The following is a 54,933-nucleotide window of genomic DNA, read 5'->3' as shown; positions in this document are numbered from 1 at the left end:
GTCCATCACGCCGATCACCGGCAAGCCGTTCACGCGCGTGCCGCGCTCGAACCAGCAGGACGTCGACGCCGCGCTGGATGCCGCGCACGCCGCCAAGGCCGCGTGGGCGCGCACCTCCACCACCGAGCGCGCCAATATCCTGAACCGCATCGCCGACCGCATCGAGGCCAACCTGAAGCTGCTGGCCGTGGCCGAGAGCATCGACAACGGCAAGCCCGTGCGCGAGACCACCGCCGCCGACCTGCCGCTGGCGGTCGACCACTTCCGCTACTTCGCGGGCTGCATCCGCGCGCAGGAAGGCGGCATTTCCGAGATCGACGGCGACACCATCGCCTACCACTTCCATGAGCCGCTGGGCGTGGTCGGCCAGATCATCCCGTGGAACTTCCCGCTGCTGATGGCCACCTGGAAGCTGGCGCCGGCGCTGGCCGCCGGCAACTGCGTGGTGCTGAAGCCCGCCGAGCAGACGCCCGCCTCGATCCTGGTGCTGATGGAGGTGATCGGCGACCTGCTGCCGCCGGGCGTGGTCAACGTGATCAACGGCTTCGGCCTGGAAGCCGGCAAGCCGCTGGCATCGAGCCCGCGCATCAGCAAGGTGGCGTTCACCGGCGAGACCACCACCGGCCGGCTGATCATGCAGTACGCCTCGCAGAACCTGATCCCGGTCACGCTGGAACTGGGCGGCAAGTCGCCCAACATCTTCTTCGAAGACGTGCTCGCCGCCGACGACGCCTACTTCGACAAGGCGCTGGAAGGCTTTGCGATGTTCGCGCTGAACCAGGGCGAGGTCTGCACCTGCCCGTCGCGCGCGCTGATCCAGGAATCGATCTACGACCGCTTCATGGAGCGCGCGCTCAAGCGAGTCGCAGCGATCCGCCAGGGCCATCCGCTCGACACCGGCACCATGATCGGCGCGCAGGCGTCGGCCGAACAGCTGGAGAAGATCCTGTCGTATATCGACCTGGGCCGCAAGGAAGGCGCGCAGTGCCTCACCGGCGGCGAGCGCAACGTGTTCGACGGCGACCTGGCCGGCGGCTACTACGTCAAGCCGACCGTGTTTGCCGGCCACAACAAGATGCGCATCTTCCAGGAAGAGATCTTCGGCCCGGTGGTCTCGGTCACCACCTTCAAGGACGAGGAAGAGGCGCTCGCCATCGCCAACGACACGCTCTACGGCCTCGGCGCCGGAGTCTGGACCCGCGACGGCGCGCGCGCGTTCCGCATGGGCCGCGGGATCCAGGCCGGGCGCGTGTGGACCAACTGCTACCACGCCTACCCGGCCCATGCCGCGTTCGGCGGCTACAAGCAGTCCGGCATCGGCCGCGAGAACCATCGCATGATGCTCGACCACTACCAGCAGACCAAGAACCTGCTGGTCAGCTACAGCCCCAACGCGCTCGGGTTCTTCTGACCATGGCGGGCCCGGACACCGCGCCGGCCGCGCTGCCGGTCGAGCGCGTGGTGGCAACGCCGGCCGCGCTGGCACTGATCGCCGAGCTGGCCGCGCGGCACGGCCCGCTGATGTTCCACCAGTCCGGCGGCTGCTGCGACGGCAGCGCGCCGATGTGCTATCCCGCCGGCGAGCTGCTGGTGGGCCCGGGCGATGTCTGCCTGGGCCGGATCGGCGGCGCCGCGTTCTACATGACGCGCGCGCAGTTCGAGTACTGGCGCCACACCCGGCTGGTGATCGACGTGGTGCCGGGCGCGGGCGGGATGTTCTCGCTGGAGGGGCGCACGGGCAGACGGTTCCTGACGCGCTCGGAGCTGTTCAGCGACGCAGAGGCGGCGTGGCTGGCGGCGCAGCCGGAACCGTAATGCGGCGATGGGGTGGCGGGTCGTAACAGGTCGGATCGCTGTGCCATCGCATTTCAGGGCTCAGCGATTTCCCACGCACAAGCGTTTGCGGCAAGCTTCGCCCGCCTGTTCGGAATGCGACAACTCTTATCGCCTGCCTGACTCCGGAAGGGAATACTGGGTACGTCATCGGGTTGCCGGTGACCGGGCGTGGAAACCCGCGGAGTAGATCAAGGACAGGCTTACTTCCATGGCGGGCCACGCGAGGCAGCCGCAAGGCTGGCCGGGTTCTTCCTTGATCTCGCCGGGTTTCCACCCTCGCTGTATGGCCCGCCACCCCTCACTTTCAATTGTCTGGGGGTGGCCTAACCTGGAAGGAGGATGCGTTGCTGGCCGAGGGGCCGGTAGCGGTTTAGCTGACCGCGCTTGTTTGCTCCCCTCTCCCGCGCGCGGGAGAGGGGCCGGGGGTGAGGGCCAGCGCGCCATCGAAGTCAGGCGCCGGGTTTCCACCCTCGCTCTATGGCCCGCCACCCTCGCTAAATGTTGCGTGGTTATGGCTTTAAGACTGTTCGGCGGGCACCGCATTCAGAAGCACGTAGCGCGGACGTCCGCCGCCTACCTGAGTTCGTGCGAAGGTCGACACATAAAGGCTCTGCAAATTGCCAGCAAGCTCAGCAGGATGCTCCAGCCTGGCGGCGATCCTTCCGTAGATGACCTCGTCGGCCCCTTCCGGCACGAACTCAAAGCTTCTATGGTGAGGGAGGACACCGACAAACCTTCCAGTTAACCGCACCTCTTCTTCACGAACATTCTCATTGCTCAAGCGTTCAACACTACGTGCGACTTGATCAAAGTCCTGAAAGCGGAAAACCTCAGCCCCGGTCTCGATCGTGCACGCTGCCTGGTTATCCGCGAGAACAACCAAGAAAGCCTTCACCTTTTCAAGAGCCCGCGGATCAATCTCTGCAAGGGAGTCAGCCAACTCATCGTCTGTACCAGTCGTACTCTCGATCAGACGCACCGTTCGCTTCATGGCTCTGTTAAGGGGAGTTTCGTCATCAGGTGGTAGTTCCAGGCTTCTCGCCTCCTCCAACTCAAAGCCAAAGGAGCCGACGGCCGTACCAGTAATGAGGAGCTGGTTTTGATCTCGGTTAGGAATAGGCCCCATTGGCGCAAGCGGTCCTGAAAACGAAGCCGCGACAGCCGTCACTGCATCCGCAAACGCCTTTGTGGCGGCAACGCCAAACTCTGCAGCGATTCCATGCGTGCCGCGCACAGGGCGGCCGCGAAAGGTCAGACGCGATTTGGCAGGGGAATTCGGATCGAGGCGCTGAGTGGCCAATACAGCCTGGATACCCTTCAGGCGATGTTCAAGGCTTTGCTTGGTGATGCCTGCTCCAGCCGGCAGTCGAGCGAGCTGGTTGGCAAGAAAGCGTTCCTCTGCGAGAAGGCTTGTATGTTCCTGTCGATTCATGGTTGCCCCCCTTGTGCAGCGCCGGCCGGCGGCGCGCGTGGTACAAGGCCGGCCTCGATCTGCGTCAACTCTGCCAGGGCATCGGCGTCTTCCGCCGGATCCAGGTCAAGTTGAAGGAACCCCTTCCACTGGCTGTTTCGCCGATGTGCCCAGATACTGTACCAGTAGGCGGAAAGGGTTACCAGGTTCCGCCCCGGCAGCGTAGTTTCAACCCAATAGCCATCTACGAGGAATGCCTTTTTGACCTCACCGTGATCCGCGAGATCGCCGGGAAATTTCTGTCCGAGGTCACCGTCCGGATCATCCAGAAAGCTGACCACGTCGACATCCCCGGGATTTCTCGCCTCGAGAACCTCAACGTTCTCACTGAAGCTTCCATCCACCCATTGAAATCCTGATGTAATTCCCGCCTGGTGCAACGTGGCACGGAAGCCCAGAAAGCCGCGCAATATCCTGCAGCGCTGCCAGGAGGTTGCAAACCTGACCACGGCAGATACGAGCGAGACTTCGTACGGCGATCTATCCGGGCTGACAGGATCCAGATCGTTGACAGGTGGAAGCACCTGCATTGCATTCCACACGGGGATAGGCACTTGGCTCATATAGGATTCTGCTCAACTTGGGCGCCCACCGCGATCCAACGGCCTGGGCTGTTCGTTCCATCGGCCGCGTCGCGGCGAGCATTACGTTGCATTGGAGGTGTGAACACGATCACGAGAAGTTTTGCACACGGTCGGTACGCGACGCGACGCCATATAGGAACGTGAACGTTCGTGTGCAAGCGGCGGGAAGCGGGAATCCTTGGATCAATTCACTTCCCATACTCCAGCTCCGGATACCAATCCCCCCTCCCCTCCGGCGTGGTATCCAGCAACGTCCACAACGCATCCAGATCCGGCGCCCCGCGCGGATCCTGCCCCGGATCGCACGTCAGCGCATACATCTCGCTACTCCAGAAATGCCGCACCTTGCCATCGCGCCGCGAAAAGACGGTATATCCCGGCACGTCCGCATCCTCCGCACTGACGTAGTCGCGCGTGAAATCGCCGTCCACATCCGCATACACCTTTAGCTGCCTCCACCCTCGCGCCCGCTTGGCCGCGACCAGGCGATCGATCGGCGAGCGCGCCACCATCGCCAGTGCCGTGCGCTGCTCGATATCCGCAACCTTGTGGTCCCAGCCGGCCATGATGGACGTGCACATCGGACAAGGCCGCTCCCGCTGCGGCCCGAACATATAGCTGTAGACCACCAGCGTATCCTTGCCGGCGAACAGGTCTTCGAGCGTTACCGGCCCGTGCTCGCCCTGGAACGTATAGCGCTTCGTCACTTCGCCGCCGGGCGGCAACGCGCGGCGCTGTGCGGCCACGCGTTCGATGTGCCGCCGCAATTCGATTTCTTCCGCCAGCAAGGCGTTGCGCGCCTCGCGGTACGCCTTGCTTTCATTCGGAAAGTGGACGGGATTCTGCCGCGCCAGTTCGGTCGACGGAACCAGCTTTGCCGTGGTGTTCATGTCAGTCCTCCTGGAAGATCGCGTGCCGGGCACGGCTTTTCGCCATGCGGCGATGGCCGCTTCGCACGCCTGTCCTGTTTCGTTCCCGCGCGGCGCCAATCGTTCCAATGCGACAGCTGCACGCCGCCCTCGCTCCACTCAGCGCAAACGGCGGTTCACACTCGCGTGTGACCGCCGTCTCTCTCTGCGTAACGCCGATTCAGCCTTGCTGGGACCTGGCCGTGCGCGCGGCCTGCTCGCGCAGCCGTTCCTCCTGCTCCCGGAGTTCCGGCGTCAGTTCCGCGCCAAAGTCCTCAAGTTCGAACAATGGCCGGATCTCGATGTCGGATTCGCCTTCCATGGGATTGGGACAGCGCTTGACCCATTCCACCGCCTCGTCCATGGACTTGACCTGCCACAGCCAGAAACCGGCAACGAGCTCTTCCGGTCGCGCAAAGGGCCCATCGGTCACGGTGCGCTGGCTGCCCGAGAAGCGCACGCGCTTGCCCTTGGCGCTGGGCTGCAGGCCCTCGCCCGCCAGCATGATGCCGGCCTTGACCAGTTCTTCGTTGAAGTTGCCAATCGCTGCCAGCAGCTCGGTGCCGGGCATCTTGCCGGCTTCCGACTCGCTGGTTGCCTTGACGATCACCATTACACGCATCGACATGCCTCCTCAGGTACGTGTGTGGCGATATGCGCGCCGGGTGGCGCGCTCCACGCACCCGCGATGGGGCGTGTCGCACACCGGTCCAGCATAGACGCTGTGGGGCAGAACCCTATCAGGCAGAAGCTATTGCTGCATCGACCAGGACGACTGCCGGCGCAGGTCCTCCTGTCCCGGCTGCCGCGGTGGCTTGCCAAGGTCATCGTCGTGCCGCGGCGGAAGCTGCTCTTCGCTCTTGCGCGAGGGATCGGCCGGCGGCACCTCGGGTACGTGCGGCCCTTCCTCTGGCCGTGGAATTTGATGTGCCATGATGCCCTCCTGCTTGCAGAGTACGACACCCTTGACGATGCAACCGCCATGCCAAGCCGCGCTGCGCGTTTTTGTGCGCCCCGGCGATCCCGCGCGCCGCGCCGTGCTGCGCTGGCGGGTGCGCCGCGCAATCTCGGCGCGCAAATCTGCCTGACTTTGTAATGCGGCATGCGGGTGCGCCGTCGATGCGCCGCGGTGGCGCCCCGTCCGGCATGGCGCGGAGGCGGTCACGCCGGCAGCCAGCGCCCGGCACGAAAGGTGCACCGCCCTCCCGTGGCGCGCCGGGTTCACCCGGTGCGCCATGGATACTTCAATGCGGAGGCGCACCATGGAACAGACGGAAACGACAAGCACGCCCACCAGCACATCGGGCCTGCGCCAGCAGGAGACGCGCATGTCTTCGGTATCGGGTTCGGAGACGCGCACCGGCGCGTCGTGGAGAGACACGTCGGCACGATCATCGGCATCGCAGGACCTGGCGCGCGAGCTGGACCGGCTGATCGATCGCCTGCCCACGTTGTCCGGCGATAACCTCGAGCAGGCCAAGGCGGAGTTCGTCCAACTTGCCGCCAGGTCGGGCAGCGCAGCGACGGAACTCGCGGCCAAGTCCGCGGAGGTTGCCCGGCACGTAAAAGGACGCGTCAAGAACGAGTGGGAAACCGGCCTCGAGCGCACTGAATCGTTCGTCCACGCCAACCCAGTGCGTGCGCTGGCGATGGCGCTCGGGATCGGCGTGGTGCTGGGCGCGCGGCTGTTCGGCGGGTCGCACCGGCATCACCACGACATGTGAGCCGGCGCTGGCCGGCATCGGCGCGCCGGCAAGAGCAACGGCTCAGCCGGCGCGCTGGCGCGGCAGCGCGGTGCCGAACTGCTTGCGGTAGGCCGACGGCGACACCGCCAGCGCCTGGGTGAAATGCTGGCGCAGCGAAACGGCCGAGCCGAAGCCGACCAGCTCGGCCACCAGGTCGACGCCCTTGTCGGTGGTCTCAAGCAAACGCCGCGCCGCCGTCAGGCGGTGGTTCAGCAGCCACTGCGTCACGGTGGTGCCGGTCTTCTCCTTGAAGCGCCGCGTGAAATTGCGCCGGCTCATGCCGGCCTTCTCGGCCAGCGTGTCGAGCGTCAGCGGCTCGGCCAGGTGCGCGATGGCCCAGTCCAGCGTCAGGCTGAGCCGGTCGGCGCCGTCCGCCTGCGGCAGCGGGTGCTCGATGTATTGCGCCTGGCCGCCGTGCCGGTGCGGCGCCACCACCATGCGGCGCGCCACCCGGTTGGCCACCTCGGCGCCATGGTCGCGCCGCACCAGGTGCAGGCAGCAGTCGAGCGCGGCGGCGGTGCCGGCCGAGGTCAGGATCACACCATCGTCGATATAAAGCGAATCGCGGTCGAGCCGCACCCGCGGATAGCGCTGCGCGAAGTCGTCGGCCCAGGCCCAGTGCGTGGCCGCGGTGCGGCCGTCCAGCAGGCCGGCCTCGGCCACCACGAAGGTGCCCAGGCACAGGCCGGCGATGCGCGCGCCGCGCGCGCTGGCGGCCCGCAGCGCGTCGAGCAGCGCTTGCGGCGCGCGCTCGCCCGGGTCCCGCCACGCCGGCATGATCACGGTATCGGCCTGCTCCAGCACCGACAGGTCGTGTTCCACCTCGATGCGGAAGCCCGACATGGTGGCAATCAATCCCGGCGTCTCCCCGCAGATCAGCAAGCGGTAGCGCGGCACGCCCAGGCGGTCGAGGTCGTCGCCAAAGACGATGCAGGGCACGGACAGGTGGAAGGGGCTGATGCCTTCGAAGGCAATCACCGCGACGGTGTGCATCGCAATCTCTCTGGGTCGGAGGCTTGGTTAGGGCGGTTTGGAAGACGGCCCCGCATGGCCACGTTGACGTGGTTTGGCCCGATTCTATCGGATGTTGTCCATCGGGCCACTTCCGGCGCTGCCGGCGGCGCCGGAAACTACGCTCCATGCCGCGCCTGCGGCGAACGCAGCGGCCGCCACTGGCACCGCCCACTACTTCCCTGTCGACGAGGACCATCATGCACCACCCGACCCTACGCACCATCGCCGGCGCACCGGCGCGCACCGCCATCGAAGCCGCCAGCACCGCCGTGCTGGTCATCGACTTCCAGAACGAGTATTTCAGCGGCAAGCTGCCGATCCCCGACGGGCCGGCTGCCCTTGGCAACGCGCAGCGCCTGGTCGACCACGCGGATGCCGCCGGCATGCCCGTGTTCCACATCCAGCATGTCACGCCGGCGGGCAGCCCGGTCTTCGCCGAACACGGCGCCACCGTGGCGTTCCACGGCGACCTGCAGCCGGCGCCGCACCACACCGTGGTGCAGAAGACTTCGGTCAGCGCCTTCCCCACCACCGACCTGGACCAGCGCCTCAAGGCGGCCGGCATCAAGACCCTGATCATTACCGGGCTGATGACCCACGCCTGCGTCACCGGCGCGGCGCGCGACGCGGTGCCGCTGGGATACGGCGTGATCGTGGCGGCCGACGCCTGCGCCACGCGCGACCTCGAAACCGCGGCCGGCACGGTGTCGCACCAGGACCTGCACCGCGCCGCGCTGGCCGCGCTCGACGACGCCTTCGGCGATATCCTGAGCACCGAGCAGGTGCTGAAGCTGCCGCTGGCCTGAGCGACTGCGGCCTGGCCTGGCGATACCGGGCCGGCCGCACGGTCCCAATCAGAACCGGTGCCGCATCCCCACCGCCACCGCGGTCATGCTGCGATGGCCGCTGCCGAGGAAATAGCCGTTGGCAAAGCTCACCGCCGAGGTATCGAAATTGATGCCGGCATGCTGCACGTAGGCCGTGGTCAGGTAGACGTCGGTGCGCCGCGACAGGCTGTAGTCGGCGATCAAGCTGACCTGCCAGGGGTTCTTCACATTGCGGCCGGCAAGCGCCTTGACGTCGTCGTAGTAGAACGCCAGCGTCAGGTCCAGCGCCGACGTGGCGCGGTAGTTCACGCCGGCCCAGTAGTAATCGTCGCGCACGATGGTGGCGCCGTTGGCCGCCTTGTTGAGGCCCCAGCGATAGCCGCCCATCAGCTTGACCGGCCCGGCGCGATAGCTGAGCGCGGCGCCGGCCTTGCGGAAGTTGCCGACCGCGCCGCCGGTCCCGAGCGTCGGATTGAATCGGTTGAACGCCAGCGCCGCGCCGAAGCCGCCGGCGAAGTAGTTCAGGCCGGCACCATAGCCGGTATCCCGGCGCGATTGCCCGGCGTTTTCGCCGGCGCCGAGCACGCCATTGCCGAATGAATAATTGCCGATGGCGGTTACCGCGCCGAAGGTGCCCGTGTACTTGACGGTGTTGTCCGAGCGGAAATCCAGACCCAGCTGTGCCGCGATCGGCTCGTACTGGGTGGAATAGCCGCTGGGCGAGAAGTTGGAAAAGGCGTCGAAGATGGCCGTGTACTGGCGCCCGAAGGTAAGGCGGCCGGCACGCTCGCTCAGCAGCCCGACAAAGGCCTGGCGGCCGAACAGCCGGCCGGATTGCGTCTGCCGGCCGTCGTCGATGCCGAAGCCGTTCTCCAGCACGAACAAGGCCTTCAGCGCGCCGCCCAGGTCCTCGGTGCCGCGCAAGCCCCAGCGCGAGCCCGACAGGCCGCCGGAGCCCAGCGCCACGCGGCTCTGGCCCGGCCCGGGAAAGCCCGCCTGCGTCGGCAACGTGGCCGACAGGTGGTTGACGTATTCGATATTGGCATCCGCCACGCCATACAGCGTCACGCTGGCGTGCGCGCCAGCCCCCGGCATGGCCAGCATGGCCAGCGCCGTTGGCAGCATCAGCGGGTAAAGCCTCGTCTTCATGTCTCGCTCCTTCGTTCTGTTTGGTCATCGCCACGGCAGAAGCGCCGTGGCTGGATGGCGGAGGTCGACCGGCGTGCGCAGCCGGCCGCGCCGCAGGCGCGCAGGTTCCCCGCGCACGGCCTGGCGGCGTGCGGGGAAACTCGGTGCCGGGGGAATTTGCCGGGCGGCCCCGGCGAGGATCAGCGGCTGGCCGCGCGCAGCAGGGCGTGCGCCGCCGCCACCATGGCCTCGGAGGACTCCAGCGCGCGCGCCGGATCGTCGCGCTTGCGCACGGCGGCGGCGCTGGTCGCGCGCGCGGCGCCGTCGGGGCTGGCCGAGAACTTCACCACGGTCAGCTCACGGGCAGGATTGATGTAGATCTTCTGGCCGAAGCGGCCGCCGGCCTCGATGCTGCCGTCGCCGTCGTTGCGCTGGAACCAGTAGTTGCGGTAGCCGTAGCCATCGCGGCCCGCGGTGGTGTTGCCGCGCGCGAAGCGGGACTGGTTGCTGGCCGGCTGCAGCGCAATCCGCACCGCCTTCGGCGAAATGCCGAGCGTGGCATCGCCGGCCGCGGCGCGGCGCACGGTCTCGGCGAAGCGGGCGGCATCGCGCAGCGTCGAGTTCATGCCGCCGCTGGCCATTTCAGTGCCCTGGCGGTCTACCTGGGTGTAGGCATCGTCATCGGCAAAGCGCGACCACAGCCGCTCGGTGACGAGGTCCGCCCAGCGCTTGCCGGTGATGCGGCGCAGCGCCCATGCCACCGCTTCCGGCGAGCCGTTCTGGTAATACCAGACGCCGCCCTCCGGGCCTTCGCCCGCGGTGCCGGTGGCGTGCACGACCTTGAGGAAGTCGTAGATGGTGTCGGGCGCATCGGGCTTGCGCGGCACGATGCCCACGGCACCAAACAGCCCCAGGTCCGGCGGCAGTGCCTGCGGATAACCCACCGGCACCTCCATGTCCAGGTTCTGCTGCACCGTGGCCTCGCCGAACGGGTTGCCGGCCAGCTCGGGCACGTACTGCGCCAGCCGCGCCTGCGGATCGAGCTTGCCCTCTTCGACCAGCATCGCCGCCAGCAACCCGGTCACGGACTTGGTCATCGACGCCCAGATATGCGGCTGGTGCGGGCCAAAGCCGGCCAGGTAGCGCTCGTACACGATCCGGCCCTGGTGCAGCACGATAAAGCCATCGGTATGCGTATCGCGCAGGTAGTCCGCCACCTGCACCGTCTGGCCGGCAACGCTAAAGCGGACGGCGTCCAGCTCCGGCGCCGCCTGGCCTGGCAGCGCCAGCGGCTGGCTCGCATGCCGGATACCGACGGTGGGCGACATCTCGCGCGCATGCCGGAAGGCCCAGCGCATATAGGGCGGGCGCAGGCCGGTGCCGCGACTGACCTGCTTGTCCGGCGGCGGCGGAAAGCCCTGCATGACTTCGCTCTCGGCCACTGCCGCGGGCTGGCCCGCGCCCTGCGCCAGCGCCACGCCGGCCGGCGCCGCCATCAATGCCACCAGCGGCACCACCGTCCACCACCCCCGACTGCGCCGGAACCCCGTCCCGCGCGACTTCGCTTGCGCCTGCATGCTGTCTCCATGGCTGTCGAGGCGGCTGCACACGCGCTGCGCCGCCTTCTGTGATCAGATGCCAGCCTGCCGCAGCAGGCCGCGGGCGCCATGTTGCAGGCCAGCGGCCATGGCCACAATCCTCTGTTCGGAATAGAGCCATAACCCTTGGGAATGTCGGCGCAGGCGCAGCCTCAGACAGCCAGTCGCGCTTGCGGCCGCTCCCGCCTGACCACGCCCAGCGAGAACATCGACAGCCCGGCAACCAGCGCCGGCACGCCGATCAAAGCGAACAACGCGGGCAGGCCCAGGCCCATCGACAGCAGGGTCGCCCCGCCGACCGAGCCCACCACCGAGCCCATCCGGCCCACGCCGTTGGCCCAGCTGACGCCGGTGGCGCGGCAGTCGGTCGGATAGAAGCTGGCCGACAGCGCATTGGCGCCCACCTGCGAGCCCGAGACGCAGAAGCCCGCGACGAACACCGCCACGCCCGCGGCAACCGGCTCGGCGGCAACGCTGCCCACCGCGGCAATGCCCAGCGCCGCCAGCGCGTAACTGGTGGCCAGCACATGGTGCGGGTTGAACCGGTCCATCAACCACCCCAGCGCGATCGCGCCGACCGTGCCGCCCACCTGGAACATGGTCGTCACCAGCGCCGCGGTGCGCAGCGAATGGCCGGTGCCGCGCAGCAGCGTCGGCAGCCAGCTCGACAGCAGGTAGATCACCAGCAGGCTCATGAAGAACGTCAGCCAGAACAGCAGCGTGCCGCGCAGCAGCTCGGGCCTGAACAGGTGCCGCACCGGCGAGCTGGCGGCGCGCTGCTCGCTGACGGCAAAGGTGGCGCCGCGCAGGTCTTCATGCGGAGCGATCTTCTGCAACGTGGCAACGATATGCTCGCGCGACTTGCCGGTCATCACCAGGTAGCGCACCGATTCCGGCAGCAGCCACACCAGCGCCACCGCCAGCAGCAGCGGCAGCACGCCGCCCGCCACCAGCACCGAGCGCCAGCCGAAGGCGTCGATCAGCCCGGCCGAGGCCAGCCCGCCCAGGGCCGAGCCCAGCGTGAAGCCGCAGAACATGGTCGTGACCAGGAACGAACGCCGCTTCTCCGGGCAGAACTCCGAGGTCAGCGTGATGGCATTGGGCATGGCCCCGCCCAGCCCCAGGCCGGTGACGAAGCGCAGCAGCACCAGCGTCCACAGGTCCGGCGACCACGCCGACGCCAGGCTGGCCGCGCCGAAGCACAGCACCGACAGCACCAGCACGCTCTTGCGGCCGAACCGGTCCGCCAGCGGGCCGAACAGGAAGGCGCCGGCCATCAGGCCACCCAGCCCGGCGCCGAACAGCGGCGCCAGCTGGGCCGGCGTCAGCTGCCATTGCGCGCGGATGGCGGGCGCGATAAAGCCGATCGCGGCGGTATCGAAGCCATCGACGGCGACGATCAGGAAGCACAGTACGACGATGGTCACCTGGAACGCCGAGAGCGGCTGGCGGTCGATGAACGCGGTGACGTTGAGCGGTTGGCTGGCAGGCATGGTGTCTCCTCCTTGTTGCCAGATTTAGGGCGCGATTGGGCCGGCGGCTTCGTCGGCCGCCGGCTCGCTGTCAGGATTTACGACGCGAGGTTCTCAGCGCGGAAAGAAAGGCGCGTTCAGTGATCTACAGCCACGGCGTGGGGCTCAGGCACCTGTCGGCACGCCAGCCATGCAGCCATTGCAGCGCATCGTAAAACTGCGCCTGCGTGCGGCCGGTCCACAGGCTGTTGCGCACCAGGCGGTCGACCCCCTTCGCGTGGTAGACGCGGCCCATGTCGCGCGCGGCATAGAGCACGCGCGCGGTGCGCGGGATGCGGGCCTGCTCGTACAGGTTGAAGGCGGCGGCGTAGTCGCCAGCCGCGGCTTTGACCGCCGCGCCCAGCGTCACGGCATCCTCCAGCGCCTGGCAGGCGCCCTGCGCCACGTACTGGGTCATCGGGTGCGCGGCATCGCCAAGCAGCGTGGCGCGGCCGAAGCTCCAGCGCTCGACCGGGTCGCGGTCGGCGGTGGCCCAGCGCTTCCATGAGGTCGGGCGGTCCAGCATCTGGTGCGGCAGCGGGTGGATGCCCGCGAAGTACGACAGCACTTCTTCCTTGCTGCCGTCGCGCACGCCCCAGGTTTCCTGCTCGCGGCTGTGGAAGGTCACCACCAGGTTGTACTGCTGGCCGCCGCGCAGCGGGTAATGCACCAGGTGGCAGTGCGGGCCGGCCCACACCACGGGTGCGTTGACCTGCAGGTCCCGCGGCATGTCGGCCACGTCGACCACGGCGCGGTAGACCACGTGCCCGGTCACGCGCGCGTCATCGCCGATCAGCGCCTGGCGGATCGCGGACTTGACGCCGTCGCAGCCGATCACCGCGTCGCCGCGGTGGTGCCCGCCATGCTGGTCGACCACGGTCACGCCGTGCTGGTCCTGCAGCAGCTGCTCCACGCGGGTGCTGGTGCGGAAGGTGATCAGCGGGTGGTCCTGCACCGCCTCCAGGATCGACAGGTGGATGTCGGCGCGATGGATCACCGCGTACGGGTTGCCGAAGCGCTCGCGGTACGCCTGCCCGACATCGACCTGCGCGATCACGCTGGTGTCGATGGCGTCGCGCAGGCTCAGGTAGTCGGTAAAGACCGCACGGCCGCGCGCGGCCTCGCCCACGCCCAGCGCGTCGAGCGCGGCAAACGCATTGGCGGCCAGCTGGATGCCGGCGCCGATCTCGCCAATCTGCCCGGCCTGCTCCAGCAGTTCGATGCGGATGCCCTGGCGTGCCAGCGCCAGCGCCGCGGCCAGGCCGCCGATGCCGCCGCCGATGATCAGGACCTTGCCGGTCGTGTTGCGGGTGTTGCTCATTGCTGTCTCCTGCCTGCGCCGCTGGCGTCAGGCGATGTAGTCCGGCTGGCGCGCGGGCGCGGCCTGGGCGAAGGCGGGATGGGCGCTGGCGTGGGTGAAGACGGCCATCGCCCGCTCGTAGCGATCCAGCTCGCAGCCCATGCGCAGCGCGTTGGCCACCTGCGGCACCAGCGTAACGTCGGCCAGCGTGGGGGCATTGCCGAAGCACCACTTGCCATGGCCGTGGCGCGCCAGCAGCCGTTCGACGCCGGCCATGCCCTCGTCGACCCAGTGGCGGTACCAGGCGTCTTTCTGCTCGGGCGTGACCTTCAGCGTGTCCTGCAGGTAGCGCAGCACGCGCAGGTTGTTGACCGGGTGGATATCGCAGCCGACCAGCATCGACAGCTCCAGCACGCGCGCGCGCTGCTCAGGGTCCTGAGGCAGCAGGCGCGGCTCGGGATGGCGCGCATCCAGGTAGTCGATGATCGCGAACGACTGCCCCAGCGTGAAATCGCCATCGACCAGCGCGGGCACGGAGGCGGACGGGTTGATGCCATCGACATACTCGGCGTGGCGATGCTGGCCGGTGCGGATATTGACGCCGAGGTAGTCGTACGGCAAACCCTTGAGGGCCAGCGCGATGCGCACGCGGTACGACGTCGAGCTGTTGAAGAAGCTGTAGAGCTGCATGATCGGGCTTGCCTGGTTCAGACCACGCGCACGGTCAGTTCGCCCAGGCCGTCGACGCCGGTGACCATGGTGTCGCCGGCCTTGACCGCGCCCACGCCCTCGGGCGTGCCGGTGAAGATGACGTCGCCCGGTTCGAGGCGGAAGAACTGCGAAAGATACGCCACGGTCTCGGCCACCGACCAGATCAGGTGTGATACGTCGCTGCGCTGCCGGGTTTCGCCATTGACCGTCAGCCAGATGCCGGCCCGCTGCGGGTGGCCGATAACGCTGGCGCGGTGGATCGGGCCGACCGGCGCCGAGGCGTCGAAGGCCTTGCCGATTTCCCACGGGCGGCCCATCTCGCGCATCTTCATCTGCAGGTCGCGGCGCGTCATGTCGAGGCCGACGGCGTAGCCCCACACGTGCTCCAGCGCCTGCCCGGCGGGAATATCCGAGCCGCCCTTGCCGATCACGGCGACCAGCTCGGCCTCGTAGTGATAGTTCTGCGTTTGCGCGGGGTACGGCAGCTCGAGCGTGGTGCCGGCCTGCACCGGGACGATGGCGTCGGCGGGCTTGCAGAAGAAGAACGGCGGTTCGCGCTCGGGATCGAAGCCCATTTCGCGGGCGTGGGCGGCGTAGTTGCGGCCGACGCAGTAGACGCGGCGCACGGCGAACTGGTCATCGCTGCCGGCAACGGGAATCGCAACGGTGGCGGGAGGCGTGAAAACGTAAGACATGGTGAGGCTTCCAGTGATTTGGCAGGTAAGCGCCGGCCCGGCAGTACCGGATGGCACCGCCGGGCAGCGGCTTGGTCGGGGTTGCGGGCTCAGGTGCGCGCTTCGCGCAGCAGGTTCAGCGCGGACAGCACCGGCCGGTCGGAATAGCTGAACAGCACGGCATCCTCCAGCGCGCCCAGCTGCACCGGCGCCCACGACGGCGCCACGAACACGTCGCGCGGCTCGAACTGGAACTGCGCATCGCCGATGCGCACCGTGCCGCGCCCCTCCACCACGCTGTACACGGTGGCGTCGGTGCTGCGGTAGGTCTTGCCCTGGAAGCCCGCCGGCAGGTACTGCATGAAGCTGGCGATGGTCGGCATCGGCCAGCCGCCGGTGGCCGGGTTGACGTAGCGCAGCTTGACGCCGTCCCAGGGATCGAGCTCGCCGTTGCGGTAGAGCTGGTCCAGCGCCTCGCGCGAGCGCGCGTACGGGTAGCTGAACACCGGCGACGTGGGATCGGTCACGCGGTGCCGCACCGGCACCATGTTGTGGCCGAAGCGGGCAAAGCTGTCGCCCTCGGCGCGGGTCACCGGCTGCTGCGATTCGGGGTAGTTCTCGGCAAAGCCGGCGTCGAACTGCTGCACCATGGGGATGTCGAGGCCGTCCAGCCACACCACCGGCTCGCCGCCCTGCTCGACCGACGGGTTGCCATGGTCGTGCCAGGTCCACGACGGCGTGATGATGAAATCGCCGGGATGCATGGTGGCGCGCTCGCCGTTGACGGCGGTCCACGCGCCCTTGCCTTCGACGATAAAGCGCAGTGCCGACTGCGTATGGCGGTGGCTGGGCGCGATCTCGCCCGGCAGGATCAGCTGCAGGCCGGCGTACAGCGTCGAGGTGATGCTGGACCTGCCGGGGATGCCGGGGTTCTCCAGCACCAGCACGCGGCGCACCGCCTCCTCGGCGCTGATGATGCCGCCGGCCTGCATCACCAGCGGGCGGATCTGCGCGTACTTCCAGATCGCGGGAACGATCTGCGGCCGCGGCTGCGGCGGCACCAGGGCGTGCAGCGACTCCCACAACGGGGTCATGTGGCTGCGGCCGATGTCTTCGTAGTAGGCCTGGCGGGCCGGGTCTGGGGTGTGCTCGGACATGCTGTCTCCATAACTTTGTACAAGGCGTTCGGGAGCGCTTTGGGTGGGTGCCTGCATCGCTGCGCACCGTCTGTGTTGTCGTTATACGCCCCGGCCTATAAGATCTGAAATGAAGTTTTCATCTTATCGATACGATTTACCGTATAGGTCACGCCCCATGGATTGGACCCAGAGACTGCGCCTGCGCAACCTGCAGATGCTGCTGAGCCTGGCCGAGACCGGCAACATGAGCCAGTCCGCCGCCATGCTGAACACCACCCAGCCCGGGCTTTCCAAGTGGCTGAAGGACCTCGAGGACGATATCGGCCTGCCGCTGTTCGAGCGCCAGGCGCGCGGCCTGCGGCCCACGCCCTACGGCGAGTCGCTGATCGAGCACGCGCGCCGGATCGAGGCCCAGCTCGATACCGCCCGCGACGACCTGCAGGCCATGCGCGACGGCGGCAGCGGCATCGTGGTGGTGGGCACCTCGGGGGCATCGGCGGCGGACACCGTGCCGCTGGCCGCGCTGCAGCTGATGCAGCGCATGCCGCGCGCCAGCGTGCGGCTGCTGGAAACCACCATGGACCGGCTCATGACCCAGCTCGCGCGCAGCGAGCTCGATATCGTGGTGGGCCGCTCCGCGCCGGAGCTGCAGGATGCGCAGATGCGCACCGAATCGCTCTACATGGAGCCGATCCACTTCGTCGCGCGGCCGCGGCACCCGCTGCTGCAGGGCGGCAAGGTGGCGTGGGACGACCTGTACCGCCACCGCTGGGTGGTATGGCCGCGCGGCACGCCGATCCGCAATGCGCTGGAGGGCGCGCTCGCCAGCGCCGGGCGCGCGCTGCCTGCGGACTGCGTGGAAAGCAATTCCACCGTGCTCAACCTGACCCTGTTCAACAACAGCGACATGATCGGGCTGGCCTCGCACCGTACCGCGCGCCGGCTGGAAGAACTGGGCGCGCTGCGCATCGTGCCGCTGCGGCTGGCCGGGTTCGGATCGGTGTCGATGTACTGGCGCGCGGACGGCGAATCGCGTGCCGCGGTGGCGGCGATGCTGGATTGCCTGCGGCGGGCGGCGGGGGCGCAGCAGGTGCCGGCGGAGGCGCCGCTGGCTTAGGGGGATAACCGCCGCTGGCTTAGGGGGATAACCCGTAGGAATGTCGCCCGTGCCCGCGGCGCTCAAGGTTGGGCGGCCGCGGCCGTCATTGGGTGTTGGCGGTCATCCCGCCGTCTCTCCCGACCTTCGCCAAGGAAACCCTCTTCATGGAAATCTCCAACGTTACCGCCGGCCTGGCTGGCGATCCGGGCGCCGATCCGGTAAGCCTGCTGATGCTGCGCAAGTCGCTGGACATGCAGGCACAAGGCGTGGCTGCACTGCTGCAGGCCATGCCCCAGCCGGTCGCGGCCAGCAACCCGCCAAACCTGGGCCAGACCATCGACGTCAAGGTCTGACTTCGCGCGGCGCAAGCCGACGCGGCGCGGGCGTCGCGGCACCGCGGGCCGGGCACTTGGGCGCCCGCCGACGCATAATGTCGGCACCTGCACTCTCCGGTGCCCGCCATGCAGCTTCTCGACGCCCGCGTCCGCGACCTGCTCCGTCATCCGGGGCGCTTCCTGTGGCGCACGCTGGTCCAGTTCCGCGCCAACCAGGGCCTGTTGCTGGCCGGAGCGGTGGCCTACTACGCGCTGCTGTCGATCGTGCCGTTGCTGATCCTGATGGTGATCGCGCTGTCGCATGTGATCGACCCGCAGCTGTTGCTGTCGACGCTGGCGCGCTACCTCGAGTGGGTCGTGCCCGGACAGTCCCGCGCGCTGGTGCCCGAGCTGGCGTCGTTCCTGCGCACCCGCGCCACGGTCGGCTGGGTCTTGCTCGGCACGATGCTGTTCTTCAGTTCGCTGGCGTTCACGGTGCTGGAAAACGCCATGTCGGTGATCTTCGTCCATCGCGTCGCGATCCGGCGCCGGCATTTCCTGATCTCGGCGGTGCTGCCTTACTGCTATATCGCGGTGCTGAGCCTGGGGCTGCTGCTGGTGACAGTGGTCTCTGGCGGGCTGATCGCGATCGGCCAACGGCACGTGGAAGTGCTGGGCCATGAATGGTCGCTCGACCGGCTTTCCACCACGCTGCTTTACCTGCTCGGGTTCCTCGGCGAGATCCTGATGCTGACGTCGATCTACATGGTGATGCCGGTCGGCCGGCTGTCCTTGCGGCATGCCCTGTGCGGCGCGGTGCTTGCCGCGGTGCTGTGGGAGATCTCGCGCCATGCGCTGGTGTGGTACTTCACCACGCTGTCGCAGGTGGGGCGGGTCTATGGCTCGCTCACCACGGCGATCGTGGTGTTGCTGAGCCTGGAGATCGCGGCGACGCTACTGTTGCTCGGCGCGCAGGTGATCGCGGAATTCGAGCGCAGCGGCTGGGAGCGGCCGCCTGCTTCGGACGCTCCCACCGGCGAGTTCCATACCTGACGTGCGCCACGAGGATTGCAGGGGTGCGGCGCGGCGGCTTATGCGAATCCCCCGTTTGCGCGCAGCACCTGCCCGTTGATCCAGCCACCATCCTCGCCGGCAAGGAACGATACGACGCGACCGATATCCTCGGGCGTCCCGAGCCGTTCGAGCGGAGCGAGCCGCGCGATCTGGCCGATCTGCTGCGCACTCTTGCCATCGAGAAACAGCTCGGTGGCCACCGGCCCCGGCGCCACGGCATTGACGGTGATGCCGCGCCCGCGCAGCTCGTTGGCCAGTACGCGGACCAGCCCCTCCACGCCGGCCTTGGACGCAATGTACGGCCCATAGGACGGCAATGACTTGGCGATGACGCTGGTCGACACCGCAATGATCCGCCCACCCGCGCCGACGTTTTCGGCCGCTTGCGCCAGCACCAGGAACGTGCCGCGCAGGTTGGTCGCAATGACCTTGTCAAAGTCGGCCAGGCTGCCGGGCGCGATCGGTGCCAGCGGCATCACGCCGGCGCAGTTGGCGACCACGTCGATGCCGCCGAATGCCGCCTTGGTCTGCGCAAAGAGACGGGCCACATCATCGGGGCTTCCGACATCGCCCTGGATCGCAATGGCCCGGCCGCCGGCCGCTTCGATCGCCGCGACGGTGTCGCGGGCGTGCGCCACATGGCCGGCGTAGCCGACCGCGACGGCAAAGCCGTCGGCCGCGAGACGCAGGGCCACGGCCCGGCCTATGCCGCGCGATCCGCCGGTGACAAGGGCCGCTTTGGTGGTGTTCGTAGTCAGGGTGTTCATGGGAAGGCTCCGGGAGGGACAAGGCGACATGCCGTTGAAGCCAATTGTGGTTGTTCGCCCCGATTAGATAAATGGTGCAGAATCGCCATATCAATTCAACCAGCCTCAACAATAATTGCCTTCCCGTGGACCGCTTCGATTCCCTGCAACTGTTCACCCGCATCGTCGAATTGGGCAGCTTCAGCCACGCCGCCGCCGCGCTCGACATCCCGCGCGCCACTGCCACCCATGCCATCAAGGCGCTCGAGACGCGGCTCGGGGTCCGGCTGCTCGAACGCACGACGCGGCAGGTCAGGCCGACACTCGACGGCCAGGCGTTCTACGAGCGCTGCGTCCACCTGCTGGCTGAACTCGACGACGCCGAGTCGTCTCTGCAGCACGTGGCGGCGAATCCGCGCGGGGTGTTGCGTGTCGACATGCACGGGACCCACGCAACGAAGATCGTGCTGGCGCGAATCGACGAATTCCGGGAGCGGTATCCGCGCATCGATCTGGTGGTATCCGGCGGCGACCGGCTGGTGGATCTGGTAAGGGAAGGCGTCGATTGCGTCATCCGCGCGGGCACGCCGCGGGATTCTTCACTGGTGGCGCGGCGCCTGGCGCTCATGCCGCAGGTAGTGTGCGCCAGTCCCGCCTACCTGAAAGCATTCGGCACGCCGCAACATCCCGACCAGCTCTCCCGGCACGAAGTCGTGAAATTCTTCTCGCGTAGCGGCGCGGCCGGCTATCCGCTGGAGCTGCACGTCAATGGGCAACTCCAGGCCTTTTCACTGGGAGGGTGGATGTCCGTCAATGATGCCGAGAACTATGTCACCGCCGCCCTGCGCGGCTGCGGACTGATCCAGGTGCCGCGCTTCCACGTCGACGACGCCTTGCGCGAGGGGCTACTCGTCGAGGTACTGAGCGACTGGCCCAGCCCGGACCTGCCGGTGTCGGCACTGTATCCGCATCACAGGCAGCTGTCTCCGCGCGTGCGCGTGTTCGTCGACTGGCTGGTGGCTCTTTATGCGGAGGCGTTTGGATAGTGCGAGTTCCATGCCTGACGTCTTCTGTCTCAGGCCAGTGCAGACTCCATGCTGGCGGAAATGGCATCCGCTCCCGCGGCATCGAAGGCGCCGATGAAGACCAGCGCGGAGTCGCTGAATTCGCCGAATCCACCGAAATCGCCGGCTTCGCCGTGCGGCATGGACCGCATCCGCATCCTGCCCCCGACCACGTGTACCTCGTGCAGCCGCGGATCGGCCGCCAGCCTGACCAGGCCCTTCGCGCGCAGCAGCCGCACGGGCAGCTTCAACAGTGCCTGTCGCAGCCGCGCCTTGTCGAAGGCGCGGCCGGTCCGGTAGGCGATGCTACGGATGCCGGCATGTAGCGCAGGCCGGTGCCAGCCGGCATGCGACTGCAGCACGCCGGTGCCGGCCGGTGTCGGCATGGCTGCGTCGATAAAGACTGACAAAGGCAGCTCGCCATCGCACGCTTCCAGCACCGTGGCGCGCGGCGCAAGCGTACCGACGGTCCTGTTCGTTGCCGCAGCGCCACCGGCAGCGCACAGGTCGGTCTTGGTCAGCGCCACCACCGATGCTCCCGCGATCTGCTGCCGCACCATCTCGCCGACCAGCGGGTCGCCCAGGCTGTCGTGCACGGCCGCGGCATCCACCGCCACCAGCACCGCGTTGAGCCGGAACGCCGGATCGAGCAGGCCGATCTGCGCGATGCGCTGCGGGTCCGACACGCCGCTGGCCTCGATCACCAGCAGATCGGGCCGCGCGTCGCGGTCGGCGATTGCCAGCATGGCCTCGGCCAGCCGGCCACCGATGGAACAGCACACGCAACCATTCTCCAGCTGGATCACATCGTCGCTGCGCGTGCGGATCAGCGCGGCGTCGATATTGATCTCGCCGAAGTCGTTCACCAGCACGGCAATGCGCAGCCCTTGCGCATTGGCCAGCAACCGGTTCAGCAGCGTGGTCTTGCCCGCGCCGAGGTAGCCGCCGACGACCACCAGCGGAATCGGAAGCCGGGCGCTCATCGCGCAGGCGCCTCGAACACGCGGCCGCCCAGCACCGTGCCCCACACCCGCACGTCCTTGAGCCGCGCCGGATCCACGCTGGCGGGATCGTCTTCCAGCACGGCAAAGTCGGCCAGCTTCCCGGGCGCGATGCTGCCGATGCGATGGTCGAGCCCAAGCGTGTAAGCCGCGCCCATCGTGACCGCGTGGAGCGCGTCCGCCACCGTCAGCCGCTCGGCTTCGCCCATGTCGCGGCCCGAGGCGCTCTGGCGCTGCACCGCGCACCAGGCAGTGAAGAGCGGGTTCAGCGGCGTGATCGGCGCATCGGAATGGATCGCGAACGGGATGCCGAGGCGCCGCGCGGTGCCTGCCGGGTTCATGCGCGCGGCACGTGCCGGGCCCACGGTCTGCGTGGCATGGGCATCGCCCCAGTAGTAGAGGTGGTTGGCGAAGAAGTTGATGCACAGCCCGAGGCGCTTCGCCCGCGCCAGCTGCGCCGCATCGGCCAGCTGGCAGTGCTGCAAGGTGTGGCGATGGTCGGCGCGCGGATGGCGCGCCAGCAGCGCTTCCAGCGTGTCGAGCACGACCTCGGTGGCTTCGTCGCCGTTGGTGTGGATATGCAGCGGCAGGCCGGCCAGGTGGAACGGCGTGAACGCGTCCAGCAGTTGCTCGGGCGGGATCAGCCACAAGCCGTTGGGCTGGCCGCCGGCGTAGCCAGGTGCGCGCAGCCGCGCGGTAAAGCCCTGGATCGAGCCGTCGACGATGAACTTGACCGGACCGAAGTGGAGCTTGTCGGAGCCAGCGGCGACGGCCTGCTGTACGCGTGCGGGCCCGCCCTGTGCGTCGCGCTGCGGCGCGAAGGCGGGCACCATGCGCAGCGGGAAGCCGTCATCCGACGTCACCGCGCGCAGTGTTTCCAGGCCCCTGGCCGACAAGTCGTTGACCAGGTCCGTAGCGGTGGTCACGCCCGCCAGCTGTGCCACGCGCCCGAAGCGGCGCACCGCCTCCGCGTCCTCCGCCGCAGCCAGCGACAGGCCGCGGCCGATTACGCGCTGCACCGGGAACATCGCCGCGAACTCCTGCAGCTCGCCGGTGGGCTTGCCGCCCGCATCCTTGTGCACGCCGTCGATGTCGGTGTCTTCGTCGATGCCGGCCCGCGCCAGCATCGGCGAATTGACGTTCATCAGATGCACGCTGGCATGCATCACCACCACCGGCCGCGTCGTCGATACGCGATCCAGCTCTCGCACCGACAGCCGTGCGGTGCCGAAGTAGATCGGGTCGAAACCCCACGCCAGCAGCGGCGTGTCGGGGTCTTTCAACTTGCTGGCCGCATCGGCAAGGCGCCCGATGACTTCGTCCAGCGTGCGCAGCCCGCGCCAAAGCCTGCCATCGGGGTCGCGGCGGTCGAAGTAGCCGACGTAGACCGCGTCCCACATCGCGCCTTCCATCAGGTGGCAGTGGCCTTCGACCATGCCGGGCATCAGCACCTTGTCGCGGAAGGTGTCGACTACCACCGCGTCGGGCCATGGCGCCATTTCCGCAGCGCCGCCGACTGCAAGGATCTGGCCATTGCGTGCCGCGACATGAGTCGCTTCCGGCTGCGCCGCTTCCATCGTGAGGATCTTGCGCGCCACGAATACCTGCGTGCGCGCCGTGTCGTTATGGGTCATCGCTTGTTGCATGAGTCGCAAGGATCAGGCCGGCTGCACGCGTGCCAGGCGCGGCGCGTAGTTCGCCACCACGGTCACCAGCAGGTTGACCGCAAGGCTGACCAGGCCGAGGTTGATGCCGCCGAAATCGGCCTGCTGCGCGTACAGCGCGATCGCCAGCCCCTGCCCGCTCAGGATGCCGAGCGCGATCGCCATCGGTCGCACCTTCAGCGAGAACAGGATCACGATGACGCCGGGAAAGAACTGCGTCACGCCGTAGTAGGTGGTGTTGATCAGCGTCAGCATCAGGTTGGGCGTGGCCAGCGTCATCGCAATCGACAACACCAGGTACACCACGATCACCACCTTGGCGCCCTGCTTCTGGCGCTGCTCGGGCATGCCCGGCAGCAGGTTGCGCGTGACGATCGGGCCGATCGCCAGGCAGATGCCGGCCAGCACCAGCAGCCCCGACAGCGCGGCGCCCGCGGTCACCAGGCCGAGCAGCCAGTCCGGCAGCAAGCGCACCGCCGCCGCGAAGAAGGCTTCATTGGGCGAGGCCAGCTGCAGGTTCTGGCTGATCGCGTAGTACGACGCCAGCACCAGGAACGGGTACATCAGCATATACAGCGGCATCGCCACCTGCGTGCGGCGGATGGTGTTGGCGCTCCTGGCTGTGAAGAAGTTCTGCACCGCGAACGGCATCACGTAGAAGCCCAGCGCCTGGAACAGCATGGTGCTCATCGAGAAGCGCAGCTGCGTGTCGCTCATCTGGTTGCTGACCTGCAGGCTGGCGGCATGGAAGACATCGCCCACGCCGGCCTTCCAGCCGACCGCGACGCCGGTGGCGACGATCGCCACCACCATCAGGATGTCTTTCAGGATGGCGATGTAGGCCGACGCACGCACGCCGGAGATGGCGATGTAGGTGAAGGCCAGCGCCGCCGAGATCAGCACCAGGTAGACGGGATCGAACTCCCAGCCCAGCCCCTTGAGCGCCGCCACCAGTCCGGTGAACTGCAACTGGCCCCAGGGCAGCAGGAACAGGATCGAAGAGCCCGCCACGATCAGTTCCAGCGCACGGCTGCCGTAGTGGCCCTTGAACAGGTCCGGCAGCGTGATCGCGTTGTAGCGCGCGCCGGCCTGCCAGATCTTCGGCCCGAGGAAATAGCCGAGCGGGTAAGCCAGCAGGATGTAGCCGAGGAACCAGACGCCATACGTCGGGCCCTTGGCATAGATGCCGCCGGGAAAGCCCACCATGGTGCCGATGCTGTAGATCTCGCCGGCCGCGAGGAAAAACACCAGGTAGGCGCCGAACTGCCGCGAGGCGACGAAGAAGTCATGCACGCTCTGCGCACCGTGGCCCTTCTTCGAGCGGATGGCGAGATAGAGCGAGAAGACGATAAAGCCAAGGAATACCGCTGTGGTCATGGCTGCTCTCCCTCACGCTTCATGCGCCGCGTCGGCGGCATGGCGGTCGTACAGCAGCCAGCACGCCAGCATGCAGCCCGACGTCAGGACGAACCAGGCAAAGATCCAGGCGTAGATAAAGGGCACGCCGAGCACGAAGCGCTCGACGGTCGCCACCCAGGGCAGCAGCCCGATGACGCCGATGTATGGCAGGCCGAGGCCGATAAACAGCTTGAGCATGATGTCTCCGGTTTCCGTTGGACGGTGGATGGCGGGCGCCGTGTGTGTGCTGTCACCGGGCCGCTCTTGTGTTCCGGTCATCATAGGGAGCGCCGATGTATGATTCAAATGCAAATATCGAACCGCTCCCATAACTGACACGCATGGGATTCCGCATGGACACCCAGAAACTTCTGCACCTGCTTGCCATCGTCGAGCACGGCACCTTTTCCGAAGCCGCACGCGCCGTGCACCTGACCCAACCGGCGCTGAGCCGCAGTATCCGCGCGCTGGAGCACGAGCTGAAGGCGCCGCTGTTCGACCGCGGCGCGCGGCGCGCGCGCCTGACAGTGTTCGGCGAACTGGTGGCCGACCGCGCGCGCCGCATGCGGCTGGAAGAACGCCAGCTGCGCCGCGACCTGGAGCTGCTGCGCGGGGGCGAGGAAGGCTCGCTGACGATCGGCGTGGCGCCCGCGCCTGCCGCGCTGCTGCTGACGCCGTTCCTGATCCACATGGCGCAGGCGCACCCGCGCATCAAGGTGCGCACCGAGACCGGCGCTACCAGCGCGCTGCTCGACGCGCTGCGGCGCGAGACCATCGACGCCATCGTCGGCGACGCCTACGTGCTGCGCGCCGCCGACGACATCGAGCTGGAGCCGCTGGGCGAGCTGCCCGCCGGGCTGGTGTGCCGCGCCGGCCATCCGATCCTGCGCAAGCGCCGCATCGATATCGAGACGATCCGCGCCTACCCGGTGGCGACCACCACGCTCAGCACCATCGTCAGCCGCCAGCTGGCCGAGCTATGGGGCCCCGAGGCCGCACCCGACAAGCTCTTCACCCTGCACTGCGACAACCTCGACATGCTGCGCAGCGTGACGCTGGCCACCGACACCCTGCTGTTCGGCGTGTTGTCCATCACCCGGCAGGAACGAGCCGCGGGGCTGATGGCGGAAGTGCCGATGCCACCCGACCCGCGCCGGTGCGGCCGCTACGGCATCGCGCGCATGGCCGCGCGCTCGCTGTCGCCGGCGCTCGAGACGCTCTACGCCTTCACGCGCGAGCACTGGAAGGAATTGTCGTCGGCGCCGGCCAGGCAGGGCGCTCGCCGCTGACCGCCCATGTCCGCTGATGTATGCTCCGGCTGATTCCCAGCTCAAACCCGGCATGACCGATTCCACGCCCGACCGCCCCCGCCGCCTCACCATCCACGACGTCGCCCGCGCCGCCGGCGTGTCGCTGACCACGGTCTCGCACGCGCTGAACGACCGCGGCGTGCTGGACCCGGCCACGCGCGCGCGCGTCAAGCGCGTGGCCGCGGAGCTGGGCTACCGGCCCAGCGTGCGCGCGCAGCGGCTGCAGTCGGGGCGCGCCAACTGCATTGCGCTGCTGTCGTCGATGCCGTTCGCGGTGGCGGGCGGCACCTCGCGGCTGGGCTTCATGATGGAGGTGGCGGCGATCGCCGCCGAGGCGGCCATGGGGCGCGGCCTGGGCGTGGTGCTGGTGCCGCCGCTCGAAGGCGCCGGCGGGCTGCTCGATACGCTCGATATCGACGGTGCCATCGTGATCGAGCCGATTGCCGGCGACCCGCATATCGCGCGGCTGCGCGAGCGCGGCGTCAGCATCGTGTCGATCGGGCGCGAGCCGCTGACCGAGACCCCGGTGCCTTGCGTGGACCTGCAGTCCGCCGCGACCGCGCGCCTGCTGCTGGAACACCTGCACGGCCATGGGCGGCGCCGGATCGGCCTGATGATCGGCGCGGCGCCGCGGCAGTCGTATGTCGAAACGGAACGCGCCTACCGCGAGTTCACGCAGGCGCTGGGGCTGCCCTGCCATGTCGTCAAGGCGGCCGAGGAACATGGCGAAGCCGCGGGCGCCGAGGCCTGCGCGCAACTGCTGGCGCAGATGCCGGGCCTGGATGCGCTGTGCGCGCCGGTGGACGCCTTCGCGGTCGGCGCCATGGCGCACCTGCAAGGGCTGGGCAAGCGCGTGCCCGACGATGTGCTGGTGGTGACGCGCTACGACGGCATCCGCGCGCGCAGCGCGCAGCCGCCGCTGACCGCGGTCAACCTGCACCTGGAACGGGTCGCGTCGCTGGCGGTGGAACTGCTGTTCGCGCACCTGTCGGGCGAGCGCGGCCGCAATGTGATTGCCGGCCCCGCGCCCGAACTGGTGGTGCGGGCCTCGTCCACGCCGGAAGACTAGCCGCGCAACAGCACCACCGCGCCGGACACCAGCGCGAACACCAGCACGCCGATGCGCAGCATGCGCTGGTTGATGCGCTTGTGCACCAGGTGGCTGGCGACCATGCCGACGCCGAGCACCGGCAGCAGGCCGGCGGCGTAGAACACCTGCTCCATGCCGAGCCGGCCGCCCAGCGCCAGCACCACCAGCGAGATCACCTCGCCCACCAGGAAGCACAGCGCCACGGTGGCGCGCAGCGTCGCCACCGGCGCGTGCTGGTAGGCCAGCGCCAGCGGCGGGCCGCCCACGCCGGTGGCGGTCTCGGTCACGCCGGTGATCAGGCCGGTGGAGGCAAAGGTCAGCCGCCCCGGCGAGAACGCCGGCGCCAGCAACGACACCACCGCCGCGGCGATGGTGCTGCCGCCGACCAGCGCGTTGAGCCACGCCATCGGCATCGCCACCAGCACCCACAGGCCGCCGAAGGTGCCGGCCACGCGTCCGGCGCTGATCCAGCCGGCCCCGCGCATATCGATGGCGTGGCGCTCGCGCCAGGCCACGTAGGCGTTGAGCGGCAGCATCGCCAGCAGCAGCGCGCCCGGCAGCATCGCCGGCGCGGCCAGCGCCAGCACCGGCACCACGATCAGCGCAAAGCCCATGCCGGTGGCGCCCTGGACCAGCGCACCGGTAAACACGGCCACGCCGACGCTGAACAAGGTCATGTCCATGCTCATGCCGCCCCCGAGCCGGCATGGCGGGCGCGGTGCACGTCCGCGGCGTCATGCAGCTTGCGGATCGGCGCGCCGGCAACGGTGTGCCCGGCCATGGCATGGATGTCGCGCATCAGCGCGCGCGCGTCCCAGTCGGTGGGCCAGCCCTGCCACAGGCGCAGGTTGCCGTCGACGAAGACCGCGCGGATCTGGTCGCGGTTGGCCAGCCGCACCAGCTCCCAGGTCAGGTCCCACGACGGCGTCAGTTCCGGCACGTCGAGGTCGACCAGCAGGAAGTCGGCGCGCTTGCCGGCGGCGATCTCGCCGGTGAGCGCGCCCAGCCCGGCCACGTCGGCCGCGTCGTGCGTGGCCATGTCGACCCAGCGCCAGCCCGCGCCGCAGGACGAGTCGCCCACGCCGATGCCGAAGGCAAAGCGCTGCGCGGCCTCGGCATAGTCCAGCAGGCGGAAGCCGTCGCTGCGGGTGCCGTCGGTGCCCAGGCCGAGGCGCACGCCGAAGGTGGCCATGGTCTCGGCGGGCGCCACCGCGTTGCCCTTCCAGGCGCTGGCGACGGGGTTGTAAGCCACCGCGGCGCCGCTGTCGGCCAGCAGCCGGATCTCCTGCGGCGTCACCAGCGTGGCGTGCGCCAGCAAGGCGGCCGGCCCGAGTGCGCCGATCGCGGCGAGGTGCTCGATCGGCCGGCGCCCGCACGCGTTGAGCGAGCGCTCCACCGCCACCAGGTGCTCGTTGGCATGGGTCTGGAAGATGCGGCCGGACTCGGCGCACAGCTGGTAGACGTGATGCAGCATCGCGTCCGAGGCCACCTCGGGGATCGAGATCGCCAGCGACGGCGCCACCAGCGCATCGCCGGCGTAGCGGTCCAGGTGCGCGGCGGCGCGGCGCAGGATGGGCGCGGCGTCGAGCGTTTCGGCGCCGGGCTTGTCGTTGCAGATCAGCCCCAGCACGCAGCGCACGCCGGCATCGCTGACCGCGCGCGCGACCGCGTCCAGCCCGGCGTCGCTGCGCGTGCCGGCGTCGACCACGGTGGTAAAGCCGCCACGCAGCGCTTCCAGCGCCGCCAGCTTGGACGACAGGTACAGGTGCTCCGCCTTCAGGCTGCCCTCCAGCGGCACCCACACGCGCCGGAAGATCTCCGACGGCTCGCCGAACACCAGCGACTTGCCGAACGACTGCGTCAGGTGGTGATGGGTGTCGATCATGCCGGGCATCAGCAGCATGCGCGGCAGCGGCTGGGTCTCCAGATGCGGAAAGCGCGCGGCGACGTCTTCGGCGGGGCCGACCGCGGTGAAGCGGCCGCCCTCCACCACCACCGCGTGGCCGCGCACCGCGCCCTGGCGCAGCAGGGTCCATTCCGGCAGCAGGATGCGCTGGCGCTGGAAGCTTTCAGGCGCCAGCGCCGGGTTGAGGTCGCCGGGCCAGGCCGACGTGGAGGCATAAGGTTCAGTCATGGCAATGCAGTAGGCGGGGTCAGTGCGTGGCGGCGGCATCGTCGCGAGCGATCGCGCCCGTATCAGCCGTCGCGCTCCGCAGACCCGTATGGAAAAACAGGAAGTTGAGCAGCGCCGCGGTGATGGCGCCCATCGCCACGCCATTGCCCACCAGGATGCGCAGGTTGGCCGGCAGGCCGCCATAGATGCCCGGCACCAGGATCGGCAGCAAGCCCACGGCCAGCGCCACCGCCACCACGTACATGTTGGCGTGGTCGCGCAGATCCACCTTGCGCAGCATGTCGATGCCCATGGTGCCGACGATGCAGAACACCACCAGCCCGGTGCCGCCGACCACGGCTTCGGGAATCGCGCTGATCAGCGCCGACACCGGCACCAGCAGCCCGAACGCCACCAGGATCGCGCCCGACATCGCCGTGACAAAGCGCGAGCGCACGCCGGTGGCCCGCACGATGCCGATGTTCTCGCCGCTGGTGATGATCAGCGAGGTGCCGAACATCCCGCCCAGCAGCGAGGTCAGCGCGTCGGCGCGGATGGTGCGCGGCACGTCGCGCTGCTGGTCCACCGGCCGGCCCACGGCATCGCTGATCGCCAGGGTCTGGCCGGTGGCCTCGACCATCGAGATCACGGCGAACACCATTAGCGGAATCGCGGCCACCACGTCGAAGGTGGGCCAGCCGAACGGCAACGGCGTGGGCAACGCCAGCACCGGCGACATCGACACCTGGCCAAGGTGGAACGCGCCGGCCAGCCCAGCTACCAGCGCACCGCCCAGCAGGCCGAGCAGGATCGCCAGCTGCGCCAGCATGCCGCTCAGCCAGCGCGACGCCGCCACGGTGCAGGCAATGGTGGCAAAGGCCAGCAGCAGGTTGAGCGGATCCACCGCGCTGCCCGCGGCCGGATGGCCGGCGACCAGCTTGCCCGAGACCTGCGCCAGGTTGATCGCCACCAGCAGCAGCATGGTGCCCACCACCACCGGCGGGAAGTAGCGCAGGCAGCGCCGGAACACCGGCAGCACCAGGAAGTAGAAGACGCCGGTCAGGATCACCGCGCCGGCGGCGGTCTGCACGTCGGTCTGCTGCGCGATCAGGATGAACAGCACGATCGGCGCGCCGCCGGGCAGCATCACGAACGGCAGGCGCGCGCCGATGCCGCGCTTGCCCAGCGACTGCAGCAGCGTGCCCAGGCCGCAGATCACGAAGGTGGCGCTGAGCAGCTGCACCGCCAGCGCGGGCGGGAAGTTGAGCGCCTTGCTCATCAGGAAGACCGACGCGATCGGCGACGCGGCCATGACCAGTACGTGCTGAAGGCCGAAGACAAACAGGCGCCGCCATGGCAGCCGTTCATCCACCGGCGCGGGGGCGGGGTGGGACATTGCTTTGCTCCTCGTTTGGTGTGTCGGGCGTTGTGCCGGTGGCGCTTCGGCCCCTGGCTGCGTCTGTGCGCAATTCGCCGCAGATATTATCGATTTCCGCTAACAAAAACGTTTTGGTAAGTGTAGGGAAACCCAATTTGCGATGCAAGCGGTTTTGTCGGCGAAGCAGCCGTGGTCTTCCCCTATATCGAATAAATCGATAACGGCTAGCAGCAAAACCCGTTTCACAAGTTGATGGCGTGGCGTCAAAGTACCCGCCACAGCGCCTTGCGCGCCACAACACGCCCCGAAGGAGACGCCCCATGCGAGACAAGAACCGTCCGGCGCAATCTGCCGACCACGACCGGCCGCTATCCAGGCGGCGCCGTTTGGTGCAGGGCGCCGGCCTGCTGGCGCTGGGTGCATCGCCGCTGGGCGCGCTGGCCGCACGCGCGACCGACGGCGTCACACTGGCCGACGGCCCGCGCCCGCTGGTGCGCTATCCGGGCAAGCGCCCGCTGGTTCGCGTGAGCACCCGGCCGCCGCACCTGGAGACGCCCTTCTCCGCCTTCAACGAGGGGCCGATCACCGCCAACGACGCCTTCTTCGTGCGCTACCACCTGGCCAACCTGCCGCTGTCGGTGGACCTGGCCACCTACCGCCTCAGCGTTGGCGGCCACGTCGGCAAGCCGCTGCAGCTGTCGCTCGATGAACTGAAGCGGCTGGCCGAACCGGTGCACGTGGTCGCGGTCAACCAATGCTCGGGCAATAGCCGCGGCTTTTCCGAGCCGCGCGTGTTCGGCGCGCAGCTGGCCAACGGCGCGATGGGCAATGCGCGCTGGACCGGCGTGCCGCTGCGCAAGGTGCTCGAGCATGCGGGCGTCAAGGCCGGGGCCAGGGTGGTCACCTTCAATGGCATGGATACGCCCGTCTTGCCGGGCACGCCGGACTTCCGCAAGTCGCTCGATATCGCCCACGCGATGAACGGCGAGCCGCTGCTGGCGTGGGGCATGAATGGCGAAGACCTGCCGCTGCTCAACGGCTACCCGCTCAAGCTGGTGGTGCCGGGCTACTTCGGCACCTACTGGATCAAGCACCTGCACGAGATCGAGGTGCTCGACCACCCGTTCGAGGGCCATGATGCGTTCTTCATGACCAAGGGCTACCGCGTGCCGGACAACGATTGCCAGTGCGTGGCCCCGGGCACGCCGGCGGCCAAGACGCGGCCGATCTCGACGCTGGCCGTGCGCAGCTTTATCACCAGCGTCGAGAGCGGCGGCAGGTTGCCGGCCGGCCGCGCCGTCGAACTGAAGGGCATTGCCTTCGACGGCGGCTCCGGCATCCGCACGGTCGAGGTGTCGGTCGACGGCGGGCAGAACTGGCAGGCCGCGAAGCTGGGCGAAGACCTGGGCCGGTTCTCGTTCCGCGCCTGGCACTTGCCGGTGAAGTTCGCGCGCAAGGGCCCGGCGGTGCTGATGGTGCGCGCCACCAGCAACAACGGCGAGACCCAGCCGGCAAAAGCCAACTGGAACCCCGCCGGCTATCGCCGCAATGTCATCGAAGCCACGCCGGTCACCATCGCCTGAGGAACGCGCCATGAAAGCAACCATCGCCCCCGCGCTGCTGGCGCTCGCCCTGCTCGGTGCCAGCCATGCCGGCGCCGCGCCAAAAGACATCAAGTTGCCGGCGGAGAACGTCAAGCTCAAGCCGGCCAGTCTTCCTGGCTACGGCATCGCCATGCAGAAATGCGCGATCTGCCATTCGGCCGACTACGTCTCCTACCAGCCGCCCGGGCTGAGCCTGGCGCAGTGGACCACCGAGATGAAGAAGATGCAGCAGGCCTACGGCGCACCGATCGACGATGCCGAGGTCGAGCAGCTGGGCGCCTACCTGGCGGTGGCCTATGGCTCTGCCAAGGCGAAGGATCCCGAGATCGTGGCGATCGCGCAGAAGGCGCTCAAGCCGGCTGCCGAGGCGCCCGCGCCTGCGGCCGCGGCCAGCGTCGACGTGCAGGGGCTGCTGGCGAAGAACGCCTGCCTGAGCTGCCACAGCGCCACGCAGACGATCGTCGGCCCGGCCTATCACGAGGTTGCGGTGCGCTACAAGGGCGACCCGCAGGCCCAGGCCAGGCTGGAAGCCAGCATCCGCGGCGGCAGCAGTGGCAAGTGGGGGGCGGTGCCGATGCCGCCGTTCGCCGGCCTGAAGCCCGAGGAAGTGAAGGCCCTGGCGGCCTATGTCCGCCAGCAATAGGCTCGACCGCACTGCCCTGACGGCAAGACGCCCCGGCTGGTCCGGGGCGTCTTGCATTTCGGCCTTGCAAGTTCCGGCCGGCTTCTTATACTTAGCCGCATGGCTAACCATTGTGCCGAGTTTGCAGACGTGTCCCAGGCTGTCGATCTTTCTCCGCTGTCCGGCGTGTTCTACGCGCTGGCGGACCCGACCCGCCGCGCCATCGTCAGCACGCTCGGGCGTGGGCCGGAAACGGTTTCGGCGCTGGCGGCGCCGTTCGCGATGGCACTGCCCTCGTTCATGAAGCACCTGCAGGTGCTGGAGCGCAGCGGCCTGATCCGCTCGCGCAAGACGGGGCGCGTGCGCACCTGCGAGCTGGTGCCGCAACCGCTGTCCGACGCGCAGCAATGGCTGGCCGACCAGCGCGCCCTGTGGGAGGCCCGTACCGACCGCCTGGCGGCCTTTGTCGAAGCACCTGATCAAGAGGAACAGTCCCATGACGAATGAAAACGCCGCCGGCCCGGAAGGCCACGACCTGGTCATCTCGCGCCTGCTCAAGGCCCCGCGCGCCAAGGTCTGGCGCGCCTGGAGCGATCCGCAGTTGCTCAAGCAATGGTGGTGCCCCAGGCCCTGGACCACCGAGGTCCGCGCCTTCGACATGCGTCCCGGCGGCGCCTTCCATACCTTCATGCAAGGCCCCGATGGCGGCACCAGCGACAACCCCGGCTGCTTCCTCGAGATCGTGCCGATGGAGAAGATCGTCTCCACCTCGGCGCTGGTCGCGGGGTACCGGCCCGGCACGCCGTGGCTGTCGATGACCGCGGTCATCACCATGGCCGACGAGGGCGACGGCACCCGCTACATCGCCCGCGTGATGCATCCCGACGAGGCCACGCGCAAGCAGCATGAGGAGATGGGATTCTATGAGGGCTGGGGGACCTGCATTACGCAGCTGGAGGAGTTTGCGCAGCAGTTGAAGTGAGGGTGGCGGTGCCGGTGCGTCGGCATCGCTGTGGGTGTTCTCCCCTCTCCCGCAAGCGGGAGAGGGAGTACACAAGCGGGAGTTGGAAAGCTTGAGGCAATGATGTCGCTGCGGGTTTTCCGGTGTCCGCTCTTCAAAACCGGTGCCGCAACCCCACGCTCACCGACTTCGCATCATCCCCGCTGCCCGGATCGATCACGATGCTGTTGTTGCTGACGCTGCCGCCGGCGCTGTTGTGCACCAGCACCGCGCGCACGTAGGCCGTGGTGCGCTTGCTCAGGTCGTGGTCCCAGCCCAGCGTGACTGCCAGCGGCCGCTGGCCGCCGCCGAGGATCTGGCGCTTGAGCGCGGCGGCCTTGAAGGTGTCGCGCGGGGTCACGGCCCAGCTGAAGGTCACGCCGTAATGGCGGGCCGAGCGGGTCTCGGGCCGGTCGCTGCTGGCCGCGCTGAACAGCAGCCCGATCTCCACCGGCTTGAAGCGGTACGAGCCGCCGACGAAATGATTCGACGTCAGCGTCGGCTCCACCGGCACATTGGCGCCCGAATACATCCCCTGGTAGCTGTAGAACGCATAGGCGTTGCCCGCCTCCCAGGTCGCGTTCATGCCGAAGTTAAGCCCGGAGCGCGCCGACCCCGGCACCTCGCCCGGCGCCACCGCCGCGCCGAAGGCGAAGCCGCCCCACTTGGGCGAGAAGTACTGCACGGCGTTGTCGAAGCGCGCGCCGTAGGCCACATGTCCGGTGCCTTGCGATGCGGTCGCGCTCAGCAGGTTGAACGGCGACACCGCGCCATTCAGCAGGAACGGGTCCAGCCGCAGCAGCGCATAGAACGACGGCGTGTACTGCCGCCCCAGCCGGACCTCGCCCCAGCCGCCTGACAGGCCCAGGTAGGCCTGCCGCCCGAACAGCCGGTTGTTGCCGAAGAACTCTGTGCCGGTGTCGATATTGAAGCCCGACTCGACCAGGAAGTTGGCCTTGAGCCCGCCGCCGAGGTCTTCGATGCCGCGGATGCCCCAGCGCGACGCGGCCTGCTGGCCTTCGCGCATGCGCACCACGCTGTCCGAGCCCTTGGCGTATTCGATCGATGCGTCGACCACGCCGAACAACTGCATGGTGCCGGCCGCGGCATTGCCCGCGGCCAGGGCCACGCCCATCGCCATCCACTGTGTTGCCTTCACGCTCCCTGTCTCCCGTTCTCGTTGTGGTGTGTCTGCCCTACTTCGCCTGCAGCCCCGCGACCTTCACCACCTCGCCCCATGCAGCCAGGTCGGCGCTGACCAGCTTGCCCAGGTCCGCGGGACTCGACGGCGCGGCCGGCTGCAGGTTCAGCGCGGCGAATCTGGCGCGGTCCGCCGGGCTCTGCAGGATGCGGTTGACCTCGGCGTTGAGCCGCTCGACGATGGGCGCGGGCACGCCCCTGGGCCCGAAGATCGCGACCCAGCTGGCCTGCTGGAACGGCACGCCCTGCTGCGACATGGTGGGCACGTCGGGCGCGGTCAGCAGGCGCTCCGGGCCGGACACCGCGATGCCGCGGATGCGGCCGGACTTCAGGTGCGGCACCGCGGAGATGGCATCGGTAATGCCGATGGTGACGTGGCCCGCGGCCAGGTCGTTGCTGCACTGGGTGGCGGTCTTGTACGGAATGTGGCGCAGATGGATGCCGGCCTTCGCCTTCAGGTATTCCATGGCCAGATGGCCGCCGGAGCCGACGCCCCACGAGCAATAGGCCAGCTCCGTCTTGCTGCTTTTGGCATAGGCGATCAGTTCCCGCAGGTTGTGCACCGGCACGCCGGCGCTGACCGCCAGCAGGTTGCCGCCGGGCTGGCTGGGCCGCGCGATCGGCGTGAAGTCCTTGAGCGGGTCGTACGGCAGCGACGGCGTGGTCCACGGGTTCACCGTCATGGTCGCGGCATAGGTGAACAGCAGCGTGTAGCCGTCGGGGGCGGCGCGCGCCACGGTCTCGTTGGCGATGATGCCGTTGGCGCCGGGACGGTTGTCGACCACCACCGGCTGCTTCAGCCCCGCGGTCAGGCGCTCGGCCACCAGCCGCGCGGTCTGGTCGGTCACGGTGCCCGCGCCCGACGGCAGCACCATGCGGATCGGCTTGCTGGGGTAAGGTGCCTCGGCGTGCGCGCTGGCGGCGCCCGCCAGGATCAGCGCCGCGGCCAGGGCCGTGCGCGTGGCGCGCGCCCGGTGGGCGTGGGCGCCATTGTGCTGGCTGCTCATATTGCTGTCTCCGTTGCGGCGCATTGGCCGCGCATGCCGGTACGTTGCCGGCGTGTCGTCAGCGGGCGCGCCGGATTTCCCGGGCGCCCGCGCTGAACCGGCTCAGGCCTGCGCCTGCGCCGCGTGATCGAGTGCCGCCAGCCGCTCGTAGTGCCAGTCGGCATCGCCGAACAGGTTGGCATGCGCTGCCAGTCGCTTGTAGCAGTGGCCGACTTCGACCTCGTCGGTCATGCCGACGGCGCCGTGCAGCTGCACCGCGTCCTCGCCCAGCGCGCGCCCGGCATCCGAGACAAAGGCCTTGGCGTGGGAGACCGCGCGCATGCGCGCGACCGGATCGCGCTGCAGCGCCTCGGCCGCGGCTTCGGTGATGGCCCGCGCCTGCTCGACGCTGACATAGAGGTCCACCAGCCGGTGCCGGATCACCTGGCTGGCGGTCAGCGGCCGGCCGAACTGCTCGCGCGTCGCCAGGTAGTCGCGGGTCAGGTCGAAGGCGCGCGACATGGTGCCGACGGCCTCGGCGCAGGCCATCACGGTGGCGCGGTCGATGGCGGCCTCCACCAGCGGCCAGGCGCCGTCGCACGCGCCGATGCGCGCGCTGTCCGGCACCACGGCGCGGCGCAGTGTCACGCTGGCGGTCTGGCGGCCGTCGTAGGTCGGCAGCGCCTCGACGCTCACGCCGCGCGTATCGGCCGGCACCGCGAACAGGGTCAGGCCATGGCGCTCGCGGCGCTGGCCACCGGTGCGCGCCAGCACCAGCAGCAGGCCGGCGCTGCCGCCGCCCAGCACCAGCGTCTTGCGGCCGTCCAGGCTCCATTGCCCCGGGGCGTGGGCGTGCGCGGTGGTGCTGATATCGAACGCGTCATAGCGCCCCTGCGTTTCCCAGGCGGCCAGCGCCAGCATGGCGCCGCCTTCGGCCATCGCCGCCGCGGCGGCCGCATGGGCGGGATCGCCGCAAGCTGCCAGCAGCGGCGCGCACAGCGCGGCATTGGCCAGCCACGGCTCGGCGGGCTGGGCGCGGCCCAGTTCTTCCGCCAGCAGCGCCTGGTCGGCGGCGTCGCCCAGGCCGCCGCAGGCTTCCGGCAAACCCAGCGCCAGCCAGCCCATCTCGGCAAACGCCCGCCAGTGCGTACGCGAGAACCCGTCCGGCTCGGCCAGCGCGGCGCGGCGCTGCTCGAAGCCGTAGCCGCGTTCGACATAGCGCCGCACGCTGTCGCGCAGCATGCGGCGATCGTCCGTTGCATCGCTCATCTGTTCGTGTCCTTATGCAGAGGTTGCAGCCACCTTGGCCGCGCTACAGGCCCAGCACCTGCTTGGCCAGCAGCTCGTGCTGGATCTCGCTGGAGCCGCCGGCGATGGTGTAGCCGCGCGTGACGAAGCGGCGCGCCGACGCCGCGGCGGCGTAGGCGGAGCGCCCCGGTTCCGGCGCGGCGGGCTCGAAATGCGCGGCGCGGTCGTAGGCCAGCGTGTCGGGGCCCAGCGCGTCGACCGCCAGGTTCTCGATGTCCTGGATCAGCCGGCTGCCCAGCAGCTTGAGCATGCCGGTCTCGGGCCCCAGCGCCTGGCCCGCGCGCGCCTGCCGGCGAAAGCGCAGCACGGTGGCCGCCAGCGCCTCCAGCCGTACCTCCAGCGCGCGCAGCCGGCGCGCGAACCACGGCCGCTGCAGCAGCGGCTGGCCGCCCTCTTCCAGCTCCGCGCCGATGGCGCGCACCTTGGCCAGGCGGCGGCGGTTCTCGGCCACGCGCGCCAGGTTCAGCCGCTCGTGCTCGAGCAGCGACTTGGCGATGGCCCAGCCGGCGTTCTCGTCGCCGACGCGGTTTGCCACCGGCACTTCCACCTCGTCGAAGAACACCTGGTTGAACAGGTGCCAGCCGTGGATGCCGACCAGCGGCCGCACGCTCACGCCGGGGCTGCGCATGTCGATCAGCAGGAAGCTGATGCCCTGCTGCGCGCGCGCCGCGGTATCGGTGCGCACCAGGCAGAAGATCCAGTCGGCGTACTGCGCGTACGAGGTCCAGATCTTGCTGCCGCTGACCACGTAGACCTCGCTGCCGTCGGCCCGGGTTCTGCGCACCGCGCGCGTCTTCAGCGAAGCCAGGTCGGAACCGGCGTTGGGCTCGGAATAGCCCTGGCACCACCAGTGCTCCTGGTTCAGGATGCGCGGCAGGAAATACTGCTGCTGCGCCGGCGTGCCATAGCGGATCAGGATCGGCCCGATCATCTCGAGGCTGATGCCGCCGCTCTCGGGCGCGTGCGCCAGCACCAGCTCTTCCTGGAACACGGCGCGGCGCTCGGCGCTCCAGTCGCAGCCCTGCCAGGCCGCCGGCCAGTGCGGCACCAGCCAGCCGCGCCCGGCCAGCCGCTGCTGCCAGTCGACCAGCTCCTGCTTGCTGAGTTCCAGCCCGAAGCGGACTTTCTCGCGCACGGCATCGGGCAGCGCGCGCGCGACGAACGCGCGCACCTCGTCGCGGAAGGCCTGCAGCGCGGCCTCGTCGTCGTGGATAAGGGAATCGGTCATGGTGTCTGTCTTCTAAGCGTTCTTGTCGCGCGCAACCGAGGCCGCGCGCATGCCGCCCTTGATCGCGGCCACGCCATCCGCCGGAAAGCCGCCGATGGTGGCCGCCAGCCCGCGCGCGCGGTCCAGCACCTGGGCGTCGTCGACCATCTCGGTGGCGATGCCCAGTCGCAGCAGCTCCGGCGCGGGCACGCGGTCACCCAGCAAACACAGGCGCGCGGCCACGGCTTCGGTGTGGCGCAGCGCCAGCCACTCGGCATTGCGCGGCGCCGCCATGCCCAGGCGGATCTCGCCGATCTGCAGGAAGGCGCCGGCGCCGCACACCAGCAGGTCGCCGGCCAGCGCCAGCGCCGCGCCGCCATTGATGGCATGGCGCTCGAGCGCCACCACCCAGGCCTTGCGGCTGTGCCGCAGGCCCTGATGCACGCGCTCCCACACCGGCGCGAACGCCGCCAGCCCGCCGGCTTCGGCCTGCAGCGCCTGCAGGTCCAGGCCGGAACAGAAGCCGCCGTCGGCGCCGCGCAGCAGCACCGCGCGCACGCTGTCGTCGGCGGCCAGGGTCTCGATCGCGTCGCCCAGCGCGCGCGCCAGCGCCATGTCGATGGCGTTGCGGCGCGCCGGGCGGTTCAGCACCAGCTCGGCCCAGCCGGCGTGACGCTGCAGCAGGACGGCAGGCTGCGGCGCGTTCATGCTGCCTCCTGCTGCACGTGTTCCACGCCGATGTTGCGGGCACGGGCCATGGCGTCGATCTCGGCGGCGCCGTAGCCCAGTTCCGCCAGCACCTCGGCGGTATGCTGGCCAAGCCGCGGCACCGCAGGGAGTCCGCCGGCGGGCAGGCCGGCCATGGTGAAGGGCAGCCCGGGCAGCTCCAGCCGGCCGCCCTCGCCGTCGTCGACCGCCTGCAGGATGCCGCTGGCACGCACGTCGGGGCTGGCCTTGACCTGGTGGTAGTCGCGCACCACGCCCACCACCACCTGGTGCCGCTCCAGCAGCGCGCGCGCGGCATCGCCGCTCAGGTGGCGCAGCGCGTCGTGCAGGATGGCCAGCAGCGCGGCGCGGTGCCGCACCCGCAGGGCATTGCTGGCAAAGCGTGGGTCGTGCGCCAGCGCCGGCTGGCCGATGGCTTCGCACAAGCGCGTCCAGTGTTCGTCGAGATAGGCCGACAGCACGATATGGCCGTCGGCCACCGCGATCACGTCGGCGGCCGGCGCGGCCTTGGGCTGGCTGTTGCCGCTGCGCACGGGCAGCGCGCCGGAGCACTGGTATTCGGCCCACAGTTGGGCCTGCAGCTGCACCCCCACCGACAGCAGCGAAGTCTCGATGGTCGCGCCGGCGCCGGTGCGCTCGCGGCGGAACAGCGCGGCCAGGATGGCATTGCCGGCCGCCAGCGCGGTGGCCGCGTCGATCAGCGCGAAGCCGGCCTTGAGCGGCTGCCCGCCGGACTCGCCGGTGACCGACATCATGCCGCTCTCCGCCTGCGCGGCGATATCCAGCCCGGGCCGCGTGCGCGACGGCCCGCGCGTGCCGAAGCCGCTGATCGAGGCATGGATCAGGTCGGGACGCGCGGCGCGCAGCGTCGCGGCGTCCAGCCCCAGCGCTTCCATCACGCCGGCGCGGGTGTTGTGCAGCACCACGTCGCTGGCCAGCGCCAGGCGGCGCGCCGCATCCAGCCCGCCGGGCGTGCGCAGGTCCAGCGCGATGCCGCGCTTGCCGCGGTTGTAGGCCAGGAACATCGGGCTCTGCGGGCTGGTGCCGTCGAAGCGCCGCGCGCTGTCGCCGCGCAGCGCCTCGACCTTGACCACGTCGGCGCCCAGGTCGGCCAGCATCATGGCCGCGCCCGGCGCCGCGATGAACTGCCCGAACTCCGCCACGCGTATGCCTGCCAGCGGCAGGTCTTGCCGGTTTGCCATGCGGTGTCACTCCTTGAAGTCGCCGGCGCGGCCGGCGGTTGGCGTCGATGCGGAGCGATCATGCGTGAGCACCGCGCCTCACGGCAGATGCCAAAATGGCTGCGGTGCAAACCACGGGTTAGCACCCCGGGTTATCCCGAACCCCGCGGATTGCCGCTATGCTGGGCGCCCTGGCCATCGTCTGTACGGGACCCTCCATGCGTCTGAACCAACTCCAGGACTTCATCGCCGTGGCCGAGCACGGCAGCATCCGCGCCGGCGCCCGTGCCCGCGACGTGTCGGCGCCGGCACTCACCAAGAGCATCCGCCAGCTCGAGGAAGAGCTGCACGTGCCGCTGCTGACCCGCACCACCCGCGGCGTGGTGCTGTCGCGCTATGGCGAGGCCTTCCTGCGGCGCGCGCGGCTGATCGCCACCGAGGCGCGCAAGGCCAGCGACGAGATGCGCCAGATGCTGGGCGCGCGCAACGGCGTGGTGCGCGTGGGCGCCACCGGCGGCCCGGCGCACCTGCTGCTGCCGGCGGTGCTGACGCGCTTCCGGGCCCAGCATCCGGACGTGCTGGTCTGCATCGACAGCGGGGTCTATCCGATGCACCTGGACGACCTGCGCGCGGGCGTGATGGACATGGCGGTGAGCCCGGTGCCGGACGAGGGCATCGAGCGCGAGTTCACTTGCGAGCCGCTCTACAACAACGATTCGGTGGTGGTGGCGCACCGCGAACATCCGCTGCGGCATGCGCGCCGCCTGCGCGAGCTGGTGGGTTCGGACTGGGTGCTGACCGGCCAGCGCATGCAGGGCCCGGGCGCCGCCATCCTCGATGCCTTTCGCGAGCACGACCTGCCGCTGCCGCGCGTGGCGGTGCGCTGCGACACCATCGGCATGATCCAGTCGCTGCTGCAGGACCGCCACCTGCTGTGCATGCTGCCGCGCCAGCTGGTGCCGGGACAGCTCGCCGCCGCCGGGCTGGTGCCCTTGCCGATCGAAGACCGGCTGCCCAGCCACCGGGTCAGCCTGATCTACCGCGCCGATTCGCCGATGACGCCGGTCGCCGCGCAATTTGCCACGCAGCTGCGGCGCGAAGTCCACTACCTGACCCACCTGCCCGACAGCCCGCTGCGCCGCCCCGCCTAGGTCGCGCCTGGCGCGCGTTAGCGCAGCGCGCGGCGCGCGGGAACTGCCAGCAGCGGCTCGGTGCTAACCAGCGGTTTACACCTGAAATTCCCGAACCGCCGCCGGGCCGCGCCGGCGCTGGCTTTGCAGCCGGCGCGCCGCGGCGCGGCGGGATTTTCCCCAATCCCTGCGCAGTGCCTTCTTGCCTGACAGTGGCACCGGACACTAACCGGATAGCAGGGAGGCAAGCATGCAAGACATCGAAGACCGGCCGTCGGCGCTGGTCACGGGCACGGGGATCGACAGCGCCGGCGACGGCGTCTGGCTGCTGCACGGGCAGGGCCAGAGCTTTGTTGCCGATATCGGCGGCGGCCTGCTGGTGGTCGACAGCGGCCCCGGCGGGCGCGTCACGCGGGGCATGATCGAGGCGCTGCGCACGCAGACCAGCCTGCCGGTGCTGGCGATCTGCTACAGCCACGGCCACCTGGGCTACAACGCCGGCCTGCAGCAATGGCTGGACCACGCCGCCGCGCGCGGCGAGCCCGCGCCGCGCGTGCTGGCCCACGTCAACGTGCTGGCGCGCCAGGCGCGTTACCGCGAGACCCAACGCATGCAGCAGCGCATGGCCGAGATCCAGTTCCGCCAGCCGGCCGGCGCGCTCGCGGGCAAGCTGGTCCATGTTGCCCCCACCGAGACCTTTGCCGACGGCGTGACGCTGGGCCACGGCGAGCGCCGCGCCGAAATCCTGTGGGCGCCGTCCGAGACCGACGACGCCGTCGCGGTCTGGCTGCCGGGCCGGCGCGTGCTCTACGGCGGGCCGGCGGTGATCGACTCGATCCCCAACATCGGCACCCCGTTCCGCACCATGCGCGACACCGTGCGCTGGGCCGATACGCTGGAACGCCTGGCGGCGCTGCAGCCGCGCGCGGTGGTGCGCGAATTCGGCGCCACCGTGCAGGGCGAGGCCGAATGCCAGCGCGTGCTGGGCGAAACCGCGCGCGCCCTGCGCTGGCTGCGCGCCGAGGTGGTGCGGCTGATGAACGCGGGCTGCAACGAGCGCCAGATGCTGGCCGCGCTCCAGCCGCCCGCGGCGCTGTTCGACCAGCCCTGGATGCGGCCCACCTACGGCGACCCCAGCTACATCGCGCGCGATATCTACCGCTCGGAGAACGGCTGGTGGGACCGCAACGCGACCACGCTGCACCCGGCGCCGCCGCAGCAGGCCGCGGCGGAGATCGCCGCCGCCGTGGCCGACCACGCCGCGCTGCTGCGCCACGCGCAGGCGCTGGCCGAGCGCGGCGATACGCAACTGGCCCTGCACGTGATCGACGTGCTGGCGCTGGCACCGGATAAAACCCCGAGCGTGCGCGAGGCGCGCCGGCTCAAGGCGGCGTGGCTGCGCCAGCGCGCCACGCAGGTGCGCAGCTATGTGTCGCGCAGCCTGTACGACGCGGCCGCCGATGCGCTGGAGAGCGCAGCGGCGGACAACTTCGGCCTGCATTAGCCATGCCCTCTGCATCAGGGAGACACCATGCCAGACATCGAGCCATGCACCACCCTTGCAGCCCCGGCCACGCTGTGGCCAGACCCACGGCGGCGTGCGCTGCTGCGCGGGCTGGCCGCACTCGGGATGGGCGCCGCGGCGGCTTCGCTATACGCCGGCAACGGCTGGCCCGCGCGGCCGATCCGGCTGGTGGTGCCGACCCCGCCGGGCGGCGGCACCGACCTGTTCGCGCGCACGCTGGCGGCATCGCTGGGCAAGGCGCTGGGCCAGACCATCGTGGTCGACAACAAGCCGGGCGCGAACGGCATCATCGGCAACGATGCCGTGGCCAAGACCAGCCCCGACGGCTACACGCTGCTGTTCACCTACGCCGCCGCGGTGGTGATCAACCAGACCTTGCAGCCGAAGCTGCCGTATGACGGCCTGCGCGACCTGCTGCCGGTGGCGCAGATCGGCGCAGGCGGCAATTTCCTGGTGGTGACGCCGGACTTCCCGGCGCGCACGCTGAAGGAATTCGTCGAGCAAGTGCGCAAGCGCCCGGATGCGTACGACTACGGCTCATGGGGCATCGGCTCGGGCGGCCACCTGACCATGGCGGCGCTCGCCATGCAGACCGGCCTCCGGCTGCGCCACGTGCCGTACAAAGGCGTGGCGCCGATCCTGGCCGACTTGCAGGGCGGCGTGATCAAGGCGGGCTTCGTCGATACCTCGTCGTCGCTGCCGCTGCTCCGCGCCGGCAAGCTGCGCGCGCTGGCGGTCAGCGGCACGCGCCGCGCCCCGGCCACGCCCGAGGTGCCGACCATGACCGAGCAGGGCTATCCGTTCGACACCGACAGCTGGTACGGGCTATTCGCGCCCGCCGGCACCAGCGCCGCGATCGTGCAGCGGCTCAATGCCGAGGTTAACCGGCTGCTGGCGGACGCTTCCATGCGCGAGCGCTTCCTGCAGCTGAACATGGGCATGGCGCCGGCGAAGACCCCGGAGCAGTTCGCGCAGACGGTGCGCGCGGATGTGGGGGTGTGGGGCAAGGTGATACGGGCGAACAACATCAGCGTCGACTGATGCCGGTGGTGCCGTGAGGCGGCGGCGCCGCCAGCCAGTCGACTTCTTCCTATACCGATGTCGGAGCTTCACCGACAGCGCCTGCCCTACCCAGCCACTAGTATCGATTCAGAAAAACAGCACGCCCCACGAAGACCCGGTGCCGCAAGCGGCATCCGGGCACGGCTGCGCGCTGCATGGAGACCGCAATAACAGAAGGAGGAGCGCCATGGACCGCCGCCAGTTTCTCAAGTGGGGCAGTTTCCTGACCGTTACCGTGGCCACCGGCGGGCTCAGCGCCTGCGGCGGTGGCGATGACGATCCGGCGCCGGAACCGGATACCGGCAACCCCGAGAACTTCAACTTCGTGCACGGCGTGGCCTCGGGCGACCCGCGCCCCGACAGCGTGATCGTGTGGACGCGCGTGGAAGGCAGCAACGGCAGGCGCCCGGTGGTGGTGCGGCTGCAGGTGTCGACGCAGCAGGATTTCGCGCCGCCGACGCTGCTGGTCAACCAGCCGCTGATGGCCCTGCCGGACTGGGACTACACCATCCGCAACAAGGTCACGGGCCTGAGCCCGGGCACGCGCTACTTCTACCGCTTCCTGCTGGGCAACCGCCCCAGCACCACCGGCCGCACCCGCACCGCCGCCGCGGCGGGCACCCCGCTGGAACAGCTGCGCTTCGCCTTTGTCAGCTGCCAGGACTGGAATGCCAACCACTGGGCCGGCATGGAAGAGCTGGTGCAGCAGGACCTGGACTTTATCGTCCACGTCGGCGACTACATCTACGAAGCGGTGCCGGGCGGTTCGCGCGCCGGCAACGTCGAGGATCGCCACACCGTGCTGCAGCTGCCCAACGGCACCGTGCTGCCGGATGGCAGCGTCTACGCCACCACGCTGGACGACTACCGCTTCCTGTACCGCAGCTACCGCAGCGACGCGCGCCTGCAGGCGCTGCACGCGGCGTTCCCGATGATTGCGATCTGGGACGACCACGAGTTCTCGGATAACTGCTGGCAGGACCGCCAGACCTACAACATCACCGACGACCAGACCCCGCGCAGCGCGCGCCGGCGCGCCGCCAACCAGGCCTGGTTCGAGTTCATGCCGGCCGACGTGACGCTGGACCAGAACAACCCGTCGTTCCAGAACATACAGATCTACCGCGCCTTCACCTTCGGCAATCTCGCCACGCTGCTGATGACCGATGAGCGCCTGTACCGCGCCGACCACATCATTCCCGAGGCCTCGGTCGGCCGCTCGATCGGCAGCCTGTATTTCGTGCCGACGGCAACGCTGGCCGCGGCCGAGGCGCAGAAGATCGCGGCCGCCGGCAACGCGCTGACGCCGGTGTCGATGCTGGGCGACACCCAGCGCGCCTGGTGGCAGGACCGCATCGGCGCCGACGCCACCACCTGGAAGCTGTGGGGCAACCAGCTGTCGCTGCTGCGCATGCAGGTCGACGTGCCGCAGGCGGTGGCGCGGCTGATCGCGCGCGCGCTGGTGCTGGCCAACAACGCGCTGGCCTCGCTCGAGACCGCGATCGCCAACGCGCTGGCCGACGACCTGCGCGCGGCGCGCATCGCCGGCACCTATGCCAACCTGGCCTATACCGCGCTGCGCAACGTGCTGGTGCAGGCCGGCATCGACAGCGCCGCGTTCGACGCCAGCATCAAGCCGCTGATCGAAGCGCGGCTGCCGGCGATTACGCTGCTCGAACGCTTTATCCTCAATGCCGACCAGTGGGACGGCTTCAACGCCGAGCGCAAGAACCTGATGGCGTTCCTGAAGACCAACGGCATCCGCAACGTGGTGGCGCTGAGCGGCGACATCCACGCCTTCTTCGGCGGCCAGGTGATGGACGACTACGATGCCGCGGCGCCGGCGCCGGTGATGGTGGACCTGGTGACGGCCGGCCTGTCGAGCAACACGCTGCTCAGCTCCTTCCGCACCGTGGTCGACACCGATCCGGCCTTTGCCGCGCTGCGCGAGCTGATCTACAGCAACGTCGGCGGCACCCTCGTCAATACCTTCGATGCCACGCTGCGCGCCTTCAACCCGTGGCTGCGGCATGCCGACACCAATGCCGAGGGCTATGCGCTGGTCACGCTGACGCCGCAGAAACTGAGCTGCACCTTCCACACCCTGAAGGCGCTCGCCGGCGGCACGGCGCCGGCGCTGCCGGCCACCGCCAGCACGCGGCTGCTGGAAGTGGCGGCAGGCACGGCCGATGTGACCGTGACCTAGTGACCGTGACCCCGTGGCCGTGACCTAGTATCCGGCCTGCCGGTCCACCAGGTTCAGCAGCGCGCGCCCCTCGCGCGCGCGCCGCAGGTTGTCCAGGCATTGCCGTGCCACCAGCGGGTACGACGGATCGGCCGCGATATGCGGCGTGGCCTCGATGCGCGGATGGTTCCAGACCGGGTCGTCCGCTGCCGGCGGTTCCTTGGCGAATACATCCAGCGCCGCGCCCGCCAGGTGCCCTGCATCGATCAGCGCCACCAGGTCGGGCTCGACCACATGCTCGCCGCGGCCGACGTTGATCAGGTAGGCGCCCCGCGGCAGGCGCGACAAGGTGCGCCGGTCGAGCAGCCCCTCGGTGCGCGGCGTCAGCGGCAGCGTGCAGACCAGGATATCGCTCTGCGCCAGCATGGCGTCCAGGCCATCGTCGCCGGTGAAGTCCGTCACGCCGGGCAAGTGCTTGGCGGCGCGGCTCCAGCCGCTGACCGGGTAGCCGATGGCGGCGAACATGCGCGCCACCTCGCTGCCGATCTCTCCCAGCCCCAGCACGCCCACGCGGCACTGCGCGGCATCGCGCCCCGCGTGGCGCTTCCATTCGCCGCGGCGCTGCTGTTCGGCGTACAGGCCCAGCGCGCGGGTATGGCGCAGTGCCATCGCCAGCACGAAGCGGGCGATGCCGGCCTGCTGGCCGGGATCGACGATGCGCGTCACCGGGATATGCGCGGGCAGGTCGGGCGCGGCCAGCAGCTTGTCGACGCCGGCGGTGGCAGCGCACACCAGCCGCAGGTTGGGATAGGCCGGCACCACGCCGGGCTTCAGGCCCCACGCGATGATGGCCTCGACCTGTTCCGCGACGGCGGCCTCGCGGCCGTTCCACACGGTGATGTCGGGCGCGGCCTCGCGCAGCAGCGCGGTGATGGGAACCGCCATGAACGACGGCAGGTGGACGAGGATGGCCATGGTCAGTTGCGGTAGTCGGGGTTGATGCGGTCGAGGCGGCGCAGCAGGCCCGGCCAGGCCAGGTTGGAACCCTTGCCCTTGGTGGCCTGGCGTGCCTGCTGGCCCATGTTGGCGCTGGCGGCCTGCGGCACCCGCGTCAGCGGCGTGCCGCCGCTTTGCGCCAGGATCTGGATGCGGCACGCCGACTCCAGCGTGTACATGGTCAGGAACGCATCCGCCACGGTGCGCCCGCAGGTGAGCAGCCCGTGGTTGCGCAGGATCATCTGCTTGCAGCGGCCCAGGTCGGCCACCAGCCGCGCCTTTTCGTCCTCGCGCAGCGCCACGCCTTCATAGTCGTGATAGGCGAGCCCGGTCAGCGCGAACATCGCCTGCTGCGAGATCGGCAGCAGCCCCTCCTGCTGCGCGGAGACGGCGACGCCGTGCGCGGTATGCGTGTGCATCACGCAGCCGACTTCGGGCCGCGCCTCGTGCACGGCGCTGTGGATGATGAAGCCGGCCGGGTTGACGTCATACGGCGTGTCCAGCACGGGCTCGCCGTGGTGGTCCACCTTGACCAGGCTCGAGGCCGTGATCTCGTCGAACATCATGCCGTACGGGTTGATCAGGAACTGGTCCGGCGCGTCCGGCACGCGCGCCGAGATATGCGTGAAGATCAGGTCGTCCCAGCCGAAATGGGCCACCAGCCGGTACGCGGCCGCCAGGTCGACGCGCATCTGCCATTCGGCGTCGGAGACGCGGTCTTTTATGGATTCGACGAGCTGGACTTGCGCCATGTACGGCCTCCCGGGGCATGTGAGTGAGTCATTGGACCGCTGCATTGTCCCGGCGCCCCGCGCCAAAGTCTGTTAAGTGTTAGACAATCTCGGCTCCGGCAAGGAGGGCGATGTGGGACGTCAGGTGAAGGCCAGGGTAAAGCATGCGTTGAAAGCGGATGAACCGGTGCGCGCGCTGCCGCGCGGCGTGCTGGCCAGCGGCTGGCTGCGCAACGCGCCGCCGCGCGTGCTGGACGCCGTGGCGCTTGCCGCACGCCGCCAGCGTTTTGGCGACGGCGCGATGATCTTCGCACGCGGCGACCCGCCGACGTATTTCTGCATGGTGGTGTCCGGCCGGGTGCGCATGAGCCGGGTCAGCAGCGGCGGGCGCGAGTCGGTGTACTCGGTGATCGGGCGCGGGCGCTGGTTCGGCGAAATCTCGCTGCTCGACGGCAAGCCGCGCACGCATGATGCCTTTGCCGTCGGCAACACCGAGCTGCTGGTGCTGGGCCAGCGCGATTTCCACCGCATCCTGGCTACGCACCCGGAAGGCATGCAGCTGATCGTGCAGCAGATCTGCGCGCGCCTGCGGGTAGCCTTCGACCATGCGCAAAGCGCGGCGCAGGCCCCGGTCGACGCGCGCATGGCGGCGCGCCTGCTGGAGCTGGCCGACCGCACCGACCACGTGGTGCGCATCAGCGCGGAAGAACTCGGCGACATGGTCAGCCGCTCGCGCCAGACCGTGGCCAAGACGCTGCAGGCGTGGCAGGACGCCGGGCTGATCCGCCGCGCCTATCGCCAGATCGAACTGCTGGACCCGGCCGCGCTGAAGCGCATTGCCAGGCGATGACGCCGCGCACGGCCACCCGCGTGCGCAAATAACCTGCCTTGGCCGCGATGGCAAGACTGGTTAACGACCGTTGCAAAAACAAACAGAATGTCAGGTGCCCCGGCGCTACAGTGGTCACTCCCTGCCTGTAGGCGTTTCTAGGAGGTACACGAATGAAGCAACATCTGGCGAAATCCCTGGTCATGGCTGGCGCGATGATCGCGTCCTATCCGCTGTTCGCGCAGCAGGCCCAGCCGCTGCAGCCGGGCCAGCCGATGCCGATGACCCAGCCGACGCAATCCGCGCAACCGGTGCAGGCGATGCCTGCGGCCCCGTCGGCTCCCATGGCCCAGATGGCCCCCGCTGCCCCGGCGGCCGGTGGCAGCTACGCGCAGGCCCCCATGCCCCCGGTCCAGCCCGGCATGGCGCCGGCGCCCGCCGATGCGTCGCTGGCAGGCGGCACGATGTCGGCAGTGGATCCCGCCAGCATGAGCCTCGCGCCCGATGCCCTCGGCAGTCGCCTGGGCCAGCGCAGCACCTTCCTCGACGGCGCCTGAGCGCCGGCCGGCGTGGGCCCGCAGCGCGCGGGCCATGCGCCATGCATCCCTGCATCACGACACACGTAACACGCGGGCGCGCCCCGCCTTACTCTTCCCCGGCAGCCGCGCCCTGCTGCTGCAGCCATTCCAGGAAGGCGCGCAGGTGCAGCGGCTTGTCGGCATCGCGCGGCACCAGCGCATGGTAGGTGTTGCCCGGCGCGCGGATCGCGCCGAACGGCGTGGCGATGCGCCCGCCGGCGCGGTCCGCCTCCAGCGTGGGAAAGGTGCCGATGGCAAAGCCCAGGCTGTCCGCCACCGCCTGCAGCGTGACAAAGAAGTGGTCGAAGCGCAGCGTGCGCACCGGCAGCAGCGACGCATGCCCGGCCTGCTGCAGCCATGACTCCCAGCTGCCCGGCCGCGTTTCCGTATAGAGGAACACGCCCTCCACCAGGTCTTCCACCCCTTGCAACGGCAACTGCCGCAGCAACGCCGGGCTGGCGATCACGGTCTGGTACTCGGCAAACACCGGCATCGACTCGAACTGCTCGCCGCGCTCCAGCGTGCGCCGTATCGCCACGTCGAAGGTGCCGTTGAAGCCCGCTTCATTGCTGAAGGCGGTCGAGACCCGCACGTCGACCTCCGGCTGCACGCGTCGGAAATCATCCAGCCTTGGAATCAGCCAGCGCATGGCAAAGGTGGCCGGTGCGTTCACGCGCACCACCTTGCGCGTAGCGATGCGGCCATAGCGCTCGGACGCGGCGCCGATCTGGTCGAACGCCGTGCTGATCTCGCGCGCGAACGCCTGCGCATGGACGGTCGGCACCATGCGCTGGCCCTGGCGGATAAACAGCGGCTGCCCCAGCCATTGCTCCAGGATCTCGATCTGCCGGCTGACCGCGCCGTGGGTCAGGTGCAATTCGCGCGCGGCGGCCGAATAGCTGCCGGCGCGGGCGGCCACCTCGAAGATGCGCAGGGCGTTGAGCGGGGGCAGCTTGTGCGGCATTGTGAGATTTCCTGACAGAATCTGGAAAATAAACTCGTTTGTGAGAGTTTATCGCTTAACTTAGCATCGGTCTCAGGTAAACCCCTTCACAAAACCTGCACCAAGAGACCCCATGAGCACCCAGATCCAGGCCAACGGCCATGCCTACCAGTTGCCCGCCCGCCCCACCGTCATCGTCTGCATCGACGGCTGCGAACAGGAATACATCAACCTTGCGGTGCAGGCCGGCGCCACGCCCTTTTTCGCCAGCCTGGCCAAACGCGGCACCGTGCTGACCGGCGACTGCGTGGTGCCGTCCTTCACCAACCCCAACAACCTGTCGATCGTGACCGGCGTGCCGCCATCGGTGCACGGCATCTGCGGCAACTTCTTCTACGACACCGAAGCCGGCGCCGAGGTGCTGATGAACGATGCCCGCTACCTGCGCGCGCCCACCGTGCTGGCCGCCGCGGCACAAGCCGGCGCAAAGGTCGCGGTGGTCACCGCCAAGGACAAGCTGCGCGCACTGCTGGGCCACGGCCTGCAGGGCATCTGCTTCTCGGCGGAGAAGGCCGACCAGGCCACCATCGAAGAAAACGGCATCGACGACGTGCTGGGCAAGGTCGGCATGCCGCTGCCGTCGGTCTACAGCGCGGACCTGTCCGAGTTCGTGTTTGCCGCCGGCGTGGCCTTGCTGGAAACCGTGCGGCCCGACCTGATGTACCTGTCCACGACGGACTATGTCCAGCACAAGCATGCACCGGGTACGCCGCAGGCCAATGCCTTCTACGCGATGATCGACAGCTACCTGCAGCGCCTGGATGCGCTAGGCGCGGTCATCGGCGTGACCGCCGACCATGGCATGAACGCCAAGACCGATTCGCTCGGCAAGGCCAACATCCTGTTCCTGCAGCAGGTGCTGGACCAGCGCTTCGGCACCGATGCCACCCGCGTGCTGCTGCCGATCACCGATCCCTATGTCGCCCACCACGGCGCACTGGGTTCCTACGCGACCGTGTACCTGCCCGCCGGCACCGACCAGCGCGCCGTGCATGAGGCCATCGCCGCACTGCCCGGCATCGAGCTGGTGCTGGACAAGCGCGCCGCCAGCGAGCGCTTCGAACTGCCGCCCGACCGCATCGGCGACCTGGTGGTGGTCAGTGAACGGCTGACCGTGCTCGGCACCACGCCGGCACGCCATGACCTGAGCGGCCTCGATGCACCGCTGCGCTCGCACGGCGGCTTGTCCGAGCAGAAGGTGCCGCTGCTGTTCAACCGCAAGGTCAGCGTGCCGGCCGGCCAGCGCCTGCGCAACTTCGACATCCTGCGGCTGGCGCTGAACCACGCCGACTGAAGCGGGTGCGTGCCGGCAAGGCCGGCACGCTTCATCAGCAAGGGGTGACGGCCGCCAAGACGGTCACCACCAGGGGGCGGCGCCATGCAAATCCTGCTTTCCCTGATGTCCGGGGTTGCACTGCTGATCTGGGGCGCGCATGTGACGCGCCACGGCATGCTGGAGCTATTGGGGCCGCGCTTGCGGCTGGTGCTGGCCGCGGGCACGGCCAGCCCGGCGCGCGGCTTCCTGGCCGGGCTGGGCGTGACCGCGCTGATCCAGAGCAGCAGCGCCACGGCCTTGATGACAAGCAGCTTTGTGGCGGGAGGCCTGGTGTCGTTGCCGGCGGCACTGCCGATCGTGCTGGGTGCCGACGTCGGCACCAGCCTGATGGCGCGCTTGCTGTCGGTCGACATCTCCTGGCTCTCGCCGCTGCTGCTGGTCATCGGCATTGCCCTGCGTCTGTCCGGCAAGGACAGCCTGCGCGGACAGGCTGGCGAAGTCATGGTGGGGCTGGGGCTGATCACGCTGGCCTTGCAACTGATCCGCCTCTACGCCGCACCGCTGCTGCAGGCTCGGATCGTGCACGCGATCTTCATCTCGCTTGGCAACGACGCCCTGCTGGCACTGGTGATCGGCGCCCTGCTGGCCCTGCTCGCATACTCCAGCCTGGCCGCGGTACTGCTGACCGCAACGCTGGCCATGGGCGGCGTCATCGGCCCGGCAACCGCCTTGCCGCTGGTGCTTGGCGCCAACCTGGGCAGCGGCCTGATTGCCTGCCTCGCCAATTCCGGCGCTGCACCGGCCGCACGGCGGGTATCGCTCGCCAACCTGATGTTCCGGGTGGTGGGGATACTGGCATTCCTGCCGTTGCTGGACGCCATGCCGTGGCTGCTGGCCCGCCTGGGCAGCAGCGCCGCGACCATGGCCATCGACTTTCACATGGCCTTCAACCTGGCCCTGGCGGCAACGCTGATCTGGTTCGTCAAGCCGGTCGCCTCGCTATGCAACCGGTGGCTGCCCGATGCGCACGACCACGCAGCGCCCGGCGGCGCACGCTACCTGAGCCAGGGCGACCTGCGGCACCCGTCCGTCGCGCTGGGCAATGCCACGCGCGAAGTCGTGCGCATCGGCGACGTGATCGAGGAAATGCTCGGTGGCATGAAGCTCTCGGTGGCGGGCAACGACCGCGCCATGAACGCCCGCTGCCGCGCGCTGGACGACCGTATCGACGACCTCTATTCGTCCGTCAAGATGTACCTGACCGGCGTCGACACCGACAGCCTCGACGACGACGATACCGCGCGCTGGGACGAAATCATGCTGGTCAATATCAACCTGGAATATGCCGGCGATATCGTCGAGCGCATCCTGGCCGACCTGGACCAGCGCAAGCTGAGCCGCAACTACCGGTTCTCGGACGAGGGCAGCGCGGAACTGCTTGCGTTGTGCGACATGCTGGTAGCCAACCTGCGTACCCGGCTGTCGCTGTTCGTCGCTGGCGACCGTACCGCTCCGGCCTTGCTGCACGACTGTGCCGCCGGATTCCAGGCCCGTGCCGAGCGCTTCACCGCGCGCCACATTGCGCGTGTGGCGCAGCGGCGCACGGCAAGCGTGGAGACCAGTGCCTTGCACCTGGATATCCTGCGCGAGCTTTCGCAGATGAACTCGCTACTGTGCGCTGCGCCCGCAGGCATGCCAGGCGCCCAGCGCAGCGCCCTCGCCGAGGACCCTCCGTTCCTGCCTGCCGAACACACCGGCACGCTGCACGCACAGGACCGCCTGCTTAATCCGTGACGCCGCAAGCACCGAGAACGCTGACAGTGCGCGCGCGGGCTGCGCGCGCCGCCGCTTCAGCGTGCCTGGCCAAGCTGCTCGAGGATGGCCGGATTCTCCAGCGTCGAGGTGTCCTGCGTAATCTCTTCGCCCTTGGCCAGCGACCGCAGCAGCCGGCGCATGATCTTGCCCGAGCGCGTCTTGGGCAGGTTGTCGCCAAAGCGGATGTCCTTGGGCTTGGCGATCGGGCCGATCTCCTTGCCGACCCAGTTGCGCAGCTCGGTTGCGAGCTTGGCCGCTTCCTCGCCGCTCGGGCGCGAGCGCTTGAGCACGACGAAGGCGCAGATCGCTTCGCCGGTCATGTCGTCCGGGCGGCCCACCACCGCGGCTTCTGCCACCAGCGGGTTGGCCACCAGCGCCGACTCGATCTCCATCGTGCCCATGCGGTGCCCCGACACGTTCAGCACGTCGTCGATGCGGCCCATGATGGTGAAGTAGCCGGTGTCCTTGTCGCGGATCGAGCCGTCGCCGGCCAGGTAGAGCTTGCCGCCGAGCTCTTCGGGGAAATAGCTCTTCTTGAAGCGCTCCGGATCGCCCCAGATGGTGCGGATCATCGCCGGCCACGGGCGCTTGACCACCAGGATGCCGCCGCTGCCGTTGGGCACGTCCTGTCCGGTCTCGTCGACGATGGCGGCCATGATGCCCGGCAGCGGCAGCGTGCACGAGCCCGGCACCAGCGGCGTCGCGCCCGGCAGCGGCGTGATCATGTGGCCGCCGGTCTCGGTCTGCCAGAAGGTGTCGACGATCGGGCAGTTCTCATTGCCGACGTTCTTGTAGTACCACATCCACGCTTCCGGGTTGATCGGCTCGCCCACGGTGCCGAGCAGGCGCAGGCTCGACAGGTCGTACTGCTTGGGGTGGATCTTCTCGTCGGCCTCGGCGGCCTTGATCAGCGAGCGGATCGCGGTCGGCGCGGTGTAGAAGATGCTGACCTTGTGGCGGGCGATCATGTCCCAGAAACGGCCGGCGTTCGGGTAGGTCGGCACGCCCTCGAACACCACCTGGGTGGCGCCGGCCGCCAGCGGGCCGTAGGCGATATAGGTGTGGCCGGTGACCCAGCCGATGTCGGCGGTACACCAGAACAGGTCGTCGGGCTTGATGTCGAACGACCACTTCATCGTCATCAGCGCCCACAGCAGGTAGCCGCCGGTGCTGTGCTGCACGCCCTTGGGCTTGCCGGTGGAGCCCGAGGTGTAGAGCACGAACAGCGGATGCTCGGCGCCGACGGGTTCGGCCTCGCAGGTATCGGGCTGG

The 54,933-nt window shown here is 69.1% G+C and carries 53 protein-coding genes (1 of these 53 only partly in view); 22 read left to right on the top strand and 31 right to left on the bottom strand.

Annotated elements, in window-relative coordinates; genetic code table 11:
- Both adh and AC3FMM_RS17765 read left to right on the top strand, forming a co-directional pair.
- Positions 1–1,411: the 3' portion of an aldehyde dehydrogenase gene (adh, locus tag AC3FMM_RS17770; protein WP_414248896.1), read on the top strand. It extends 110 nt beyond the left edge of the window; the window shows 1,411 of its 1,521 coding nt (coding positions 111–1,521); the start codon falls outside the window, past its left edge; its stop codon occupies positions 1,409–1,411.
- 2 nt (positions 1,412–1,413) lie between these two features.
- Positions 1,414–1,815: a DUF779 domain-containing protein gene (locus AC3FMM_RS17765; RefSeq protein ID WP_116314658.1), complete on the top strand. Its 402-nt coding sequence runs from the start codon at positions 1,414–1,416 to the stop codon at positions 1,813–1,815.
- A gap of 538 nt (positions 1,816–2,353) precedes the next feature.
- Here AC3FMM_RS17765 and AC3FMM_RS17760 read toward each other — a convergent pair.
- The 5 genes from AC3FMM_RS17760 to AC3FMM_RS17740 all read right to left on the bottom strand — a co-directional run bounded on the left by AC3FMM_RS17760 (position 2,354) and on the right by AC3FMM_RS17740 (position 5,733).
- A complete protein-coding gene (locus AC3FMM_RS17760) occupies positions 2,354–3,268 on the bottom strand; it encodes a hypothetical protein (RefSeq protein ID WP_488687191.1) in 915 nt (304 codons plus the stop codon).
- Positions 3,265–3,870, bottom strand: a complete 606-nt coding sequence (locus AC3FMM_RS17755; protein WP_488687190.1) for a DUF6932 family protein — start codon at positions 3,868–3,870, stop codon at positions 3,265–3,267. The genes AC3FMM_RS17760 and AC3FMM_RS17755 overlap by 4 nt, the downstream gene beginning before the upstream one ends.
- Positions 3,871–4,079: 209 nt before the next feature.
- Positions 4,080–4,781 (bottom strand): DUF899 family protein, encoded by a 702-nt coding sequence (locus AC3FMM_RS17750; protein WP_116314659.1) that lies wholly within the window; start codon positions 4,779–4,781, stop codon positions 4,080–4,082.
- A gap of 199 nt (positions 4,782–4,980) precedes the next feature.
- Positions 4,981–5,421, bottom strand: coding sequence for a YciI family protein (locus tag AC3FMM_RS17745; RefSeq protein ID WP_488687259.1), 441 nt, complete (start codon positions 5,419–5,421; stop codon positions 4,981–4,983).
- A gap of 129 nt (positions 5,422–5,550) precedes the next feature.
- Entirely contained in the window at positions 5,551–5,733 is a 183-nt protein-coding gene (locus AC3FMM_RS17740; protein ID WP_147299332.1) for a hypothetical protein, read from the bottom strand.
- 328 nt (positions 5,734–6,061) lie between these two features.
- Between AC3FMM_RS17740 and AC3FMM_RS17735 the strand changes: the two genes are divergently transcribed.
- Positions 6,062–6,523, top strand: coding sequence for a hypothetical protein (locus AC3FMM_RS17735; RefSeq protein WP_473704890.1), 462 nt, complete (start codon positions 6,062–6,064; stop codon positions 6,521–6,523).
- A gap of 42 nt (positions 6,524–6,565) precedes the next feature.
- On the opposite strand, the gene AC3FMM_RS17730 is transcribed toward AC3FMM_RS17735, so the two are convergent.
- A complete protein-coding gene (locus tag AC3FMM_RS17730) occupies positions 6,566–7,537 on the bottom strand; it encodes a GlxA family transcriptional regulator (protein WP_488687189.1) in 972 nt (323 codons plus the stop codon).
- A 218-nt stretch (positions 7,538–7,755) separates the two neighbouring features.
- On the opposite strand from AC3FMM_RS17730, the gene AC3FMM_RS17725 reads away from it, so the two are divergent.
- The gene (locus tag AC3FMM_RS17725) at positions 7,756–8,364 is read left to right on the top strand and encodes a cysteine hydrolase family protein (RefSeq protein WP_488687188.1); all 609 of its coding nucleotides are present in this window, start codon (positions 7,756–7,758) and stop codon (positions 8,362–8,364) included.
- Between the two features lie 48 nt (positions 8,365–8,412).
- Here the strand turns inward: AC3FMM_RS17725 and AC3FMM_RS17720 are convergent, their stop codons facing one another.
- The 7 genes from AC3FMM_RS17720 to gtdA all read right to left on the bottom strand — a co-directional run bounded on the left by AC3FMM_RS17720 (position 8,413) and on the right by gtdA (position 16,464).
- Complete coding sequence (locus AC3FMM_RS17720) at positions 8,413–9,534, bottom strand: porin (RefSeq protein WP_414248902.1); 1,122 nt, start codon at positions 9,532–9,534, stop codon at positions 8,413–8,415.
- Between the two features lie 179 nt (positions 9,535–9,713).
- The gene (locus AC3FMM_RS17715; RefSeq protein WP_116314660.1) at positions 9,714–11,090 is read right to left on the bottom strand and encodes a serine hydrolase domain-containing protein; all 1,377 of its coding nucleotides are present in this window, start codon (positions 11,088–11,090) and stop codon (positions 9,714–9,716) included.
- A 173-nt stretch (positions 11,091–11,263) separates the two neighbouring features.
- On the bottom strand, positions 11,264–12,604 hold the full coding sequence (locus tag AC3FMM_RS17710; protein ID WP_116314661.1) for an MFS transporter: 1,341 nt from the start codon (positions 12,602–12,604) through the stop codon (positions 11,264–11,266).
- A 124-nt stretch (positions 12,605–12,728) separates the two neighbouring features.
- Entirely contained in the window at positions 12,729–13,943 is a 1,215-nt protein-coding gene (locus tag AC3FMM_RS17705) for a 3-hydroxybenzoate 6-monooxygenase (protein ID WP_488687187.1), read from the bottom strand.
- Positions 13,944–13,970: 27 nt separating this feature from the next.
- Complete coding sequence (gene maiA / locus AC3FMM_RS17700) at positions 13,971–14,612, bottom strand: maleylacetoacetate isomerase (RefSeq protein ID WP_115712848.1); 642 nt, start codon at positions 14,610–14,612, stop codon at positions 13,971–13,973.
- A gap of 17 nt (positions 14,613–14,629) precedes the next feature.
- Positions 14,630–15,328, bottom strand: a complete 699-nt coding sequence (locus tag AC3FMM_RS17695) for a fumarylacetoacetate hydrolase family protein (protein ID WP_473704888.1) — start codon at positions 15,326–15,328, stop codon at positions 14,630–14,632.
- Between the two features lie 89 nt (positions 15,329–15,417).
- A complete protein-coding gene (gtdA, locus tag AC3FMM_RS17690) occupies positions 15,418–16,464 on the bottom strand; it encodes a gentisate 1,2-dioxygenase (protein WP_115712844.1) in 1,047 nt (348 codons plus the stop codon).
- A gap of 157 nt (positions 16,465–16,621) precedes the next feature.
- Between gtdA and AC3FMM_RS17685 the strand changes: the two genes are divergently transcribed.
- From AC3FMM_RS17685 to AC3FMM_RS17675, 3 genes are all read left to right on the top strand, one after another.
- A complete protein-coding gene (locus AC3FMM_RS17685; protein ID WP_115682848.1) occupies positions 16,622–17,563 on the top strand; it encodes a LysR family transcriptional regulator in 942 nt (313 codons plus the stop codon).
- 146 nt (positions 17,564–17,709) lie between these two features.
- On the top strand, positions 17,710–17,898 hold the full coding sequence (locus tag AC3FMM_RS17680) for a YjfB family protein (RefSeq protein ID WP_488687186.1): 189 nt from the start codon (positions 17,710–17,712) through the stop codon (positions 17,896–17,898).
- A gap of 108 nt (positions 17,899–18,006) precedes the next feature.
- Positions 18,007–18,912, top strand: a complete 906-nt coding sequence (locus tag AC3FMM_RS17675; protein ID WP_115682850.1) for a YihY/virulence factor BrkB family protein — start codon at positions 18,007–18,009, stop codon at positions 18,910–18,912.
- 38 nt (positions 18,913–18,950) lie between these two features.
- Here AC3FMM_RS17675 and AC3FMM_RS17670 read toward each other — a convergent pair whose 3' ends face one another.
- Positions 18,951–19,700, bottom strand: a complete 750-nt coding sequence (locus AC3FMM_RS17670) for an SDR family oxidoreductase (protein ID WP_488687185.1) — start codon at positions 19,698–19,700, stop codon at positions 18,951–18,953.
- A gap of 125 nt (positions 19,701–19,825) precedes the next feature.
- On the opposite strand from AC3FMM_RS17670, the gene AC3FMM_RS17665 reads away from it, so the two are divergent.
- Positions 19,826–20,725, top strand: coding sequence for a LysR family transcriptional regulator (locus AC3FMM_RS17665; protein ID WP_115712836.1), 900 nt, complete (start codon positions 19,826–19,828; stop codon positions 20,723–20,725).
- A gap of 29 nt (positions 20,726–20,754) precedes the next feature.
- Here AC3FMM_RS17665 and AC3FMM_RS17660 read toward each other — a convergent pair whose 3' ends face one another.
- From AC3FMM_RS17660 to AC3FMM_RS17645, 4 genes are read right to left on the bottom strand one after another with little or no spacing between them, the layout of a single operon-like run.
- Positions 20,755–21,726, bottom strand: a complete 972-nt coding sequence (locus AC3FMM_RS17660; protein WP_326347215.1) for a CobW family GTP-binding protein — start codon at positions 21,724–21,726, stop codon at positions 20,755–20,757.
- Positions 21,723–23,378, bottom strand: coding sequence for an amidohydrolase (locus AC3FMM_RS17655; protein ID WP_488687184.1), 1,656 nt, complete (start codon positions 23,376–23,378; stop codon positions 21,723–21,725). Before AC3FMM_RS17655 ends, AC3FMM_RS17660 begins: the two co-directional genes overlap by 4 nt.
- Before the next feature lie 24 nt (positions 23,379–23,402).
- Positions 23,403–24,785 (bottom strand): sodium:solute symporter family protein, encoded by a 1,383-nt coding sequence (locus tag AC3FMM_RS17650; protein WP_115712831.1) that lies wholly within the window; start codon positions 24,783–24,785, stop codon positions 23,403–23,405.
- Between the two features lie 12 nt (positions 24,786–24,797).
- Entirely contained in the window at positions 24,798–25,004 is a 207-nt protein-coding gene (locus AC3FMM_RS17645; protein ID WP_111521179.1) for a DUF3311 domain-containing protein, read from the bottom strand.
- A gap of 155 nt (positions 25,005–25,159) precedes the next feature.
- Between AC3FMM_RS17645 and AC3FMM_RS17640 the strand changes: the two genes are divergently transcribed.
- Together AC3FMM_RS17640 and AC3FMM_RS17635 are read left to right on the top strand one after the other, a co-directional pair.
- The gene (locus AC3FMM_RS17640) at positions 25,160–26,095 is read left to right on the top strand and encodes a LysR family transcriptional regulator (protein ID WP_115712829.1); all 936 of its coding nucleotides are present in this window, start codon (positions 25,160–25,162) and stop codon (positions 26,093–26,095) included.
- Positions 26,096–26,147: 52 nt separating this feature from the next.
- The gene (locus tag AC3FMM_RS17635) at positions 26,148–27,185 is read left to right on the top strand and encodes a LacI family DNA-binding transcriptional regulator (RefSeq protein WP_115712828.1); all 1,038 of its coding nucleotides are present in this window, start codon (positions 26,148–26,150) and stop codon (positions 27,183–27,185) included.
- Here the strand turns inward: AC3FMM_RS17635 and AC3FMM_RS17630 are convergent.
- The 3 genes from AC3FMM_RS17630 to AC3FMM_RS17620 are packed head-to-tail and all read right to left on the bottom strand — an operon-like array spanning position 27,182 to position 30,715.
- Complete coding sequence (locus tag AC3FMM_RS17630) at positions 27,182–27,889, bottom strand: sulfite exporter TauE/SafE family protein (RefSeq protein ID WP_115712826.1); 708 nt, start codon at positions 27,887–27,889, stop codon at positions 27,182–27,184. The two genes, AC3FMM_RS17635 and AC3FMM_RS17630, sit on opposite strands and share 4 nt — an antisense overlap.
- 2 nt (positions 27,890–27,891) lie before the next feature.
- Positions 27,892–29,340, bottom strand: a complete 1,449-nt coding sequence (locus tag AC3FMM_RS17625) for an amidohydrolase family protein (protein WP_488687183.1) — start codon at positions 29,338–29,340, stop codon at positions 27,892–27,894.
- Between the two features lie 19 nt (positions 29,341–29,359).
- Entirely contained in the window at positions 29,360–30,715 is a 1,356-nt protein-coding gene (locus AC3FMM_RS17620) for a uracil-xanthine permease family protein (RefSeq protein ID WP_116314670.1), read from the bottom strand.
- Positions 30,716–31,017: 302 nt separating this feature from the next.
- On the opposite strand from AC3FMM_RS17620, the gene sorA reads away from it, so the two are divergent.
- The 4 genes from sorA (at position 31,018) to AC3FMM_RS17600 (ending at position 33,905) form a co-directional block, all read left to right on the top strand.
- On the top strand, positions 31,018–32,280 hold the full coding sequence (sorA, locus tag AC3FMM_RS17615) for a SorA family sulfite dehydrogenase catalytic subunit (RefSeq protein ID WP_116314671.1): 1,263 nt from the start codon (positions 31,018–31,020) through the stop codon (positions 32,278–32,280).
- Positions 32,281–32,290: 10 nt separating this feature from the next.
- Entirely contained in the window at positions 32,291–32,944 is a 654-nt protein-coding gene (gene sorB / locus AC3FMM_RS17610; RefSeq protein WP_488687182.1) for a SorB family sulfite dehydrogenase c-type cytochrome subunit, read from the top strand.
- Positions 32,945–33,043: 99 nt separating this feature from the next.
- A complete protein-coding gene (locus tag AC3FMM_RS17605) occupies positions 33,044–33,430 on the top strand; it encodes an ArsR/SmtB family transcription factor (protein ID WP_111521173.1) in 387 nt (128 codons plus the stop codon).
- Positions 33,420–33,905, top strand: coding sequence for an SRPBCC family protein (locus AC3FMM_RS17600; RefSeq protein ID WP_115712819.1), 486 nt, complete (start codon positions 33,420–33,422; stop codon positions 33,903–33,905). Before AC3FMM_RS17605 ends, AC3FMM_RS17600 begins: the two co-directional genes overlap by 11 nt.
- 133 nt (positions 33,906–34,038) lie before the next feature.
- Here AC3FMM_RS17600 and AC3FMM_RS17595 read toward each other — a convergent pair whose 3' ends face one another.
- The 6 genes from AC3FMM_RS17595 to AC3FMM_RS17570 all read right to left on the bottom strand — a co-directional run bounded on the left by AC3FMM_RS17595 (position 34,039) and on the right by AC3FMM_RS17570 (position 40,552).
- Entirely contained in the window at positions 34,039–35,064 is a 1,026-nt protein-coding gene (locus AC3FMM_RS17595) for a porin (RefSeq protein WP_488687258.1), read from the bottom strand.
- 55 nt (positions 35,065–35,119) lie between these two features.
- The gene (locus tag AC3FMM_RS17590) at positions 35,120–36,130 is read right to left on the bottom strand and encodes a Bug family tripartite tricarboxylate transporter substrate binding protein (protein ID WP_115712818.1); all 1,011 of its coding nucleotides are present in this window, start codon (positions 36,128–36,130) and stop codon (positions 35,120–35,122) included.
- 102 nt (positions 36,131–36,232) lie between these two features.
- Positions 36,233–37,378 carry an acyl-CoA dehydrogenase family protein gene (locus AC3FMM_RS17585; protein WP_488687181.1) on the bottom strand — a complete coding sequence of 382 codons (1,146 nt, stop codon included), beginning with the start codon at positions 37,376–37,378 and terminating at the stop codon, positions 36,233–36,235.
- Between the two features lie 43 nt (positions 37,379–37,421).
- Entirely contained in the window at positions 37,422–38,645 is a 1,224-nt protein-coding gene (locus AC3FMM_RS17580; RefSeq protein WP_326347207.1) for an acyl-CoA dehydrogenase family protein, read from the bottom strand.
- Positions 38,646–38,657: 12 nt separating this feature from the next.
- On the bottom strand, positions 38,658–39,332 hold the full coding sequence (locus AC3FMM_RS17575; RefSeq protein ID WP_115712814.1) for an enoyl-CoA hydratase/isomerase family protein: 675 nt from the start codon (positions 39,330–39,332) through the stop codon (positions 38,658–38,660).
- Positions 39,329–40,552 carry a CaiB/BaiF CoA transferase family protein gene (locus AC3FMM_RS17570; protein ID WP_115712812.1) on the bottom strand — a complete coding sequence of 408 codons (1,224 nt, stop codon included), beginning with the start codon at positions 40,550–40,552 and terminating at the stop codon, positions 39,329–39,331. The genes AC3FMM_RS17575 and AC3FMM_RS17570 overlap by 4 nt, the downstream gene beginning before the upstream one ends.
- A gap of 197 nt (positions 40,553–40,749) precedes the next feature.
- On the opposite strand from AC3FMM_RS17570, the gene AC3FMM_RS17565 reads away from it, so the two are divergent.
- From AC3FMM_RS17565 to AC3FMM_RS17550, 4 genes are all read left to right on the top strand, one after another.
- A complete protein-coding gene (locus AC3FMM_RS17565; RefSeq protein ID WP_115683721.1) occupies positions 40,750–41,682 on the top strand; it encodes a LysR family transcriptional regulator in 933 nt (310 codons plus the stop codon).
- A 229-nt stretch (positions 41,683–41,911) separates the two neighbouring features.
- On the top strand, positions 41,912–43,165 hold the full coding sequence (locus tag AC3FMM_RS17560; RefSeq protein ID WP_414248912.1) for an alkyl sulfatase dimerization domain-containing protein: 1,254 nt from the start codon (positions 41,912–41,914) through the stop codon (positions 43,163–43,165).
- Positions 43,166–43,192: 27 nt separating this feature from the next.
- Complete coding sequence (locus AC3FMM_RS17555) at positions 43,193–44,227, top strand: Bug family tripartite tricarboxylate transporter substrate binding protein (protein WP_488687180.1); 1,035 nt, start codon at positions 43,193–43,195, stop codon at positions 44,225–44,227.
- A 208-nt stretch (positions 44,228–44,435) separates the two neighbouring features.
- Complete coding sequence (locus AC3FMM_RS17550) at positions 44,436–46,454, top strand: alkaline phosphatase D family protein (RefSeq protein ID WP_488687179.1); 2,019 nt, start codon at positions 44,436–44,438, stop codon at positions 46,452–46,454.
- A 24-nt stretch (positions 46,455–46,478) separates the two neighbouring features.
- Here AC3FMM_RS17550 and AC3FMM_RS17545 read toward each other — a convergent pair whose 3' ends face one another.
- Together AC3FMM_RS17545 and AC3FMM_RS17540 are read right to left on the bottom strand one after the other, a co-directional pair.
- Positions 46,479–47,408, bottom strand: coding sequence for a 2-hydroxyacid dehydrogenase (locus tag AC3FMM_RS17545; protein WP_116314681.1), 930 nt, complete (start codon positions 47,406–47,408; stop codon positions 46,479–46,481).
- Between the two features lie 2 nt (positions 47,409–47,410).
- Positions 47,411–48,181, bottom strand: coding sequence for a class II aldolase/adducin family protein (locus AC3FMM_RS17540; RefSeq protein WP_115712803.1), 771 nt, complete (start codon positions 48,179–48,181; stop codon positions 47,411–47,413).
- A gap of 112 nt (positions 48,182–48,293) precedes the next feature.
- Here AC3FMM_RS17540 and AC3FMM_RS17535 point away from each other — a divergent pair, with 112 nt between their 5' ends.
- Entirely contained in the window at positions 48,294–49,010 is a 717-nt protein-coding gene (locus AC3FMM_RS17535; protein WP_240987852.1) for a Crp/Fnr family transcriptional regulator, read from the top strand.
- Positions 49,011–49,162: 152 nt separating this feature from the next.
- Positions 49,163–49,546 (top strand): hypothetical protein, encoded by a 384-nt coding sequence (locus AC3FMM_RS17530; RefSeq protein WP_488687178.1) that lies wholly within the window; start codon positions 49,163–49,165, stop codon positions 49,544–49,546.
- A gap of 88 nt (positions 49,547–49,634) precedes the next feature.
- Here AC3FMM_RS17530 and AC3FMM_RS17525 read toward each other — a convergent pair whose 3' ends face one another.
- A complete protein-coding gene (locus tag AC3FMM_RS17525) occupies positions 49,635–50,531 on the bottom strand; it encodes a LysR substrate-binding domain-containing protein (RefSeq protein ID WP_116314683.1) in 897 nt (298 codons plus the stop codon).
- A 112-nt stretch (positions 50,532–50,643) separates the two neighbouring features.
- On the opposite strand from AC3FMM_RS17525, the gene phnA reads away from it, so the two are divergent.
- Both phnA and AC3FMM_RS17515 read left to right on the top strand, forming a co-directional pair.
- Complete coding sequence (phnA, locus tag AC3FMM_RS17520) at positions 50,644–51,864, top strand: phosphonoacetate hydrolase (protein WP_115712795.1); 1,221 nt, start codon at positions 50,644–50,646, stop codon at positions 51,862–51,864.
- 84 nt (positions 51,865–51,948) lie between these two features.
- Positions 51,949–53,640, top strand: coding sequence for a Na/Pi cotransporter family protein (locus AC3FMM_RS17515; RefSeq protein WP_488687177.1), 1,692 nt, complete (start codon positions 51,949–51,951; stop codon positions 53,638–53,640).
- A 56-nt stretch (positions 53,641–53,696) separates the two neighbouring features.
- On the opposite strand, the gene AC3FMM_RS17510 is transcribed toward AC3FMM_RS17515, so the two are convergent.
- A partial coding sequence (locus AC3FMM_RS17510; RefSeq protein ID WP_488687176.1) for an acetate--CoA ligase occupies positions 53,697–54,933 on the bottom strand: 1,237 nt, incomplete at its 5' end.

The organism is Cupriavidus sp. 207A1 (assembly GCF_057798955.1).
Note: the sequence above shows the minus strand (reverse complement) of the source record. Positions and strands in the feature narration are given on the sequence as shown.

Excerpts from the sequence above, each read along its gene's own strand:
- AC3FMM_RS17565 (WP_115683721.1), top strand. The coding sequence starts at position 40,750 with ATGCGTCTGAACCAACTCCAGGACTTCATCGCCGTGGCCGAGCACGGC.
- AC3FMM_RS17625 (WP_488687183.1), bottom strand. The coding sequence starts at position 29,340 with ATGACTGAACCTTATGCCTCCACGTCGGCCTGGCCCGGCGACCTCAAC.
- AC3FMM_RS17560 (WP_414248912.1), top strand. The coding sequence starts at position 41,912 with ATGCAAGACATCGAAGACCGGCCGTCGGCGCTGGTCACGGGCACGGGG.
- AC3FMM_RS17600 (WP_115712819.1), top strand. The coding sequence starts at position 33,420 with ATGACGAATGAAAACGCCGCCGGCCCGGAAGGCCACGACCTGGTCATC.
- AC3FMM_RS17540 (WP_115712803.1), bottom strand. The coding sequence starts at position 48,181 with ATGGCGCAAGTCCAGCTCGTCGAATCCATAAAAGACCGCGTCTCCGAC.
- AC3FMM_RS17760 (WP_488687191.1), bottom strand. The coding sequence starts at position 3,268 with ATGAATCGACAGGAACATACAAGCCTTCTCGCAGAGGAACGCTTTCTT.
- AC3FMM_RS17620 (WP_116314670.1), bottom strand. The coding sequence starts at position 30,715 with ATGTCCCACCCCGCCCCCGCGCCGGTGGATGAACGGCTGCCATGGCGG.
- AC3FMM_RS17675 (WP_115682850.1), top strand. The coding sequence starts at position 18,007 with ATGCAGCTTCTCGACGCCCGCGTCCGCGACCTGCTCCGTCATCCGGGG.
- AC3FMM_RS17710 (WP_116314661.1), bottom strand. The coding sequence starts at position 12,604 with ATGCCTGCCAGCCAACCGCTCAACGTCACCGCGTTCATCGACCGCCAG.
- AC3FMM_RS17730 (WP_488687189.1), bottom strand. The coding sequence starts at position 7,537 with ATGCACACCGTCGCGGTGATTGCCTTCGAAGGCATCAGCCCCTTCCAC.
- AC3FMM_RS17635 (WP_115712828.1), top strand. The coding sequence starts at position 26,148 with ATGACCGATTCCACGCCCGACCGCCCCCGCCGCCTCACCATCCACGAC.
- AC3FMM_RS17715 (WP_116314660.1), bottom strand. The coding sequence starts at position 11,090 with ATGCAGGCGCAAGCGAAGTCGCGCGGGACGGGGTTCCGGCGCAGTCGG.
- AC3FMM_RS17575 (WP_115712814.1), bottom strand. The coding sequence starts at position 39,332 with ATGAACGCGCCGCAGCCTGCCGTCCTGCTGCAGCGTCACGCCGGCTGG.
- maiA (WP_115712848.1), bottom strand. The coding sequence starts at position 14,612 with ATGCAGCTCTACAGCTTCTTCAACAGCTCGACGTCGTACCGCGTGCGC.
- AC3FMM_RS17640 (WP_115712829.1), top strand. The coding sequence starts at position 25,160 with ATGGACACCCAGAAACTTCTGCACCTGCTTGCCATCGTCGAGCACGGC.
- AC3FMM_RS17670 (WP_488687185.1), bottom strand. The coding sequence starts at position 19,700 with ATGAACACCCTGACTACGAACACCACCAAAGCGGCCCTTGTCACCGGC.
- AC3FMM_RS17735 (WP_473704890.1), top strand. The coding sequence starts at position 6,062 with ATGGAACAGACGGAAACGACAAGCACGCCCACCAGCACATCGGGCCTG.
- AC3FMM_RS17740 (WP_147299332.1), bottom strand. The coding sequence starts at position 5,733 with ATGGCACATCAAATTCCACGGCCAGAGGAAGGGCCGCACGTACCCGAG.
- AC3FMM_RS17685 (WP_115682848.1), top strand. The coding sequence starts at position 16,622 with ATGGATTGGACCCAGAGACTGCGCCTGCGCAACCTGCAGATGCTGCTG.
- AC3FMM_RS17655 (WP_488687184.1), bottom strand. The coding sequence starts at position 23,378 with ATGACCCATAACGACACGGCGCGCACGCAGGTATTCGTGGCGCGCAAG.
- AC3FMM_RS17745 (WP_488687259.1), bottom strand. The coding sequence starts at position 5,421 with ATGCGTGTAATGGTGATCGTCAAGGCAACCAGCGAGTCGGAAGCCGGC.
- AC3FMM_RS17595 (WP_488687258.1), bottom strand. The coding sequence starts at position 35,064 with ATGGCGATGGGCGTGGCCCTGGCCGCGGGCAATGCCGCGGCCGGCACC.
- AC3FMM_RS17725 (WP_488687188.1), top strand. The coding sequence starts at position 7,756 with ATGCACCACCCGACCCTACGCACCATCGCCGGCGCACCGGCGCGCACC.
- AC3FMM_RS17530 (WP_488687178.1), top strand. The coding sequence starts at position 49,163 with ATGAAGCAACATCTGGCGAAATCCCTGGTCATGGCTGGCGCGATGATC.
- sorA (WP_116314671.1), top strand. The coding sequence starts at position 31,018 with ATGCGAGACAAGAACCGTCCGGCGCAATCTGCCGACCACGACCGGCCG.
- sorB (WP_488687182.1), top strand. The coding sequence starts at position 32,291 with ATGAAAGCAACCATCGCCCCCGCGCTGCTGGCGCTCGCCCTGCTCGGT.
- AC3FMM_RS17515 (WP_488687177.1), top strand. The coding sequence starts at position 51,949 with ATGCAAATCCTGCTTTCCCTGATGTCCGGGGTTGCACTGCTGATCTGG.
- AC3FMM_RS17525 (WP_116314683.1), bottom strand. The coding sequence starts at position 50,531 with ATGCCGCACAAGCTGCCCCCGCTCAACGCCCTGCGCATCTTCGAGGTG.
- AC3FMM_RS17570 (WP_115712812.1), bottom strand. The coding sequence starts at position 40,552 with ATGGCAAACCGGCAAGACCTGCCGCTGGCAGGCATACGCGTGGCGGAG.
- AC3FMM_RS17550 (WP_488687179.1), top strand. The coding sequence starts at position 44,436 with ATGGACCGCCGCCAGTTTCTCAAGTGGGGCAGTTTCCTGACCGTTACC.
- AC3FMM_RS17580 (WP_326347207.1), bottom strand. The coding sequence starts at position 38,645 with ATGACCGATTCCCTTATCCACGACGACGAGGCCGCGCTGCAGGCCTTC.
- gtdA (WP_115712844.1), bottom strand. The coding sequence starts at position 16,464 with ATGTCCGAGCACACCCCAGACCCGGCCCGCCAGGCCTACTACGAAGAC.
- AC3FMM_RS17720 (WP_414248902.1), bottom strand. The coding sequence starts at position 9,534 with ATGAAGACGAGGCTTTACCCGCTGATGCTGCCAACGGCGCTGGCCATG.
- AC3FMM_RS17645 (WP_111521179.1), bottom strand. The coding sequence starts at position 25,004 with ATGCTCAAGCTGTTTATCGGCCTCGGCCTGCCATACATCGGCGTCATC.
- phnA (WP_115712795.1), top strand. The coding sequence starts at position 50,644 with ATGAGCACCCAGATCCAGGCCAACGGCCATGCCTACCAGTTGCCCGCC.
- AC3FMM_RS17630 (WP_115712826.1), bottom strand. The coding sequence starts at position 27,889 with ATGGACATGACCTTGTTCAGCGTCGGCGTGGCCGTGTTTACCGGTGCG.
- AC3FMM_RS17585 (WP_488687181.1), bottom strand. The coding sequence starts at position 37,378 with ATGAGCGATGCAACGGACGATCGCCGCATGCTGCGCGACAGCGTGCGG.
- AC3FMM_RS17705 (WP_488687187.1), bottom strand. The coding sequence starts at position 13,943 with ATGAGCAACACCCGCAACACGACCGGCAAGGTCCTGATCATCGGCGGC.
- AC3FMM_RS17590 (WP_115712818.1), bottom strand. The coding sequence starts at position 36,130 with ATGAGCAGCCAGCACAATGGCGCCCACGCCCACCGGGCGCGCGCCACG.
- AC3FMM_RS17555 (WP_488687180.1), top strand. The coding sequence starts at position 43,193 with ATGCCAGACATCGAGCCATGCACCACCCTTGCAGCCCCGGCCACGCTG.
- AC3FMM_RS17605 (WP_111521173.1), top strand. The coding sequence starts at position 33,044 with ATGGCTAACCATTGTGCCGAGTTTGCAGACGTGTCCCAGGCTGTCGAT.
- AC3FMM_RS17650 (WP_115712831.1), bottom strand. The coding sequence starts at position 24,785 with ATGACCACAGCGGTATTCCTTGGCTTTATCGTCTTCTCGCTCTATCTC.
- AC3FMM_RS17765 (WP_116314658.1), top strand. The coding sequence starts at position 1,414 with ATGGCGGGCCCGGACACCGCGCCGGCCGCGCTGCCGGTCGAGCGCGTG.
- AC3FMM_RS17545 (WP_116314681.1), bottom strand. The coding sequence starts at position 47,408 with ATGGCCATCCTCGTCCACCTGCCGTCGTTCATGGCGGTTCCCATCACC.
- AC3FMM_RS17695 (WP_473704888.1), bottom strand. The coding sequence starts at position 15,328 with ATGTCTTACGTTTTCACGCCTCCCGCCACCGTTGCGATTCCCGTTGCC.
- AC3FMM_RS17680 (WP_488687186.1), top strand. The coding sequence starts at position 17,710 with ATGGAAATCTCCAACGTTACCGCCGGCCTGGCTGGCGATCCGGGCGCC.
- AC3FMM_RS17750 (WP_116314659.1), bottom strand. The coding sequence starts at position 4,781 with ATGAACACCACGGCAAAGCTGGTTCCGTCGACCGAACTGGCGCGGCAG.
- AC3FMM_RS17755 (WP_488687190.1), bottom strand. The coding sequence starts at position 3,870 with ATGAGCCAAGTGCCTATCCCCGTGTGGAATGCAATGCAGGTGCTTCCA.
- AC3FMM_RS17660 (WP_326347215.1), bottom strand. The coding sequence starts at position 21,726 with ATGAGCGCCCGGCTTCCGATTCCGCTGGTGGTCGTCGGCGGCTACCTC.